The organism is Paraglaciecola arctica BSs20135 (assembly GCF_000314995.1).
Taxonomy (GTDB): domain Bacteria; phylum Pseudomonadota; class Gammaproteobacteria; order Enterobacterales; family Alteromonadaceae; genus Paraglaciecola; species Paraglaciecola arctica.
Window position 1 is genome coordinate 1 of the sequence record NZ_BAEO01000008.1, and the last position, 57,671, is coordinate 57,671.

The following is a 57,671-nucleotide window of genomic DNA, read 5'->3' on the forward strand; positions in this document are numbered from 1 at the left end:
GATCCGATTGTTATTTCCGCTATTTTCAGCACTTACCTTTTGATTTTATTAAGTATTATTTAATTTAATTTCATTTCATCATAAATACGAATAGTTGTAAAAACAAAAGGATCATGACTTCAACAACACTTTATGACTCCTATTAAAAACCATGTGAAAAATAATAGCCATAGTCAAATTAATAACTTAATGATTAGTTGAAAAATACAGTGAGACTAGTGAATTTTTATAGCAGGAAGAAATGAGGGCGTCACTTTACTATTTATATAACACTTGTGTTGATTGGTAGTGATTTTGATTAGTAAAGTTAAGTCAATATGAAGAATATTAAATACATGATTTGAATGTCGGCATGACAGGCATACTTGAATTAAACTTTACTCACTACAATTTTGACAAACCAATTTAGCGGTTTTTTGCTTCAATCCACTGTGCCATATATTGAGTGCTTTTTAACTGATGGTGTTGCAACATTTGGCCTATGAAGTTATCTGCACGATGTGTGCTTAGTTTGTTTTGTATATCAGTTATTCGTGCCAATAACTTTGCTTGGACTTCATCTTTGGCAAAATTGGTTTTGAGCAGTTGGTAACCTTGTTGTTGTTTTTGTTGCCATAAGCTTTGTTCCTGATATAGCTGCACTGCATGGTTAGCAATATTTTGGGCACTGTCTTCAAAACTATCAAAGGAATTTAAATCTGTTGTTAGACCCGGCCAGTCGAGCCCCATAGTCATGCCTTCAATTCCAATGTTGGTAGTAACGTTGGGTGTGCCACAAAACATCGCTTCGGCTAATTTACCTTTTATGCCTGCGCCAAAACGCAATGGAGCTAAACAGACTCTAGCTTGTTGCATCACCTGTTTGGCATCTTCTGCCCAGCCCTTGACTAAAAAGCCTTGTTTGGCGTTATGTAATTGGGTGGCCTTAGGTGGTGGGTAGGCGCCATAAATATGTAATTCGGCTTTGGGTAATTGTTTGCGGATCAAGGGCCAGATGTGTTGTTTTAAAAACAGCACTGCGTCCCAGTTGGGTTCGTGGCGAAAATTGCCAATGCTGATGAAGTGTTGTCTGTCTGCGTAGCTGTTTGTTGATGGGGAAAAGTGTTGCAAGTCGAGCATAAAAGGGCAGTGTAGTAGAATATGTTCAGGTACAGAATAATGCTTTTTGAGTAAATCTAATTCGTAGTCTGAAATGATCAAACTTAAGTCACAGCGAAAAATCGCGGCAATTTCACGTTTAGCCATATCACTGTTTAAATCAGCTTTGTTTAATGGTCGATTTTGTTTTAAGGCTTGGTGCCGTGCGTGGCGTAATGAATGTAAATCTTCGGTATCGAGTATACGCAGTGCGTCGGGGCAATGTTTGGCGACTCGCCATCCAAACTGTTCTTCAAGCATAAAGCGGTCGAATAACACTATGTTGGGATTGAGCTCATTGATGAAGTCATCAAAGCTGCTGCAATTAAGTGCCACTGTTTGTTCGTTAATACTTAGCTCGGTTAAATCTACTTTGTGTTCGCCTTGCTGGGCAGGGCTTGCAAAGGTGACTTGCCAACCTTGGTGTACAAACAAGGTGAGTAAGCTCAACATATGGCTTCCAGCCGCCGATGAATTGGGCTCTGGCCATACGTAACCCAGTACCAGTATTTTTTTAGTCTCTATCGATACTTGGCTCACAGGTTAATACTCATTGTTTGGCTACCTTCACACAATTTCTACCGGCTTTTTTTGCTGCATACAAGGCGATATCAGCCTGCTTCATTATGGTGGCGAAGTCTGAATGTTCTTTGGAGCGCTGGGCAACACCAAAACTAGTTGTCACTTTGACTATTTGTTCTTTGGCCGGTTTTTTAGCAGGGGCCTTTTTACCAGCTAAAGGCTTTTTCGGTTTTGCTGGGCGAGGTTTCGCTCTTAGAGCAATATCGTAATCAGCAATAGTTTGACGCACTAATTCTACAAAAGGCAGTACCTCGGCTGACGTTTTACGGGGAAAAACGATAATAAATTCTTCACCGCCAAACCTAAAGGTTTTACCTCCGCCTGTGACTTTATTTAACTTACTGGCCACTAGTTTTAATACTTCGTCGCCTACATCATGGCCATAGGTGTCGTTAAATTTTTTGAAATGGTCGATATCAGACATCACCACAGTATATTTACGACCAAGGGTTTGCACATATTGCATCAGCGCTCGCCTTGAAGGGATCCCTGTTAGTTCATCTTTAAAGGCCATTGTAAAACTATCTTTGAGTACTGAATAACAAAACAAGCATGCCAAACTAACAATAGTGATTAGTGCAAATTCGGCATCGCGATAGATATGCATAAACGCACTTAAAGCCAACGCAAAATACAATGCATTATGGGTATTATCTGTTTTGAAAAATAACCTTAACAAGCCAAGTAATAACCCAATGATCAGTAACATTGCGTTAAAAGGGGTGAGTAGGGAGCGTATATCCGCTGAAAGTTGGAATAAAAGACTGTCTAGAGAGGTTAGCCATGGCTGGCTGACTAATAGTATGTGTGGGATGGCTAACCAACTCAGTACAAATAACATCACTAATACGGTCAAACTAAAACATAAGTTAAGGGCAGAAAACCCTTTGTCCTTGCTATACAACAAGAATACAAACCCAAACAAGATACCACTGTATCTCACTTCAAATAATTCTGGTGTTAAAGTCAGTTCTTTATTTGCTGCTATTAATAAAAGCAATAAACAGGCGTAAACCAGTCGGCTTCGGCCAAACTGCCAAGCAATAATAGCCGCTATAGCCAAACTAGCGTAACTCATCCACCAAAGATTAACTATCCAGCTTAAAAGCAACTCAGTGTTAAAAAAATAAAAGCCATACAAAACACTAAAAAACAGCAGTGGAGGGAGGAACAACCAACAAAAATTAGTCAGTCGAGACAACAAGGGGGACAATTTAGCAGTCAATGATAAGGCTCACTTCGATTAAAAACAAATATAAAAACGCGGCTATTGTAAGTGAATTTACCCAGCGGCAAAAGGTCAACAGGCTCTTTGCTTTGTGATAAAGTATTTTTATTCTTTATCCAGAATATGCAGTTGAGCAATGACTGATTTTTTCCCATGGGAGCAACATACCGTTTTTGGTGCGGGCCTAATTGGTTGTTATCTAGGTGGCGCTATCAGTGTGCAAGGATTTCAAACAACCTTAATTTGCCGAGAAACAACCAAATCCAAACTCACTTCCGGTATAAAACTCACTGATTACCAGTCCCATGAGGCTATATTGCCTCATATTGAGGTGCTGGATGATAAACAACTATCCGCAACTAATATAACAGTCAAAAAAGCCCGCTTTTTATGGTTAACAGTTAAATGTACTGGCATTAAACAAGCGGTCTTAGATATTGCCCCTTTAGTTGATAACAATACCATTATTCTATGTTGTCAAAATGGCTTGGGCTCAGACGCAGCAGTAAAACAAGCCTATCCTGATAATATGGTACTAAGAGTCATGGTGCCTTTTAATGTGGTCGAACTATCGCCGGGACATTATCACCGTGGCTCAGAGGGAAAGCTGACAATTGAACAAACCCCACAGTCACAAATAGGCATTAATACCTTGGTTATGGCTTTACAATCAGATCTTTTGCCCATCACTACTACTGCAGATATGGATGCTTTGTTATGGGCAAAATTACAATTGAATTTGGGCAACAGTGTTAACGCATTAGCAGACATTCCGGTCAAAGCCATGTTAGAGCAGCGGCCTTACCGAAAAGTCATTGCTTTATTAATGAGTGAGTTATTAAAGGTGGCAGATGCCCATGGCATCAAACTACCAAAAGTAACTGCCATCTCTGCTCATAAAATCCCTATAGTTTTAAGGCTACCCAATTTTATTTTTAGCCGCGTGGCTAACAAAATGTTAGAAATTGACCCTAAGGTGCGATCATCTATGTGGTGGGACGTTTCACAAGGTAAACCCACTGAAATTGTGCATATAAACGGTGCTATTTTAAAACATGCTAAAACCTTAAATATTGCCTGTCCCGCGAATGAAAAGATCAGCTCTTTGATAAGCCAACTAAGTGGAAATGCAAGTCTTACCGATGAGCAAAAACCACCCATTGCCGCAGAGACACTTTTGGCTTGGGTATCTGCCAAATGAAATCTTGGTTGTTGATCGTGTTTATTGTTGCCCTAACCAGCTGTACATTGAGTAAACAGAACGGTAGCTTCTCAAATAGCAGCATACAAACAATTGATATGGGTAAGTTTTATGGATTAAGGATTATCGAAATAGCGGCCTTAGATTATCCTCAAGCAACAACGCAAACACTCAGCATTCCAAAGTTCACAGATATCGATAAAAGTAATTTCGGAGACAGCTTAATTCAATCGTTAAAAAGGTCTGATGTGCGTGTATTACCATCAGCCCAAACCAAAATGCATATCGAATTTACCAAGATTGCCTTAGTCGATGGTACAAATGGCACAATCATGACAATGAGCGCCGATGTCGCTGTAAGTAGAAATGGTATTATCAGCAGAAAAACAATCGAAATTAACAGTGATTCAAAGCTCACTATTGGTGCAACAAAAGATAATGGCGTAAGAATGTTTATTCAGGAGTTAGCAGAATTGCTAAGAGAGCAGTCATCCTTCAAACGCTAAAAAACTAGTTAGAATTGAAAAATAAGTCTATTGGAGATGGTAGAACAATGAAAATAGAAAGAACCCCACCTTCGGCTGATGAGTTAGCAAATATGTATCAAATTGCGGGATGGATTGATGATCCCAATCCAGACAAAATGCTCAAATCTGTCAATTCAGGATCAGAATGGTTTGTGGCACGAGATCTTGATGAAATCATTGTAGGAATAGGTAGGCTTATCACCGATTATGTGAGATACGGATTTATCATTGATGTCATCGTAAAAGAAGAACATAGAAAAAAGGGAGTGGCTACATCAATCATGCAAGCTGTTATTGCCGAGTGTCGTAGGCTTGATTTAGATAGCGTAAATTTATGGCCCAGTGAAGGAAAGATGCCATTTTATGAAGGGTTAGGATTCTATTCGCTTCCTGCTACTCAACCCCATATGAAATTAAGACCGGAGAATTAGATGCTAAAATCCATTCATCATGCAGCAATAATTTGTTCTGATTATGAAAAATCGAAACATTTTTATACTGCAATACTCGGTTTGGAAGTTATTGCCGAAAATTACCGAGAACCAAGGGACTCTTATAAATTAGACTTAAAACTTCCAAATGGCGGACAAATTGAGTTGTTTTCTTTTCCTAATCCACCCGCTAGGCCAAGTTTTCCAGAAGCATTGGGGTTAAGACATTTAGCATTTTGTGTGGATTCAGTTGAATCAATGTCAGATTATTTGGTCTCAAAAGACGTTAAGGTAGAGCCTATTAGGATAGATGAATACACCCAAAAGAAGTTTACATTTTTTAACGATCCAGATGGCCTGCCATTAGAATTATATGAGCAAAAAAGTACATTATAATTTTAACAAAAAGCGTTAAATAATCTGAACTCAAGTTAAGTTATAAATATGGAAGGAAAATAGTGACCAGTCTTAAAGCACAAACAGATCTACAAATAAGTAAAACTCGCCAAGCTAAACCAGAATTTATGCAGTCTCTCGACGATGTCATTGCCACAGCTAGAAAATTTCAACAAGGTGAAAAAGCCATAGCCATTGGGGAACAAGCGCCCGAATTTTTATTGCCCAGTGCTCAAGGTTATAATATTTCCTTAGCTAATTTACTAAGAAAGGGCCCTGTAGTCTTAACTTTCTATAGAGGGGATTGGTGTCCTTATTGTAATTTACAACTTAAAGCAATGCATGGGCGACTTGCAGAGATCCATGCCTTGGGTGCTGAGTTAGTGGCGATTAGTCCACAAGCTCCTAATGACTCGTTAACAAAAGCTGAAAGAGAAGAATTGGAATTCTGGGTATTGTCAGATCAAGATGCACGCGTTGCCGAGAAATACGGTGTGGCTTGGGAAGTGCCAGAGTTAATTTTGGAACATATGCGTAAAGACCGTAATCTTGAATTATCCGATCTAAATAATGGTAACGGCAGTGTATTGCCAATCCCTGCAACCTTTGTGATTGGAGTAGACGGCTTAGTGAGTTGGCGATATGTGGATGTCGATTACCGTCAACGTGCTGAGCCAGAGGATATTGTAAACGCGCTTAAGGACATTAAAGCCGGCACTAAATAGAGGTTTCTGATTAGGCATATCATCAATCTCTTGATGATATGCGCAGTAAATAGCTCTTTTTAGGAGTTAATTAGGGTTGAAAAAGCTACCGTAGACCCCTTGTTCTTATGGTGTCTGGCTTTCACCTCAGTCAATAACATATCTAGTAATCCAAACTGATTTTTTATCTGTTGATGCGTTATGCGCATCGCGCTATTGTTGACTCTGAGATTTTGTGTTTTATAAACAAAATCTCAGAAAGATCACCTGAATTACTCGAGTGCAGCTTAAGAGGACTAGTATTATGAAGATGTATAACCCGCCTCATCCTGGTGAGTTTATTAAAACAACCTACCTTGAACCTTGTGGTTATAGCTGTCGTTTTTTAGCTAAGCAGTTAGATGTGGCATCATCTACTCTTAGTCGTATTTTAAAAGGGCAGAGTGGTATTACGCCAGAAATGGCATTAAGGTTATCTAAGGCTCTAGGGCGTACCCCAGAGACTTGGCTGGCAATGCAAGGTAACTACGACCTATGGCAGGTTAAAAAAAATATTAACCTTCGTAATGTTCATGCCGTTTCTTTTAAAACAGTATAAATAAGACTCGCCAAGCTAAGCTTTTAGACTCGGTCTTTTAACTTATCAACCCACAGTGCAGTTGCCCCACACACTGCCACTGGCATCACTAAAAAATTGACTATTGGGATCAGTGAAAACACGCTAACAGTTATACCAAAACTAAAACTTTCTGAGCGTTGCTCGTGCAAAATTCGCTTCATATCTCTGAATGAAATTTTGTGGTTATCACAAGGGTAATCACAATATTGGATGGCCATCATCCAAGCTGAAAACAAAAACCATAGTACTTGACCTACTAGTGGCAAAATAAAGAACAGCAACAAAAATCCAATCGCTCTTGGTAAATAATAAGTGAGTTTAGCTAGTTCACGCCCTAAGGTACGTGGGATATCTTTAAACACATCCATTAAACCTGTATCGTCCATAGGTTGGCCAGTTAGATACTGTTCGACTTTTTCAGCTAATAATCCGTTAAAAGGTGCAGCAATCCAATTAGCCAAGGTGCCAAATATAAGCGCAAATATTAATAGAATAGTGATCACTGCTATCGGCCAAATGATGTAACTTAAGCCGTCTTTTAACCAACTTAGCCATTCCCAGTCAGGAATGAGATCAGTTAGCCAAATAATACTCGCGCTTATTTCGCCGAATAGATAATAAAACGCGGCGGAAAACAAAATTAGATTAATGGCCAATGGAAAAAATACAAAACGCTTTAGTCCCTTGGTTTTTATCAAGCTAAAGCCTTGGAAAAAATAGTCCATATTACACCTGTACTGATTGCTGTTTAACCTGTTGTAACAAGATGAAAATCAGCGTTTATTCTTAAAATAGTGGCTGTTATTATACGTATCTCACACTAGGGAGCAAAACGTCAATTGTTACACTTGATGACTTTTGGTACATTCAATCACTGAAACATAAAAATAATAACAATTTTCGGAATAACTCCATCTTTATATGCGCTTAAAAAAAATAAAGTTAGCTGGATTTAAGTCTTTCGTTGACCCAACCACTATCCCATTTCCAGATGATATGACTGCGGTTGTCGGGCCTAATGGCTGTGGCAAATCCAACGTGATTGATGCTGTGCGTTGGGTGTTAGGTGAAAGTTCTGCTAAAAATCTCCGTGGCGATTCCATGACAGATGTTATTTTTAACGGCTCAACAGCGCGTAAGCCGGTTTCTCAATGTAGTGTTGAATTGGTATTTGATAATTCATCTGGGCGTATTCAAGGTGAATATGCAGGTTATAACGAGTTATCGGTTAAACGTATAGTCACCAAAGATGCCCAATCGAGTTATTTACTCAACAATACTAAGTGTCGCCGCCGTGACGTAACTGATTTATTTTTAGGCACTGGGTTAGGACCTCGCAGCTACGCCATTATCGAGCAGGGCATGATTTCCCGTTTGATTGAGTCTAAACCTCAAGAACTAAGAGTTTTTATTGAAGAGGCGGCTGGTGTATCAAAATACAAAGAACGTCGCCGTGAAACTGAAACTCGAATTCGCCATACTAAAGAAAACTTAGAACGCCTTGAAGATGTACGTGGTGAATTAGGCCAACAATTAGAAAAATTACAACGCCAAGCTACGGCTGCTAAACGTTATAAAGAACTTAAACAAAACGAGCGTCGTTACAAAGCTGAATTAGCGGCTATTCGCTGGCTAAAACACAGTAAGAAAATCGACTCCTTAGAATCAGATATTTCCAAAAAAGATGCAGATATCGAAGCTTACGTAGCCACCCAACGTAATGAAGAAAAAGACATCACCGAATTTAAGCAACAGCAGCAAGATTTTAAGCAACAACTCAGTGATATTCAGCAACAAGTGTTTCGAGTCAGCACCGATATTACTCGCATCGAACAGAATCAAATTCATACTAAACAAAGACGTCAGCAAATCGAGCAAGAATCTAATTCCTTGCAAGAGGCCATTACCGATAACGAAATTCATCATCAGCAAAATCTCGACAAAATTGAAGAGCTATCTGAACAAATCGCATTAGCCGAGCCAGAAAAGCAATTATCTGAAGATCAGCTAGAGCAAGCGCAAAGTGTTTTGCTTGAAGCGGAAGAACAGTTTAGCCAGCAACAACATCAATGGCGAAATAAAGAGTTAGAATTTAATCAGCGCAAACAACAAGCCCAAAGTTGTCATGGTAAAATTCAATCTTTGATGTCGATGCAAATGCGTACCCAGCAACGTATTGGTGAGCTTAAAGATGAACTAAGCGAAGTGATAGATGATGAATTAACACTACAAATAGAAACGTGCCAAGACGAAATACTAATACTAGAAGAACAGGCTGAGCAAAGCGCTGAGAATACAGAGCTGACTTTATCTACGCAGGAAACTAGCCAAGTTGATCTGAAACAAGCAGAACAAAATCAAATGAAGTTAAGGGGCGAGTTACAAAGTATTGAAGCCCAACTAGCAGCATTAAACGCTTTGCAACAAAGTAGTGATCTAAATAAAGCATCTCAAGATTTTATTCAAAAATATCAGCTTACAAGCCAGTCATGGTGGCAAACCTTAGATATTCAAAATGGCTGGGAAGAGGCATTCGAAACTATTACCCAACAATGGCAAAGTGCCGTTTTACTGCCTCAAAGTAGTAACCAAGACAAATTAGTCGAGTTGTCTGGTTCTGCTTGGTTATTTCAAGATAGCTATATCGAAAATCACGGCGCTAAAATTACTGATAAAAGCATTGTGACTAAACTAAACAACAAAGCTGTGCCAAGCTGGTTAACGCATATTTTATGTGCCAACAATCTTGAACAAGGGTTGGCGATGTTAACTAACTTGGCAAGTTATCAAAGTGTTATAACCCAAGATGGTTATTGGTTAGGGCAGGGCTGGATGATAGTCGGAAGTGCCGACCAACAAAGCGGTTTGTTAAAACGCGCCAATCAGATCAAACAACTTGAAGCTCAACTTGAACTAGTGCAAAGCAAAATTTTGGCTGCAGATGTAGAAGTAAGTGATAAGGAAGATAAACTTATTGTTGCTAAGCGAAGCGCTGAAACGGCCAAGCAGCAATTTGAGCAACTTAAGCTCACTTTACAGCAAACCAAAAATCAAGCTCAATTATTAGCACAACAGCATCAACAGAACATGGACCGTAATACTCGGCTTTCCCAAGAATTGATACGCCAGCAAGATACCTCGGAAGAAGAACAGCAACAACAGCTTGAAGAGTTAGCGATGCAAGCCGAAGAGCTAGAACAAGCTGTTGAAGCTTTACAAGAGCAGCAACTTGAGTTTGAGTTAAACCGCGAACAGTTGCAGCAAAAAGTCGCTGATAGTCGTACTCAAGTAGAAAACACTAAAAATAAGTTACATCAATTGGCTTTGCATTTACAAAGTGTACAAAGCCAATATCAAGGATTAACGGCAAACCAACAGCGCGAAGCACTACTACTCAATAATATGCAGCAGAAATTGAGCTTATTAAAAACTGAGTTTGCAGAGTTGTCTTCGCCACTTGAAGACCAACAAGAGTCGTTACAACAGTTACTAGAACAAAAAGCGATGTTAGATATTCAGCAACAAGAGTTGCATGATAAACTAGCCGCGATAGACGAAAAACTGACAGTAGCAGAAAAAGGTCAACAGGGAGTCACAGATAAAATTCAGCTGATGCTCAGTGAATTGCAGAGTATTAAACTTGAATGTGAAGGTTATCGTGTAAGAGCCAATGGTGTATTAGAACAATTACAAGAGATGCATCAAAACCTTAAAGAGGTATTAGATACCTTACCTGAAGATGCAAATGAAACCAGTTGGCAAAACCTATTAGATAAAACCATTGCGTCTGTGGGAAGGCTAGGTGCGGTTAACCTTGCCGCCGTTGAAGAATATGATATACAAGCTGAACGTAAACAACATCTTGATGATCAAAATGATGATTTAGTGTCTGCTTTAGATATTCTAGAACAAGCCATTCGAAAGATAGATAAAGAAACTCGCTCACGTTTTAAAGAGACCTTTGATCAAGTTAACGAAGACTTAAAATTGCTATTTCCTAAGGTGTTTGGCGGCGGAATGGCTTACCTTGAACTAACAGGCGATGATTTACTCGAAACAGGTGTGACTATTATGGCCAGACCGCCGGGTAAGAAAAATAGCACTATTCATTTACTTTCTGGTGGTGAAAAGGCGCTGACCGCTTTATCATTGGTATTCGCTATTTTTAGATTAAACCCAGCACCTTTTTGTTTATTAGATGAAGTGGATGCCCCTCTTGATGATGCTAATGTGGTTCGTTTTTGTAAATTAGTGTCAGAAATGTCGAAAACAGTGCAGTTTATTTTTATTACGCACAATAAAATAGCCATGGAAATGGCGACACATTTAACCGGTGTGACCATGGCTGAGCCAGGTGTGTCACGAATGGTTGCTGTTGATGTTGATGAAGCTGTGGCCATTGCGCAGGCCTAAGCTCAAATACATTACCCCTTTTAATGAATAATAAAGAAGTACGAGTAAGTTAAATGGAAGCAGATGTTTTACGTTGGTCGTTGTTAATAATTGGCAGTTTGGTAATTGTAGGTCTTGCCGTCCACGGTATTTGGCTATCCCGAAAAAATGGCGAAAAAAAATCAAAGGCTAACAAACGTAACAACGATCAACAGTATCAGCCTTCTGGATGGCAATCTGATGACGATAAGTTCGACGACCTAGCAATTGATGCAAACGACGACATGGTTGAAGATTCAGATCACAAATTCGATTTTACAGTGGATGATATCCCATCTACCTTAGCCGAGTCGGCAGCAACAAAAAATGAATTTGATGATTTAGGACTTGGCGCCGTACGAGTTGTGTCTGGTGAGCCAAAAGTGGATATGGAAGCAGCTCCAGAACCTCTTGTCGAAACAAACACTGAAGCAGAACCAGAAGCTCCAACATCAACCAGCAAAATTTATGCGTCTGTAGTGACCCAGCCCAAACCAGAATATGCGGCTAAATATTCCTCTTTAGCTGCAGATACCGTGGCTATTTCACAGCAAGAAAGAGCGACATCAAACAAAAACAGTGGGTCGGAAAAAGTGCTTACTCCACAGTTTACAGCCGCTCCTAACAACGCTTTTAGTTCAAATGACGGTTATCAGGCCCCTGAACCACCACCATTTTTATTAAAAAAGGAAGTGTCAGAACCTCAAAGTGCTAGTGATACTCATGTTGAAACAGTTGCACCTGCCGCAACTGCAGCGCCAACCAAGAGCCATGCTACTGTTGTTGATAAGCAAAAAGAGGCCGAAGAAAAACCTCATGCGACTTTAGCTGAAAAACTGAGTTTATCTGAACAAGCTCGTAATTTGGTTAAACGTAAAAAAGCTGATTCACTTAGAAAACGTCGCGAGCCTAAGATGGCTGAAGATCAACTGCGCATCGATTTTGACGATGAGCCTGTTGCTGAACCAGAGTTAAAAGAAGCAAAAGCTAAGTCCGTTGAGCCGTCTGCACAACAGCCAGAACAACGGGCAGAACAAGAAGAGCAACCGCAAGAGGTGTTAGTGTTGAATGTAAAGTCGGCAGATGACAACCCCATTCCCGGTTCTGCATTGTTACCTATGTTGCTTACCTTAGGCTTTAAATTTGGTGAACAGGATATTTTTCATCGCCATGTTAACTCCAACGGTAAAGGACCAGTATTGTTTAGTCTAGCTAACATGTTTAAGCCCGGAAATTTTGATATTGATAGCCTTGAAAACTTTACCACTCAAGGGATTTCGTTATTTATGATCTTGCCGATTGAAGGTGAGCCTCATCAAGTGTTTAACATGATGCACAACGCTGCCCGAAAAATTGCTGAAGAGTTCTCAGCACAAATATACGATGGCAAACGTACATTATTAACCAAACAAAGTTTGCAGCAATACGTCGAAAAAATTCGTGAATTTGAACGCCAGCGCTTATTAAAAGGCTGAGTAACTAAACTCCCTACTATATAGTTTGCCCTAGAATAAATATTCGGGGCAAAGATCAACCCTCTTTTATACTGGAATGCTTTTATGGCAGCCTCGCAAGAAATTATTGAACAACTCGCATTAATTAAAACCACAATCGCAGAATATAATTATCAATATTATGTGTTAGACAATCCTAGTGTGCCCGATGCCGAATACGACAGGCAGATGCAAGCTTTACAGGCTATTGAACAACAATACCCAGAATTATTGAGCGATGACTCTCCCAGTCAAAAAGTAGGGGATATGCCCTTACCTGAGTTTGAGCAAGTTGAGCACGAAGTTCCTATGTTGTCCTTGGATAATGCTTTTGATAGAGAGTCTTTTTTAGCTTTTGAAAAACGTATGCAAGATAGGATAAAAAATGACAGCGAAATTAGTTATAGCTGTGAACCTAAATTGGATGGCCTAGCGGTTAGTTTATTGTATGAAAAGGGTAAGTTAGTACGCGGTGCAACCCGTGGTGACGGCAGAACCGGTGAGAATATCACTGCCAACGTACGAACTATTAAAAATATTCCCTTGCTATTAAGGGGTGACGATTACCCAGAGCGTTTGGAAGTGCGTGGTGAAGTGATCATGACCAGAGATGGTTTTATCAAACTCAACAAAACCCAACTAGAACAAGATAAAAAAGCCTTTGCCAACCCAAGAAATGCAGCTGCCGGTAGTTTACGTCAACTGGACTCGCGTATTACCGCTAAACGTCCATTACTGTTTTTTAGCTATTCACTCGGTCTTGTGGAAAACGAACAGTATCCTTTAGCCGATTCTCACTCTGGGCGTTTAAAACAGCTAAGTGAATGGGGATTACCACTGAGTAAAGAATTAGATGTAGCCAATGGCGCTGAAGCTTGTTTGGATTATTATCAACATATTGGTGAGATCCGCGATTCACTTAATTACGACATTGATGGTGTTGTTTTTAAAGCTGACAACATTGAATTACAACAACAGCTTGGATTTGTCGCTCGTGCTCCTCGTTGGGCTATCGCCCACAAGTTTCCAGCACAAGAAGAAATGACGATAGTGCAGGATGTGGAGTTTCAGGTTGGAAGAACGGGTGCCATTACCCCTGTGGCCAGGCTAGAGCCAGTATTTGTTGGTGGTGTCACTGTGTCCAACGCCACTTTGCATAATCAAGATGAAATCCAACGCCTAGGGTTAAAAATAGGCGACACTGTGATCATTAGGCGAGCAGGGGACGTGATCCCACAAGTTGTTTCTGTGATAGTTGATAAACGCCCTGCAGATGCTCGGGATATTGTATTCCCAGAAACCTGCCCTATGTGCGACTCAGCCATCGAAAAACTCGAAGATGAAGCGGTAGCCAGATGTACAGGTGGCCTTTATTGTGGTGCCCAGCTTAAAGAATCTATGAAACATTTTGCTTCACGCAAAGCTTTTGATATAGATGGATTAGGCGACAAAATCATCGAACAATTAGTTGATCAGAAGTTAGTCAAAACCCCTGCAGATTTCTTCAAATTAGAGTTTATACAAATTTCCAACTTAGAACGTATGGGTGAAAAATCTGCGGCTAATTTGATTGAATCACTAGATAAATGTAAACGCACAACGCTTGCTAAATTTATGTATTCCTTAGGTATTCGAGAAGTAGGCGAAGCCACTGCAGCAAACTTAGCGGCTCATTACTGTGAATTAGACGCGATTATACAAGCGGATTTAGAAAGTCTACAAGAAGTCAGTGATGTGGGCGCTATTGTTGCTCAACACTTGGTTAACTTTTTTGCAGAAGAACACAACATTCAGGTCATAGATGAATTATTAGCGGCAGGTATTACTTGGCCAAAAATTGAAAAAATAGAAGTTGATTCTTTACCTCTAGCTGGGCAAACCTTTGTATTAACAGGAACGTTAGAACAAATGGACAGAAATACGGCTAAAGCTACACTTCAGGCTTTAGGTGCAAAAGTAGCGGGCAGTGTGTCGGCTAAAACCAGTTGCGTGGTGGCTGGTGAAAAGGCAGGCTCTAAATTGGCAAAAGCAGAAGAGCTAGGTGTTAAAGTCATCAATGAACAAGAAATGTTGGATCTGTTTGCGCAACTAGGAGAGTCTAGTTAGATGGAATGGATACAATCGGCCATGAACCAAGTTAGTCAATGGATGCAACCCTATTACAGCGAAATTGCCCTAACAATTTTGGCGACAATCCTAGTGGTATATGGTGATGTGTTAAATAAACATATTAAACGCATGATCAGTCCTTATCACTTTGTCATTCGTACCGCTGTATTTGTGCTTATCTGTGCATTTGGTTATGGACTGCTGGTCGTGTTTGTTACCCCTTATGTTAAACAGCTAATTTTATGGGTGCCTTATTTGTATCGAGGTATAACTGTTGTTTCGGTGTTTTTGTTACTAGGATATCTAGCAGAACATAGACGTTATATTTGAAGTTGAAAAACAGGAAGTTATCAGTATGTTTGGAATATCACTAACCGTTATCTTGTTATGTTTTATTATTTGGTTGGTGCCCATAGTAAAGATTGCCCGTTCAAAAAGAACACAAGGAGGTGAAAAGTTAGCCTGGTTAATACTTATCATCTTTATCTTTTGGTTTGCGTGGATTTTCTATCTGTTGTTGGCTCCTCTTAAACAAAACCCTGATATTCATCGATAGTAGCCAATATTCATCTTTTTAGTCCCAAAGGAATAACTAAGACTAGACCCATCTCATCAGTGTTTGATGAAAGCTAAAACATAACGGAGTTGTTTATGACCTTGGGTAAAAAATTAAAAACATTACGAGCAGAACACAATCTCAGTCAGCCTGAATTGGCAGATAAAATTGGTATTGAACAGTCTTACTTATCTAAGTTAGAGAATGATAAATCAATTCCTTCTAATGATATTTTCAATAATATACTTAATGCCTTTGGTTTAACCTTGGAACAGTTTGTAAGTGATTTGAGCCAAGACGCTGAATTACTTCGGATAAGACAAATTCCCGATGTAGATCATTATTTTTCTAGCCTGCAAAAACATAATCAAAACAATCAACGTAGATTTTTGTACCTATCGAGTCTGTTAATAGTGCTCGCCACTACGATATTTTATGTGGGTTATAGCAAACAGTTGTTTTCAGAAATACAATTTCAGTATGAGTCTAGGTTAGTAATTTTAGATAATGAGCCTGTAGATGTTTTAACTCGTTGGCGATCCTATTTAATGCCAGCGGAAGAGCGAGACTATGAACTTATAGCGCGAAAAAAAATGCAAATGGCAAAAAGGGTCGATGCAAAAACAATCAGTGTATTTAAACATGCTGGCCCATATTTTCGACTCGATACAGAAGGTGGTTACCGTCATTATCGTTTAGCCAGAGAAAAACAAGTGAAGCGCGCGGTTAATGCATGGTTACAAGTATTGGGCGTCTTCCTGTTTAGCGCCGGGATTATAGGGTTTGTTCTTGAAAGGCGTTTGTTTAAAAATTCATTAAATTCATAATTAGGGACAAAAATAATGAATTTTTCACTCAAAATTTTATTGGTTTTTATATTCGCAATGCCTGTATTGGCTATGGATTTTTCTCTACAACATCCTGAAGATTTAAAAGAACAATACACATTAGAACTATTAAAAGCACTGCGCGCCGTCCATGATCTGGAAAAATGGGAATTCACGGACAAAGTGCATATAGATAAAACGGCTATACCTCACAGTCACCCTATTTTAACTTTACATGCTAGGCATGGACGTAAAAATCAAAAAGACATGTTGCTCTCGACCTATCTACATGAACAAATTCATTGGCTTACTGATGAAAATATAGAGAGTACCAACTTAGCTATAGGAAAGCTTAAAATAGCTTTCTCCAAAGTGGCTGTTGGTTTTCCTGAGGGAGCAAGGGATGAAGATTCCACTTACTTACACTTAATTGTGTGTTATTTAGAATTAAAAGCATTAGGGGATTATTTAAGTGAAAGTCGTGTGAAAACGGTGCTTGAGTTTTGGAAAAAAGATCACTACACCTGGATTTACCATCAGGTAGAGTTACATCAAGATTTAATAGCTAAAATTATTACTGAAAGTGGACTAACTTTAGGTGATAAAACTCACGTAAGTAGTAAAAACTAGTTTGTAATTTTAATTTATTTGCTTAGATACTGTTATGAAAGTACAACAATACGTAGATTGTTAAACAGCTGGAAATCATGGGGGCAGAACACTTGAAAAGTGTTCTGTGTTGATTGATAGTCCGCTAACTCGTTGTGACCTTGCAATTTGCAAATGACCGCGCATAACAGTTTGTCAGGCCAAGCATAAACTAACCCAATATCGGTAAATTCCCATCCAATAAAAACTGCTCTCTGGTAAACATAACAGGGAAGGTTCTTGGTTGAGAGAATCTTAAAATACCAGTTTGCGGATCGAGCTGGCAGATATATTCCACTTTATCTTCAGGTTTTTCTGATTGAATAATTGTATGGTTATCAATAGCTACATTAATACCTTGTTCTTGGCTTCGGGCTGAAAAGTAACGTAGTAAATCAGCGCCATCTTGACGTGCCTGTAGGCCTACTTTTTGAGTGATTGAGTAGGATGCTGGGTCAGTGAGTTGGTTTTGTATTTCGGAATCTGCAATCTGGGTCAAATCCAAGGTATTGGTGCTTGATACCCTTACAAAAAATAAAGAGTGTTCTGACTGGATCACTTTAGGGAAAGGAGTTTCAGTACCATCAATCAGATAAAAACGATAAAAGGCCGCTTCTGCTAAGCAGGTTTGAATCGATTCACTGGCATAAAAATAACTAGGCTCTGTTATTGCGCCAAAACGCGAGCCATATTGTAAAGGCGGGTACCGAAAAGGTGTGGATATTAAATAGTGTAAGTTTTGAGTATCGTCTGCATATTGAGGTTTAAAATCATCTAGAATTTGCTCCAGAATTGCCTGCTCTTCAAGATCATCTACTAATGAAGTTGTGGCTGCGTATTCTTGGGTTTCAACCATTCTGCAGACTGAGTTGGCATAAGACGTTAATCCGCCTGTAGCATCTATTAGGTCGGTTATATTCAAGCTTTTCCTCTTAGCCCATCCAAATATGCATTAACGTTAACTAGGCCAGTAACGGTAAAACATAAATCTTTAGGTACACCGCGAATGTGTTTGTTTTTATGCTCGAACCAATGTTTCATAGAAGTAAGATCGCCACCAAATAAGGCGAATAAAGAACGATAAAGCCGAATAAACAATATTTGTAGTTCGCTTTGTTTTGACTCAGTTTCGAAGCTAGGTTTACGTAACAGTGTAGAACGACCCACACCAATCAACTTGGCTGCTTGACTGTCAGAAATTCCCATAGCCTTGTAGGCGTTTATATACGCCTTCATAACAATAGTTTGATTCTCTTTAACTTTAGCCGCTTGCATATCTAACCCCTATCTTTACCTAGTAAAGAAGATTATAACACAACAATTCCAATTGAGATAAATTGCGTAAATTTGTCTCAATTGGAATAGGTTGCATTTAAGCTTAGCTATCTTTATTCCTATAAGGGGGCTTGATTACTTTCATGAGCCACTTCATGTTTTAAGGTCATGGCTATGAGTATGATGGCGCCAATACAGCCACCCACTAATAATATAAAACCACCATCCCAGCCAAAGTGGTCAACTGTGTAACCTAATGCAATGTTGGCGACAACAGCACCACCCAAATATCCAAATAAACCAGTTAAACCAGCGGCGGTGCCTGCAGCTTTTTTAGGGACTAATTCTAAGGCAAATAAGCCAATTAACATCACTGGGCCATAAATCAAAAAGCCAATTGCCATTAAGGCTGCAATATCCACTGTAGGATTGCCGGCAGGGTTAAACCAATAGATCAAAACTGCTACTAGTACCAACACCATATATAAAATGGCGGCAGGCGCTCTGCGCCCTTTAAACCACGCATCGCTGATATAACCACATAATAATGTTCCGGGAATACCTGCCCATTCATACAAAAAATAAGCCCACGAACTTTTGTTAAATGAGAAATCTTTTACTTCATATAAGTAAGTTGGTGCCCAATCCAACACCCCATAGCGAATCAAATACACAAAGGCATTTGCAACGGCTATATACCAAAGCAATTTGTTGTTTAACACATAAGTTAAGAATATTTCTTTGGCGCTAAATTCTTGCTCGTGTGATTCATGATAATCTTTGGGGTAATCGTTGCGGTGTGCTTCGATGGGAGGTAAACCGCATGATTGGGGGGTATCTCGCATGGTAAAAAAGATAAAAACCGCAATCAAAGAAGCTACAAAGGCTGGCACATAAAAAATACTGTGCCAATCATTGAACCATGCCATACCTAAGATAGACAGAGGGCCGATTAAACCGCCACCTACATTGTGGGCTATGTTCCAAAAAGAAACCGTTTTCCCCCTTTCATTGCCAGAAAACCAATGCACCATGGTACGGCCACAGGCAGGCCAGCCCATACCTTGAGCCCAACCATTTAGAAACAATAAGATAAAAATTGATCCAATACTTTGAGTGGCCCAAGAGGTAAACCCAAATATAAACATCACACCTGCAGAAATGAGTAATCCCGTCATCAGGAAAAACCGTGGATTACTGCGGTCGGAAACACTACCCATTAAAAATTTACTTAAACCGTAGGCAATAGATACCGCTGATAGCGCGATGCCTAGCTCCCCTTTACTGAAACCTTGCTCTTCAATTAAAAACGGCATGGCTAATGAAAAGTTTTTACGAACCAAGTAGTAACCTGCATAACCAACAAAAATACCTATAAACACTTGCCAGCGTAAGTGTTTATAATCTTTGTCTACTTGTTCTTGGGGTTTTGATGGAATATGTGGAGCGGGTTTGAAAATACCAAACATAACAACTTAATCTAATTTTGTTTCACCAATTAAAACAGATAATTATCATCATATGTATCAATTATTTAACTTTAATGAGGTATTTAAAGTCAGAGCCTAGTGTCTAGTGACAGATTGGCTGTTAATCTTGCTGTTTAATTTAGTGTGTTCAGGTTTGGATAGAGGTTTGTTGTTATGAAAATCGCATATTTTGGTTACGATCCATTATCTTCATGCCTAGATGTGTTTTTAACAAGTGGCTATCAGTTTGCTGTTATTTATACGGGTGAAAACAGTGTTTATTCGGAGAAAGTGATTCAATTCGCTCAGAATAACAACATCCCTCTTTGTTTTGGTAAGCCAAATTTAACAGAGATGCAAACTCTACTAGAGCAAGGTGTCGAGTTGTTTTTTAGTGCTGAGTATCCTTGGAAGATACCTGTACCCGTTGCCTTAAAATATGCCATTAACGTACACCCAACACTATTGCCAGAAGGGCGAGGTATGACACCTTTGCCACATTTGATTTTGAAAAACTCCAATCACGCTGGGGTCACTTTACATAAACTTAGTAATGAGTTTGATACTGGAGATATTTTACTGCAAAAAGCGATATCGCTAGATGAACAAGAAAACTTTGATAGCCTAAGCACTAAAATTTTCGAACAAACCCCTGAGTTATTATCGACTCTATTGTCCAATCTTGATCTTTACTACCATCATAGCCAAATACAAGGCGAGGGCAGTGATTGGGAGCCGATTACAGAGCAACAACAAACCCTTGATTGGCGACAACCAACGGCTCAACTCTTAATCACATTACGTGCCTTTGGCAGTTTAGGCACTTATGCCGAAATTGCTGGTAAAACCTGCGTGATATCATCAGCAAAAGGTAAATGTTATCAACACAATCACAGTGTGGGGCAAGTCTTAGTCAACAATGAACGATACATCACTATTGCCACCATTGATGGTGAATTGTTTATCCCTAAAAAATCACTACTTTGGCGGCATTTATAGTAGTAGTAGTAGTAGTAGTAGTAGTAGTAGTAGTAGACAGTCTCTAATTCGAAGAAAGACCTGCAAACCAGTTACCAATAATTTGTCTATCTTGTTCGGTCATGCCCGTTTTATTCATCATGGGCATGTCTTTGGTAACTACTGCTCGTCTATTGATCACCGCAGCTCGTTGTTCTATTTGTTGCCAGTTATCAAACTTTAATCCTAAAGGTGCAATAACAAAGATGTCATCTGTTGGTTGCGCCGAGTGACAATTGGCACAATGAGTTTGTATCACATCAAATACTGCTTGTTGCTGCGCACTCAGTTCGATGGCTGGTGCCGGTTCTGACGTATCTACTTTAGGAGCAACAGGTGTGGATACCCAACCTGCAATCACTATCATTCCAATGGCACCAGTTATGAGAATTGAGGGGCGAGAAATACCTATGTGTTTTAGATTGAAATAATGACGTATCCAAGCAGAGACAATACCAATGGCCATCAATACTAACCAAGCATTTTGATGTTGGTAAGTCATAGGATAATGGTTGCTGATCATAATAAATAATAAAGGTAGGGTAAGATAATTGTTGTGCACAGAGCGTAGCTTGGCACCTAATCCCCAACTAGGATCAATCTCGGTTTTATTGGTAACAGCGTCCACCATTAACCTTTGAGCGGGCATAATTTTGAAGAATACATTACCGGCCATAATGGTGCCTATTAACGCACCTACGTGCATAAAGGCTCCTCGACCGCTAAACCAGTGTGTTGCCAAATAACTCGTTGCCGCTAGCAGTATCAAAAACATAATCCCAAACACTTGCGGGTATTTGGCTAGTGGGCTTCGACATGCTGCTTCATAGATAAATAATCCGCCAAAGATCAGGGCTAAACCTCTACTGATTGCCTGGGTAGGCGTTAATTCCATTACTGAGCTATCAATTAAATAAATGGCTGCACCATGGTAATAAACCAAACTAAGTAATAAAAATCCGCTGATCCAAGTGGTATAGGCTTCCCATTTAAACCAGTGTAGTTTTTCTGGTATTACTTCTGGGCCGTATTCATATTTAGATACTTCGTAAAAACCGCCGCCATGCACAGCCCACAAGTCCCCTTTAATGCCTTTTTGTTTTTTCCAATCGGGCGGGGTACGCAAATTATTATCTAACCAGATGAAATAAAACGAGGCGCCTATCCATGCCACGCCTGCTATTACATGGAACCAGCGAAGAAATAACGAAATCCAATCAAGCAACATTAAAGTGCTCCCTTTATTATTTGTGTGTCTGTTTGTGTATTGGCTTGGTAAACGGCCGTACCAGCTACGAAAGTCGCAGTTATGGCTCTATCATCTGCCAACATGCTTAGAGCAAACAGCATGTCTTGTGGTGTACGGTGATGTTCAAAACGTAATGCGCTTAGTACATCAAATTCTGGGTCGAGGATCACAAAGTCAGCATCGGTGCCAGGATTGAGGTTACCAATTGAATCTTCTAGCCCTAATCCCACTGCTGCGCCTTGAGTCATTAAATACAAACCATGCATAGGATCCATTTGGTTGCCCTTGAGTTGGCATATTTTATAGGCTTCGCCCATGGTTTTTAACATACTAAAACTGGTGCCTCCGCCAACATCAGTAGCAAGCATAACGGCTACGTTTTCCTGCTCGGCCTTGGCTAAATCAAATAAGCCGCTACCCAAAAATAGGTTTGAAGTAGGGCAAAAGGCAATGCTTGCTTGGGTTTCTTGTAAGCGTTGCCATTCTGCTTGTTCTAAATGGATACCGTGACCAAAGACTGCGCCTTTTCTAAGTAAACCATAATGATCGTAAACATCGAGATAATTTTTTCGCTCTGGGAATAACTCTTTTACCCAAGCGATTTCATTATGATTTTCTGACAAATGCGTTTGAATAAAAACATCTGGGTATTGCTGCGCTAATTCGCCCAAAGCCTGTAGTTGCTCTGGACTACTAGTAGGCGCAAAACGTGGCGTAATGGCATATTTAAGTCGGCCATTGTTATGCCATTTTTCTATCAGTGCTGCACTGTCTTGTTGTGCGCTTTGTGGGGTATCTTGTAGCCAATCGGGGCAATGTCTATCCATACACACTTTACCGGCAATCAACAGCATATTATGACTGGCTGCTTCCTGGAAAAGTGCATCGGCAGCTTGTTTGTGTACCGACGAATAGACCATGCCAGTGGTGGTGCCATGGCGATGTAATTGCCTAATAAATATCTTGGCTATATGACCCGCGTATTTTGGATCAGCAAACTTGCGTTCTACTGGAAAAGTGTAATCAGTTAGCCAATCAAGTAGCTGTTCGCCAAAACTGGCTAACATTTCAGTCTGTGGAAAGTGTAAATGGCTGTCAATAAAGCCTGGTAACAGTAGTTTTCCTGAGTAATCATGGATAATGGCATCAGGGTATTGATTTATATGGTTTTTATACTCACCAATAAATTCTATTTTTCCATTACGCGTAACCAATAAGCCGTCTTCAAAGTATTGGTAGTCCTGTTTTGGACAGCTACTTTTGTTAGGGAAATGTACTATTGAGGCGCGATAAGCTTGTGTTGTTTTCAATCTGAATTTCTCACTAACTACCACGGTAACTGCTAAAGCCAAAAGGCGAAATGAGCAGAGGTACGTGGTAATGACCGCCGTTTTCAGTCAGCTCAAAGTTTACATCAACAAAGGGGTAAAATGCTTCTTTGTGATGAGAGAGTAGATAATCTTTAGTATAAAAACGTAAGCAATATTGACCTGCGCTAAAGCTAAAATTTGCCCAGTCATTACATCGACCATCATCATCTGTCTGTGCTTCAATCACTTGTCCATTATGGGTGGTTAACACTAGTTTCATATTAGCAGCGGGTTTGCCAAGTGTGGTGTCCAATACATGACTGGAAAGACTGATGCTCATGTTGTTTGTATTCCTTTTTCTAGGCCTTTTTCGAGCCTTAGTAGGGTGATTTTGATTTGTTCTGCTGCTGCCAGTTGTATCTCGGTAGCAGTACTATTGTTGATGCGTTGCATAAGTGCATTTAGCATAGTGTCAGCGCTGAGGCCTGTGGCACAAATAATAAAAATAAAACCGTGTTTAGCCAAATACTTATGATTGGCATCGGCAAGTGATTGTAACGTTTGTTCGCTGGCCTGTGTGGCACCTTGTTGTTCATTACTGGCGATATCTTTAGTAGCGGCGTACTTCTTTCGTAAACTGCTGACATCGCCAATCATAGGGTGGGCTTCAAAGGCAGTCAGTAGATCTTGATTACTAGATCCTAACCACAGTTCTTGAGCGACTTGTTTAACTTGGCATATGTCAGTAAAAGGCCGTGCTTTTGCCATAGCTTCAAACCATTTTGGCGCCGCACAGCAATGACTAAACCACTGCTGAGCCTCAGATACACTTAAGTTATTGATATTATCTAAGGATAACCCTGCTTGTTGATTCATGATTGTGGCTCTGGTTGCTTAACTAGTGTTGCTATAAGTTGTTTGTTATCGCGCCACGCTTGTTTTTTCTGAGCTTGAGTCACATCTTCAGGCTCAAGTAATTGTATGAGCTGTGCGGCCATAGAAACGGCTACCTCTATTGGGCGTTTGCCCGGTATATCCAATAGCCCAACTGGACTGATTAAACGCTGAATGTCTTGCTCTTGAAAATCTTTATGGGCCAATCTTGTTTTAAAACGTCTGGCTTTAGTATCAGAGCCGATCATGCCAACAAAGCTAAGGTCTTTGCGGTTTAGCGCTGCTGTAACAATATCAAAATCGAGTTGGTGATTATGGGTCATGATCATTGTCCAAGCATTGCTTGGCAGCGTGGCTAAGGTATCTGCAGGGGTTTCGCTGAAGACTAATGTCACGTTACTTGGTTGTGCTTGCTTGGCAATGTCATCGAGCATTTCTTGGCGATTATCTATCCAGCTTATTTGTAACGGCAACTGCGCTAATATAGGTACTAATGCTTTTGATACGTGGCCTGCACCATAAATGGCGATATGTTGAGTATGCTCTGTAAACACTTCAAACAATACATTGGTAGCACCACCACAACACTGACCCAATTTACTGGAAAGGGGATAATGCTCAACTTTTTGAGTTGTGGCGTTTTCAAGTAACAAGTTACGGGCTTGTTTTATCACCGCAAACTCCAAATGCCCACCGCCTATGGTGTCAAACTCGCAGTCGTCACATACCAGCATTTTTGTGCCACCATTTCTTGGCGTTGAGCCTGCCGTAGCAAGTAAAGTGACTAATACATAACTTTTGCCTTGTTGCTGACATTGGTGCAGGGCGTCAAACCATGTTTTTGTGGGTAGGCTCATGCTTGTTGCTCCAGCCAAGCCTGTGCTTGTTCTACCGCGTTGTAGACTTTTTCTGGAGTGGCTGGCGGGTGTAGCACAGGATCAATTTGATAATCAGTGATACTGGATATTGCGTCTTTTAATGCACACCAAACCGAATTAGCTAGCATAAACGGCGGTTCACCTACAGCTTTAGAATGATAAATACTGTCTTCGTCGTTGGCTCTAGGATACAAATCCACATTGAATATTTCAGGGGTATCACCAATCGCAGGGATCTTGTAGGTTGCGGGGTTATTGCTGATAAGTTTACCGCTATCGTCCCATAACAATTCTTCGCTGGTTAACCAGCCCATGCCTTGAATAAAACCGCCTTCAATTTGGCCAATATCAATGGCAGGGTTTAGGCTTTTGCCTACATCGTGCAATATATCAACCCTGTTTACTTTGTATTCGCCGGTTAAGGTATCAATAGAAACTTCTGAACAGCTTGCACCATATGCAAAATAGAAAAATGGTCTGCCATTACCTGTTTTGCGATCATAGTGAATTTTGGGCGTTTTATAAAACCCCGATGCAGAAAGAGATACACGGCCAATATAAGCTTGCTGAATTAATTCGTTAAAGGCAATTTGGTGTTCACCTAAGACCACTGTTTGTTCTGTAAAGATCACTTCTTCAGGCTTGCCTTCGACCTGCTGTGCATAAAACTCAGCCAATCTTTGTTTGATGATCAAACAGGCATTTTGTGCGGCTTTTCCGTTCAGATCTGTACTGCTTGAAGCCGCTGTGGGTGAGGTGTTGGGCACTTTATCAGTTCGAGTTGAGGTGATTTCAACATAGGACAAAGGCACGCCAAACTCATTGGCGACGATCTGGCCAATTTTGGTATGTAAACCTTGACCCATTTCGGTACCACCATGATTGATTTGCATACTGCCATCGGTATAGATATGCAGTAACGCACCAGCCTGATTAAGATGTTTAGCTGTAAATGAGATCCCAAACTTCACTGGTGTTAAGGCTAAACCTTTTTTGATGATAGGGCTGTTTTTATTGAACTGGGTAATTTGTTCACGGCGCAACTGGTAATCACATGATGCTTCTAACTTATCAATCAAGTCAGCTAATAAATTGTGCTCGACCTGCATACCATACTGAGTAGTATTTCTGCTGTCTTTGCCATACAAATTGAGTTTACGGATAGCTAAAGGATCTTTACCTAGTTTACGGGCTATCGCATCCATCATGGCTTCGGCGACTATCATACCTTGCGGGCCACCAAACCCCCGATAAGCAGTATGTGACACTTGATTAGTTCGGCACCTATGTCCTTCTACATAACAATCACCCAGAAAATAGCCGTTATCAGCATGGAACATGGCTCTGTCGACTATGGCGTCGGATAAGTCTGGTGAGTGACCACAGTTGCCGTTTATTTCTATTTGAGTGGCTTGGATCAAACCTTGATTATCGGTAGCTACTTTAAATTTGTTTTCAAAAGGATGGCGTTTGCCGGTTGCCATCATGTCTAACATACGTGGTAGACGAATTTTAACTGCTACTTTATTGCGGCTAGCAAATATTGCGGCTAAGCACGCCCATTGTGCGGCTTGGGTTTCTTTACCGCCAAAACCACCGCCCATACGACGCATATCCACCACAACTTTGTGAAGTTTAATATCTAAGACTTCAGCTATCAGTTTTTGTACTTCACTGGGATGTTGGCTGGAAGAATAGACTAACATTCTGTCTTCTTCTTCAGGTATAGCCATAGAGATCTGACCTTCAAGGTACATATGCTCTTGGCCACCAATAATCATTTCACCTTCAATCTGAATCGGGCTTTCGGCATAACTTTTTTGATAGTCCCCACGACGCATAAAGTGTGGTGGGCGTACAAAGTTTTGTTGCTCTTTGGCTTGATCAACGGTCAAACAAGCTGCAGTAGCTGAAATAACAACCTTGGCTTTTAGCGTCGCTTGACGCGCCAAGTTAACACTAGACGCTAAGACCGCAAATATAGGTTGGCTGTGGTACAAGATTTCTGTGCTGGCTAATAGCGGATCACCGGGAAATACTGGGCCTATGTCAGTGTGGCCTGGGATATCTTGCACTGTGATCACGTCTATTACGCCTTCACTCTCCCTAACCTGTGACAAATCTATGGATGTGATTGTGCCACTTGCAACTGAGCTAACACCTACCGCTACATGGTGGATGTTTGCTGCCTCTGGCATGTCGTCAATATAACGCGCTTGACCACTGACCTGTCGCTCGGCACTTTCATGTTTGTGTGATTTGCCAGCGGCTCCTTGAGGTGTGGCATCTAATCTGGGTTGATCAATTAATTTACGCATGACTATTCTCCGCATCTGCAGAGGGAAGATGTACTACTCGGGTTTCGATCTTTTGCGTGCTCTGGTTGGTTTCTAACCAGAATCGTTTCCATAAGTTAGTTAGCATGGTCAATCGATAGGTTTTGCTAGCTCGTACATCATCTAAAGGCGAAAACGCTTGTTTGAGTATATCTCTACCTATTTCAAAGGATTCGCTGCTTGACCATGTCTTACCTTGAAGCTGAGTGTTTAGGGTAGGCACTGATGCAGGGATAGCCGCAACTCCACCAAATCCACAATCTATTTTTTGCACTTTACCATCCACGACTTGTGCATTAAATACCGCACATACTGCAGAAATGTCATCTTCATAACGTTTAGATACTTTATAGGCACGAACAAGGTTTGTGGGCGCAGTGAAGGGGATAAAAATAGATTCTATCCATTCAGATGTTTTTAATGCAGTTTTACGGTAATCCAAAAAGAACTCACTTGCTGCAATTGTCCTTTTTTGCTGGCCGTTGTCTACATGAATAATCGCATTTAGTGCTAACAATGCAGGTGGCATATCACCTATAGGTGATGCATTAGCAACGTTTCCACCTAGACTGGCTTGATTACGAATTGGGGTAGCGGCAAAGCGCCATAATAACTCGGATAACTGTGGGAAATGTTTAAGCAAGCTCGACTCAATTTTACCAAAGGGCAGGGCGGCACCTATTAATAATCCGTGCTGTTGTTCAATAAGTTGGTTTAACTCTGGCATAGCACCTAAAGCGATAAGTTTATCAAAGGATTGCAATTGCTGAGTGACTTGCAAGGCTAGGTCAGTACTGCCTGCAAAGACATTCGCTTTGGGATACTTTGCTTTAGCTGCTGCAAGTTCATGCCTTGACGTGGGCACCAATAAATTGTCGGTACTGATAACTTGATTGTTTATATCATTTAAACGCTGAGCCGTTAGGGTTTCTGATTGTTTAAATTTATCAGATGTTTTGTTTTGGCAGGCACTTAAAGTGGCATCAATAATAGGTCGATAGCCAGTGCAACGGCATAAATTACCTGAGAGTGCTTGGATAACCGTTTCTCTGTCTGGTTGTTGCTCTTGTTGGTACAAAGCAAACATCGACATAATAAAACCTGGAGTACAAAAACCACACTGGGAGCCATGATACTCAACCAAACTTTGCTGCACTGGATGTAACTCTTTTCCATCTGGCAGATGCTCAACGGTAATTAATTGTTTGCCATGTAATGCAGATAAAAATGTCACACAACTGTTTATAGCTCTATATTCAAGTCTATTATCTGTTGAGTTGTGATGTTTAACCACTTCGGCTAAAACCACTGTACAGGCACCACAATCGCCTGAAGCGCAGCCTTCTTTAGTGCCGGTTAATTTTTGTTTTTCGCGCAAATATTCAAGTAAAGTCAAGTCAGCTCTGGCTTGATCTATGGTAGTTATTTCGTCATTAAGCAAAAAGCTGATCATGTTGCGCTCCGATAGCAGGTTCCAGTAAACATATTATCTGACTAGTGATGTGAATTACAATAAAAAGTAGACTAACTGGTCAGGTTTTTATCGATACTATGAAAAAAGAACTTTTACAGGATGATTTTTCCCATAAACTAGGCTTAGTTTATATTTTAGATGTTTCTAATATTTATGTAGAAGCAATTAAAATGCCGACAGCTATAATAATAGTAATATTGTTATAGATATGATGATTCTAGTAATCCCTTAGATTGGATGATATTTTTGTTTTTAGAATTAGAGTTTGTAATGGTTTACACAACGGGAAATTAATTAATAAATGTCTGCTAGTCATAGTTACAAAGAAATCAGCATTGGTGATCTTAACCGCAATAAAATATTAAGCGCCGCAGAAAAAGAGTTTGCATTACACGGCTTTAAAGGCGCTCGAGTTCAGCAAATAGCTGACAGGGCTGCACTACCTAAAACTAATGTGCTGTATTATTTTAAATCTAAAGAATCTTTATATTTAGCTTTATTGGATGATATTTTGCGGTTGTGGAATAGCCGGTTTGATGAGGCTACTGTGGGTGATGATCCTGCTGAAGTGTTAGCCCATTACATTGCGGATAAAATGGAAATCTCTCGTTGTCGACCTGATGCGTCTAAAATGTTTGCACTAGAAATTATCAATGGCGCACCTAATTTAAACAAATTTTTCAAAGACCAACATGCGTCTTGGATGGCTGGACGGGTAGATGTAATCAAACAATGGATTGACCAAGGTAAGTTAGATTCAACTGATCCTCATTATTTATTATTTAATATATGGGCAACCTCACAACATTATGCGGACTTTTCTGTACAAATTAATGAACTCAGAGGCAAACCTATGACTCAAACAGATTTTTCCGAAGCCACCAATAATTTGATCAAGTTAATATTAACGGGCTGCGGATTGTCTGTTCCAAAAGAATTTAGATAAGGTACTCGATGAGACATGCATACCCAAGAGATCTAACTGGTTACGGCCAGTTTCCTCCTCACCCAAAATGGCCTAATAAAGCCAAAATCGCAGTGCAATTTGTACTTAACTACGAAGAAGGCGGTGAAAACTGTGTATTACACGGTGATGAACAATCAGAAACCTTTCTGTCAGAAATTATTGGCGCGCAGGCTTTTCCGGATAGACATTTAAGTATGGAGTCTATGTATGAATACGGCAGTCGTGCTGGCTTTTGGCGCCTCTATAATTTGTTTGTTCGTTATAATTTACCGATTACAGTATTTGGTGTGACTATGGCACTACAACGTAATCCAGAAGCTGTAGCCGCGATGAAAGAAGCAAATTGGGAAATAGCTAGTCACGCTATGCGCTGGATCAATTTTCAAGATATGACCGAAGTCCAAGAAAGGAAAATGATCAACGCTGCAGTGCAACTGCATCAAGCGATTACAGGTAGCAAACCAAGAGGTTGGTATACAGGCAGAACAAGCCCTAATACATTAAAATTGATTGCTGACAGAAGTGATATTTTATATTGCGCTGATTCTTACGCAGATGATTTACCTTATTACGATACTCAGTATTCTGAACCTTTATTAATGGTGCCGTACACCTTAGATACCAACGACATGCGTTTTGCCACACCTCAAGGTTTTAATAGTGGTGAACAATTCTATCAATATCTAAAAGATGCCTTTGATGTGTTGTATGCCGAAGGTGAAACTGCACCCAAGATGTTATCCATTGGTTTACATTGCCGCATTATTGGTCGTCCAGCACGTATGGCAGCTCTACAACGCTTTATAGAATATGTACAGAGTCATGAGCGAGTTTGGTGCTGTACTCGAGAGCAGATAGCATTACATTGGAAGGAGCATTTTCCAGTTTAAAGAATCAGCTAGAAGTTTCAAGTATCGAGCTAAAAATTACAAAAAAGAACCGGTTTAATTAAGTCGGTTTTTTATTGCTTGTAGATTTTTGTAGGTCTATTTTTTTAAGTTAGTAATTAATTTAACGGTGGAAGATGTTTTACACATATCTTTAAGTTTTAATAGGGAGGGCTAGCATTCTCTAAAGCTCTGGCATTATATATTTTCCAGAACTTATGTTGGCTGTAAACTCTTGGTAGCGAATTGGCTTACCCAGTAAAGTGACAACAAATGAAGGCTTTAAAACTATTATCTCAATTCGTGTGTGTGGGTGTGGACGAAGCGAATCAATATACACAGCCACGTCAGTTAGTGGCTCGCTTTAGATATAGTTTCTAGAGCCTTTAAGCGTTTGGTCGGTGTCAAAACTTTAGACCCAGTCTTGTTGCGGGGCTTTTGAAAATGCTATTTTTGTTGAAATTTTTAACTTAGATACTGCAATTTCAGTCTTGATCACAGCAGATTCAACATCTGTTGGCTTCTTTTATGGGCATTGTGACGCCAACGATTATAATCGGTAATATTTTAGGATTGCAGGAACAACTGCCATCATTATAATCAGGCAAAACTCCAGTTGGATTTGGCCCAATGAAATCTAATGGATATCTCTATATCTAACGAAACACATATCACTTTAACGTCAACACAAACACTGCTGCCATTATATAAGCGTTGTTGGTGATGTTTTTATCATTATTCCCTATTACTCTTCTGTTAACCCTAGCTTAACCTCGACCTTGTTATCCTTTTATTAATAGTGGCCTTATGACTCTTTTATTCATGTGTAATACGAATATTAGGTTGTTTTGGTCAGGTACTTTTTATTTAAGTTTTAACGAGGAACGCTTTATTATGAAATCTTCAATCTGCATTGGGGGGTTGCTGTTAACAGCAGCTTTGTTAAGTGCTTGTCAACAAGACAGTGCGCCTATGCAAAGTGCGCCAGTACCTGCAATTTCGTATATTACAGTCGCTACAGCTGAGCATAATATTGATACTAAAATGCAAGGTCGCGTCGTTGCTTCCCGTAGTGCTGAAGTTCGTCCTCAGGTTGGAGGCATAGTGTTACAGCGTGTGTTTGAGGAAGGCAGCACAGTAGAGCAAGGCCAATTGCTTTATCAAATTGATCCTGCAACTTATCAGTCGGCTTATAATGAAGCTAAGGCAAGCTTAAACAGTGCAAAGGCATCACTTGAAACGGCACAATTAAAAAGTGAACGTTATGCTAACTTACTAAAATTTGAAGGGGTTTCTCAACAAGATGCCGATGATGCTCATGCAACTTACCTTGAAGCCAAAGCGGATATCGAGAAATATCAAGCTGCCTTGGCTACAGCATCTATTAATCTAGAATTTACTAAGGTTACTGCGCCTATATCTGGACATATTGGTATTTCTAAGGTGACAGTAGGAGCGTTAGTTTCTGCTGGGCAAAGCACCGCATTGGCCACTATTCGTACATTAGATCCTATCTATGTGGATATGACAAAAAGCAGCAAAGAGTTACTTAAACTGCGAAAAATGATGAATGAAAGTGGGATCACTCAAGGTACTACTGATGTATCTCTTACATTAGAAGATGGCTCCGAGTATGGCTCAGTAGGCCAGCTTAAAATGCAAGAGGTCTCGGTTGATCCGTCCACTGGTTCGGTCACATTACGAGCCGAGTTTCCTAATCCAGACGGCATATTATTACCTGGTATGTTTGCACGTACACGTGTTAATGACGCAGTAGACAAAAATGCCATTTTAGTGCCTCAACAAGGTGTTTACCACGCCGCAACAGGTGAAGCTTATGCTTACGTGATAGATGATAAAAACCTAGTAGAGAAGCGTATTTTAGAAACGACTAATGCCGTTGATAACAAATGGCTGATTGCCAGTGGTTTGTCGGTCAATGATAAATTATTAGTAGAAGGCTCCAGTAAAGTGCGTCCGGGCAGTGAGGTTAAACCTATTGAAGTGAAAATGGACACCAACGGCTCTATGGTTACTCTAACCGAGCCAACAAAAGACACCTCTGCTATGCAAGGGGGAGTGTAATTTATGTTTGCCCGTTTTTTTATCGACCGCCCTGTATTTGCTTGGGTCATTTCAATTATTATAATGCTCACTGGTATTGCATCGATTATGTCGTTGCCGATCGCGCAGTACCCAAGTGTGGCCCCACCCGTAATCAGTGTTAATACAAGTTATACTGGTGCTGATGCCCAAACGGTTGAGAATAGTGTTACCCAAATACTCGAACAACAATTAACTGGCCTAGATGGCTTATTATACTTTTCTTCATCGAGCACATCAGATGGTGCATCGTCAGTCAGTATTACCTTTGAACAAGGTACTGATCCAGATTACGCTCAAGTACAAGTACAAAATAAAGTACAGCAGGTTACGTCGCGCTTTCCTGAATCGGTACAAACTCAAGGGGTAACTGTAACAAAGTCTAATAGTGATTTTTTACTGGTGACTGCGATTTACGATTCTACGGATCAGGTTTCTTCATTTGATATCGCTGATTATATTTCATCTACCATAGAAAATGAGCTGGCTCGAATTAATGGGGTGGGGGACACGCGGGTATTTGGATCAGAGTACGCCATGCGTATCTGGCTAGATCCGACAAAATTGGCTGCATATGAATTAATGCCCTCTGATATTACCAGAGCATTAGCTGCACAGAATGTACAAATACCTGCAGGTAAAATTGGTGCGGTACCCTCTTTAGCTGACCAAGAACTCAATGCCACTGTGACGGCGCAGTCAATGATGTCTACTCCCGAACAGTTTCGTAACATTATCGTGAAATATGATGCAAGCGGCGCCAATGTGCACTTGAGTGATGTTGCGCGAGTTGAAATAGGCAGTGCGAGTTACGATGCTATCCCACGTTTAAATGGCCATCCAGCATCGGGTATTGCCGTCATGCTGTCACCTGGGGCGAATGCTTTAGACACGGCAACTCGGGTAAAAGAGAAAGTGGCCGAGCTTGCTAAAAACTTACCTGATGGTTACAAAGTTACCTTTCCTCGTGACAGTACCGATTTCATTAAAATTTCAATCAGTGAAGTGGTACAAACGCTATTAGAAGCAGTAGTGCTGGTTGTTATAGTGATGTTCCTGTTCTTACAAAATTGGCGAGCGACGTTAATTCCAGCCATTGCTGTACCAGTGGTATTGCTTGGCACATTTGGTGTGTTATCAGCCTTTGGGTTTTCTATCAACACTCTCACCATGTTCGGTATTGTGCTGTCCATTGGTTTATTAGTGGATGATGCCATTGTTGTGGTTGAAAACGTCGAGCGTTTAATGCGCGAGAAAAACTTATCTCCGCGAGATGCAACTATAGAGTCTATGTCAGAAATAAGCAGTGCACTAGTGGGCATTGCAGTGGTGTTATCAGCAGTATTTTTACCTATGGCATTTTTTGGTGGCTCAACAGGTGTAATTTACAAACAATTTTCTGTGGCTATTGTGTCGTCAATGACACTTTCGGTTATTGTTGCGTTAACGCTTAGCCCAATGTTATGCGCTAGCTTACTGACTAAGACTAAACACAACAAAGAAGGCAAAGGTTTTTTTGCTAGATTTAACCGCACGTTTGACCGTATAACCACTTCATATACAGGACATGTAGAACATATCATTACCCGTAAGGTACGTTGGATAATAGTGTACGGCGTTATTATTGGGATATTAGGTTTACTTATAGTGCGTATGCCTACTGGTTTCTTACCCCAAGAAGATCAAGGCAGTACAATGTTCCAAATTGGTTTGCCTTCTGGTGCTTCAATTAAACGAACACGGGCTGTTGCTGAGCAAGTAGAAGAATACCTTTTGACTGAAGAAACAAGAGACGTTGAGCGAGTCTTCTCTATTTCAGGCTTTAATTTTTCTGGCAGCGGACAAAATGCGGGCATGGGGTTTGTAGGATTAAAACCTTGGGATCAACGTACCGACGATGATCAAAGTGCCGACGCATTAATTGGGCGTATGAATAAAAACCTATCTTCTATACGTGATGCAAGTATTTTTGCTATGCAACAACCGGTTATCCGAGGGTTAGGGCAAAGTAATGGCTTTTCCTTTGAATTGCAGGCTGCAACAGGCACTAGTCGTGAAGAGTTAGCCAGTTTGAAAGATGAATTGTTAAATAAGGCAAGACAAAGTGAATTACTCACCAGTATTCGAGAAGGTTCACTGAGTAACACGCCTCAGCTCAAAATTGATATTGATAATGGCAAGGCAACTGCCCTTGGTTTATCGCTGTCGGATGTATCGTCGACCTTAACTTCGGCGTGGGCTGGCTCATATGTGAATGACTTTGTTGACAATGGTCGAGTGAAGAAAGTTTATGTGGAAAGTGAAGCTGAATATCGTTCGAAACCAGAAGATCTAGATGCGTGGCATGTTCGCGGGGTTAATGCCGATGGTGAAACCACCATGACGCCATTTTCAGCATTTAGCTCATCTAGTTGGTCAAGTGCGCCACAAAGCCTATCTCGTTTTAACGGTATTGCCTCTTACTCAATACAAGGTGCTTCGGCTAGCGGTGTTAGTTCTGGCCAAGCCATGGCTGAAATGGAACGTTTAACTGAAGAAGTCGGACAAGGTAAGTTAAGTTATGCGTGGAGTGGTTTGTCTTACCAAGAGAAACTCTCGAGTGGGCAATCAAGTGCACTTTACGCCATCTCTATTTTGGTTGTGTTCTTAGCGCTTGCAGCGTTATATGAAAGTTGGTCAGTACCGTTTTCAGTTATTATGGTTATTCCGTTAGGTTTAGTAGGAGCGGCACTTGCGAGCTCAATGCGCGGGTTAGAAAATGATATCTATTTTCAGGTGGCGTTGCTGACAACTATTGGCCTGGCATCGAAAAATGCGATCTTAATCGTTGAATTTGCTGAGACGTCCTATCAGAAAGGTGCGTCATTGGTAGGTTCTGCACTAGAAGCTGCAAAACTACGTTTACGTCCAATTATTATGACCTCCTTAGCATTTATGTTTGGTACCTTACCCTTGGCATTATCGTCTGGTGCAGGTGCAAACAGCCGTATTTCAATTGGTACAGGCATTGTTGGTGGTACATTAACCGCAACAATTTTAGGTATTTTCTTAGTACCTATGTTTTTTGTGTTAATTCGCGGCATATTCCCCAAAAGGCGCCCTGTTTATGATGTTGAGCCAACTATCAGGGAGAATGCCCATGATTAATTTGTCTCATACTGTGTTCAGAACTAGATTACTACCTATTACTTGTGCCTTGATGTTGGCAGGTTGTAGTACTTTAGCGCCGGATTATTCTCGTTCTGAATTACCTGTACCTAATGAATGGGATAATCAACCCAGTGACAAAACTCAAGGTTTGTCTGACCAGCAAGCTATGCAAGTTCCATGGCAAAGTTTTATAAAAGAGCCGCGTTTAGTTCAGGTCATCGAACTGGCACTAAGTAGCAACAGAAGTTTGCGGCAAACCCTTGCTGATGTCGAAGCGGCGCGTGCCTCCTACCGTATTCAAAAAGCGGATTTATATCCGAATTTAAATGCTGGGCTAAGTGGTAATCGTACTAAATCGTCATCTGGGAATATTGCCACCACTTATGAAGCCGAGGCTGGCTTAAGTGGTTATGAAATAGATTTGTTTGGAAAAAACCGCAGTCTTAATACCGTGCAAATGGAAGCATATTTAGCCAGCGAAGAAACTGCCAAAGCAACAAAAATCACTCTCATCGGAGAAATAGCTAATGCTTGGTTAACCTTAGCGGCAGATAAAAATAGACTTGGTTTAGCGCAAGAAACCGCCACAAACAGTCAAAAAACCATGGAAATCACTAAAAAACGTTTGGAACTAGGGGTTGACTCAAGAATAGATTTGGCCAGTGCTGAAACGGTTTATTATAATGCTCGTTCAAATATTGCCAGTTATACAACGCAAGTAGCGCAAGATCTCAATGCATTAAAATTACTGGTGGGTGAGAAATTTGATGACAACTTATTGCCAGAAGCATTACCTGAAAGCGAAAGCTTAGTGAATGATGTGCCCGCAGGTTTATCTTCAGAAGTGTTATTGCAGCGCCCTGATGTATTGGCGGCCGAGCATAACCTAAAATCGGCGAATGCAAATATTGGAGTGGCTAGAGCTGCGTTTTTTCCTACCTTGTCGTTAACTGCAACCGGGGGTCTAGCTAGTTCGGTCTTGTCTGACATCTTTAGTGGCGGCGCTAGCTCTATATGGACCATAGCCCCTAGTTTAACCCTACCGATTTTTGATGGTGGTGCGAACGATGCAAATTTGGCTTATAGCCAGGCACAGCAACGTAAATATCTGGCGGCCTATGAATATGCGATCCAAAGTGCGTTCTCTGAAGTTACTAACGCACTTGCACGCAGAGCGACTATCCAACAACAGTTACACGCCCAAGAAGCATTAGTGACTGCTGCGAGTCGCAGTTACGAATTGTCTTTAGCACGTTATAAAGGTGGAGTGGATAGTTTTCAAAATGCGCTACAAGCTCAGCGTACTATGTACAGTGCAAGACAATCACTTATTACTACAAGATTGACGGATCTGGATAACCGCATTACTTTGTATCGAGTATTAGGTGGCGGACTAGCAGAAAGTAAATTGCTACAAAGTGAAGGCTGAGCTTGTATTTATTATGGTACGCAATCCATGCACTATTTTAGACCATAAGGTCAATTGGAATATATCAAAATGATGAATGTATTATTGGTTGAAGATGATATTGATCTTGCTACTACCATAGTTGATTATCTCGAAATTGAGTCAATTGAGTGTGACCATGCGAGTAATGGGCTAATGGGGTTAAGTTTAATCGAAAGTAACCATTACCAAATGATAATACTCGATATCAATATGCCAAAAATGGATGGATTAACCCTATGTAATACATTACGTGATAGGGGCCTAGACATTCCCATTCTTATGCTTACCGCACGGGATACGCTCGAAAATAAATTGCAAGGGTTTGCTGCCGGTAGCGATGATTATCTAACCAAACCTTTTGCCATGAAGGAACTAGTGGCTCGTGTCCAAGTACTTGCTAAACGACGCAGTGGAGAAGTAAAACGTTTAGCATTAGGTGAATTAACACTTGATTTAAACCAGCACGCTGCACTTATAAAACACAAAACCTTGAAGCTTTCGCCTATCGCTTTTAAATTGTTAGAGGCGTTAGTGCGGGTAAGTCCTCAAGCGCTGAGTCGTCAGCAAATTATGCAAACTGTTTGGGGGGATGAACAACCCGACAGTAATAGCCTCAAAGTCCATATTTATCATTTGCGAAAGATACTTGAAACAGCAACGACCAGCATTAAGTTGCAAACGGTGTCTGGTGTAGGTTTTGCTATCAAAGAAGATATTGAAGGAGCGTTATAGTGAAGATTAGGCTTAGCCTTAGACTGTATTTTTTTCTCAGTGTGTTGTTGCTTGGTTCAATTATGGCCATTGGTTTTTCTTTATTAAGTGTTCAATACTATATTGATGGGCTAGATAAAGGAATAAGCGTAGTTATGCGAGATCTTGCTAAAACAATTGACGTTGAGGAAGGGCAACCAAAAAATATTGCGGGTTTTGACGTATCGAACAGTTGGCAAGATACTCCTGATATTATTCAGCAACGTTTTATATCACCACCCACTGAGGCAGGGCAACTTCATAAAATAAGAGAGCAGTCTTCTATTTTTTCTGTACCTGAAAATATATATTTTGTGGTTTTGTTTTATAGCCCTCAAGGCGAAAAAAGATTTGTATCGAGGGCTTTTCTAGAAAAAGACCGACCTGTTACCGTCGATTCATCCGCTCCAGCTAAACGTTTGTATTTGATATTTTTTACGGCGATTGCAGCCATTGTTTTGTTTACTTTCTTTTTGGTAATGATAATGCAAAGAATAGCTAAACCGATTGAATATTTAAAAGAGTGGGCTAAATCACTAAACCAAAATAACCTGCAAAAGCCACTTCCCGATTTCACGTACAACGAATTAAATATGTTAGCTTCTTTGTTGCAAAGTAGTTTATTTTCAGCTCATCAAAGTTTGCAGCGTGAACAACATTTTTTAAGTTACGCAAGTCACGAACTGCGTACACCTATTGCAGTTATTCGTAGCAATGTCGACTTATTGCAACGTCTAAGTGAAAAAACACCTCTATGTGAAAAACAGCAACTCACTTTACAGCGAATTCAACGAGCTGGTTTAACCATGAGTAACTTAACAGACACCTTACTTTGGCTTAGCCGCAATGACGATCAAGAGGTTTCACGAGAACCAATAAATCTCCATGAAAAAATTAAACAATTATGTGCGGACCTCGATTATTTACTTAACGCTAAAAACGTTAAAGTTAATATAGATAGTGAGGACTTTGAGGTAAATGTAGAAGCTACCGCCTGCCATATTGTATTAAGCAACCTTATTCGAAATGCTTATCAACATACACAACATGGTCAAGTATTTATTAAACAGCAGGGGAGTCGTGTCACTATTATTAACTGTAATGACAATGATGATATTACAACGCCCATTTCTGAAAAAGATGTTAAACAAGCTGCTTTTGGTTGTGGTTATGGTTTAGGTTTACAGCTTAGTGAAAAAATTATTAAGCGTCACGGATGGTGTTATGAAATAGCTGATGATCATGGACGTTATCAAGTAACGGTTGATTTTAAAGTTAAATAATAAGGCAGAATATGTTTTTTGAAGATTATCAGCCGGGTCAAACATCCCAATTTGGCGTTTACCAGGTTACCGAAGAAGAAATTATAGAGTTTGCCACCAAGTTTGATCCGCAGTTCTTTCATTTAGATAATGAGGCCGCGAAACATTCTCTGTTTGGGGGAATATGTGCAAGTGGATGGCATACAGCGTCAATGTTCATGCGCATGTTGATCGATAACCTACCTGAAAAACATGGTTCACTGGGTTCGCCGGGGATCAATAATATCAAATGGTTAAAACCTGTATATCCAGGATATATTCTAAGTGTAAATAGTCGTGTGAGTCATTGTAGATTGACTAAGAGTAAACCCGGAGTTGGCTTGATTTGTGTTAATTATGAGATTGTTAATCAGGATGATCTGATAGTTATGACCTTAGAATCGAATGCTTTTATTAGGTGCAGGGATGGCTAAGCATTCAAATTTGGAAGATCATAAACGTTGTTAATTCACGATAATTAACTAATGTTAGGTTAAGTTCTAATGTCAATATCAGGGTAGTAAGCTTGAATAAAGACACCTTCATTATTTTGGCTTTTCTTGGCGTCGTTGCAAGTGTTAGTTATTATGCATTAAAAAAGCCTGAGCAAGTGCTCGAAAAACCTCATAAACAGTTACCTGTTCAAACTGTCAATTATCTTCAACCTGGTATTTCAATTTCTAGCAGTTTATATATTAAGGCGCTCTTAGAGAGTGTTATGAGTATAACTGAGCCTGAATATGGCCCATATGAAATTAACATTATCGCTTCTTACCTTGCCCTGCCGCGTAAAAGGAAAGAAATGATTAAAGGAGATAATATTAATTTAATTTGGACTACTGAAGATATCAACACAATCAAAGAGCTAATTAAAGTTCCTTTTCATACTATGAAAGGTGTTCTTGGTTATCGAGCTATGATTATACAAGCTGATAGACAAGATGAATTTAGTAAAATTACTAATTTAGAAGAACTACAACTTATGAAACCTGGCCAAGTTAAGTTTTGGTCAGATACTTATATATATAAAAGTAATAATTTTAACGTTGTTACCTCACGCAAAATGTTTTCCCTTTTCCCTATGTTAGAAAGTAACAGATTTGATTTTTTACCACTTGGTATAAGTGAAATAAACCAAGAATATTTATCAATTAGACAAAAATACCCTTCTTTAGCCATAGAAACAGATTTGCTTATTAAATATTCGCTACATATGTTCTTAATGGTTAGTCCTAATGAACCAATTCTCGCAGAACGTTTATTAAAAGGTCTTTTAGAAATCGAAAAAAGTGGGGAATTTGATAGAATTTTTAACGAGTTTATTCAACCTGAAATGAACAAGATACAAATTCAGAATCGAAGAATAATAGAGCTTGAAAGTCCTTGATACTTTTAAGATTTAAATCACTAAAAATGAATCAAAAGCTAAAGAAGAGTCAAACAAAAGGGCCTAATTAAAATTAAGTCCTTTTGTTATATCAGATAAATAAATTTAAAATATTGCGAAGCTCGAAGCTATTTCAAATCAAATACATATCTCAATATAAATACTGCGGCCATGATATAGGTAATGGTAGTCACTTGTTTGTAGCGCCCAGTGCCGACCATAATGCCTACGTATGTAATAAATCCAAGGGCGATACCTTCACTAATACTGAACGTCAGTGGCATTGCGAGTAGGGCAACAGTCGCAGTCGCTAGGGCTGTGAGATCATCAAAATCTAGTTGCCTAAATGAGTCCATCATTAATATACCCACCATGATTAGCGCGGGCGTGGTGGCCATCAATGGGATGACTTTCATCAGAGGGGTGAGGAATAATGCCAAGATAAAACACAGTGCAACAAACACTGATGTAAGTCCTGTTCTACCGCCTGCGGACACTCCTGCAGCGGATTCGACATAAGATGTTACGGGTGAAGTACCTATAGTGGCACCTACAACACTAGCTAGTGCATCTGCCGACATTGCTTTGCCCATTTTAGGTAATTCACCTTTCTCATCTAACAAATTAGCGCGACGTGATACACCAATTAAGGTACCTATGGTATCGAACATATTGACAAACAATAGCGCAAAAATCAGATCCCATGTTTCTGCGAAATATTTGATGGGATACATAATATCCATGGCAAAAAAAGTGGTGTTTATATTATCAGGCAGACCTATAAACTCACTGGTATGTTGGGTTAAATAGCCGTCGCCAACTGGAATAAATGCGCCGATTAAGCTTAGGGTAATGACAGAAATAAGTATGGCCCCAGTCACTTTTCTAATCACCAATACTATAGTTAATATGATCCCAGCGAGTGCGAGTAAAGTGGAAGGTTCAGATAAGTCACCAATAGATACAAAAGTGGCTGGATTATCGATGACCAGTCCCGCATTTTTAAGACCGATAAAAGCGATAAACAACCCTATACCACACTGGACTCCGATTTTTAATGCCGCAGGAATGGCTTTGGCTATTTTGGTTCTAACACCTGTTAAAGATAACAACAAAAATAGTATGCCATTCCAAAATACTATGCCTAAAGCCGCATCCCAAGGAATTTCTCGTGTTAAACAAATAGTAAATGCGAAGAAGGCATTTAATCCCATGCCAGGCGCCATGGCGATAGGGTAATTGGTCATAAAGGCCATCAATAATGTGCCTAAACAAGCAGCGATTGCTGTGACTGTTATTAGCCCTTCGATTGGCATGCCACCTGCACTTAATATACTAGGGTTAACTACTAACACATAAGACATGGCAGCAAAGGTGGTTAAACCGGCAATAAATTCAGTTTTTAGGTTGGTACCTTTTTCTTTTAATTTAAAAAAGTGTTCAAGAAAATTAGACATGTTTATCGCTCTGGTTTGTTTGCGCAACGCAATTCTTGTAATTAGTAAAATCTAGTGCAAAATACTGACCAACTAGTCAAGCATTGGTTTGATTTATGCTAATAGAATAAATTAATCACAGATTTTATATAAATCAGCATCAATAATGCGGTTTAAGAATTTGATTCTACAAGATAATGTAGACAGGTTGAGATTAATTATAAATTTTCTGCACCAAAAGTGAGAAATTATGTTCTATGTTAGGGTGTGCAGATGATGTACATCAGTTGTTGAAGTGAAGTGAGCGAGAAATGAATAAAAATGAATTAAAAAAATGGGTCTCAGTCTTACCAAAAGTTGAACTGCATTTACATATTGAAGGTTCACTCGAACCTGAATTAATGATGACCTTAGCCAAAAAACATCAAATCAAATTACCTTATGCAAACATCGAAGAAGTAAAAAGTGCCTATAATTTTGATAATTTACAAAGCTTTTTAGACCTGTATTATTTGGGCGCGTCGGTACTTAAAGACGAAGATGATTTTTATCAGTTGATGTGGAATTATTTACTTAAATGCAAAGAAGATAATGTTGTGCACGTTGAAATTATGTTCGACCCGCAAACCCATACTGAACGTGGTATTGGATTTGATGTGTTTATGCCAGGTTTTAAACGAGCAATACAACAAGCACAGCAACAATGGGGCCAATCTTGTTTATTGATTATGTCTTTCTTAAGGCATTTAACCGAACAAAGTGCTATTGAAACCTTACAAGCTTCTACAGCTTATCTAAAGGATATAATTGCCGTAGGACTGGATAGTGGTGAGCTAGGTAATCCTCCTGAAAAATTTACTCAAGTGTTTAAAATGGCCAAAGAACTGGGTTTGAAACGAGTGGCCCATGCTGGAGAAGAAGGCCCCGCTGATTATATCTGGGGGGCGATAAATGCTTTAGACGTGCATCGTATTGATCATGGTGTGCGCAGTATTGATGATCCACAATTGATAGCGCATCTTATTGATTCGCAACATCCTTTAACCGTTTGTCCTTTGTCGAATACTAAATTAAAAGTGTTCGATCATATGCAAGAGCATAATATATTAACACTATTAGATTTAGGCTTAATGGTCACAGTTAATGCCGATGATCCTAGTTATTTTGGTGGTTATTTGAATGATAATTACCATGCCTTGATTGATCATTTACCTATAGAGAAACATCATTTAGAACAGTTAGTAAAAAATAGTTTTAACGCTAGTTTTATGACTACAGAACATAAACAAAAGTGGCTCGGAGAGTTTAATAGCGGCTAAAACACTTTCTTATTTATTGTCTGCTATTTGCACATTGTCCACACTTTATCCGCAGATTCTAAGCGTAACTTGAGGGGGGGATATTTGTATTGAAACAAGTGTTTGTTCCTATACTTTGGGTAATAAGTTGTAAAAAGGCAGTTACTTTCACAAAAAACAGCGCAAGAAAACAGGAATTACGATTTATACATTTAGGTCGTAATTTAAGAGAAACGGTCCTGTGAGCCGTTTCTTTATCAATAAGATATTCAGACTATCACTTATGTTGCGATGCCATAGCAACAACAAGTTGCAGAGCTTGGTCTTTATTAAACCCGCTTTCGATTAGTGCTTCATAATGTTTACGAAGTAATTCTGCTTGAGCCTTCACTAATTTTGGTTCACTTAATGCCATGGTTTGATTAAGTAATTGTTCTGATAATTGTTGGTTCATAAAATTAAGCGATTTTTTCTCTTGTGCGTTAATACTGCCAACAAAAAAAGCAATAATTGCGACAACTGCTATACAGAGGTTTTTCATATTGGTTACTCAACATAATTAGATTATTTGCAATTCCAGTAGGAGTCTTATTGCTTTATAAAGTTCATCAGTTATTCACGGCTAAGTTCAGTAACTAATTGTTTATACTTAGGAAATTTCTTTAATAACATAGACTTGTCACCCAGTTTCATATCTGAATATTCAAATCCTGGTGCTACTGCTTCACCAATCAGTCCGTACCCATATTTCCCATCAGTTGGAATTTTTGAGGCCTTCCAAGTACCGCCTTTTACCATCATTTGCATTTGATGCCCTTTAGTTGGGTCTGGACCTAATATGGTTTTTTGCAAACTACCGTCTGTCTTTAGCATATAGTAGGTAATAGGATCGCCCATATGAAAATAATGCATGATATCTGATTGATTCATATGAAAATGACCAATAGGGGACTTGGCACTTAGTAGATAATAGATGCTGGTCATGGTGACTCTATCCCCATTTTTAGTGGCAATAGTCGGCCTATGATCTGCCTTAAAGGTTTGACGAAAATAGCCCCCTTCAACATGGGCTTCAAGGTCCAGCGCTTCAGCTAATTGTTCTGCAGTTAAAATTTTATCGTTATTTTTGATAGTGGACAATTTATCAATTGTAGCTGCATTTTTGCTGTTTTCAGTGACAGCTTGCTGCTTAACATTATCTACACTAGCGTCTACTTGGTAAGGCATAGTGGTTTTATAAACAGACCAATTACTTGTCAGTGTGTTAACTACCTTACTACCTACAATATAAGCCGATTCAACAGCTGATTGCATGCCTACGTATCCCTTCTTTTGAATTTTAATATTATCAGCTGCACTTAAGGCGTCTTGTGGTTGGCTGTAGTTACTTGCAGTTCGTAAAACCATAAAACGGTTTTTGTCTGCCTTTCCTGCTTTGTGTAAATAACTCAATGCCTGATATGTGCCTGTATCTTCCATTCCAGAGGTGACAAAATTACCCTTGCCCTGAGTCCAATAAGACACCCAATCATTAGCCCACTGATTCAACAGTTTGCCGTGCCAATAAGTTGATGCAGCCAAATGATCCCCTTTTAAAACTAAAGGTGGTTTTTGTGCATTTGGATAATTTATGTATTGTTCTCTAAAGGTTTTCATCGGCGGGTAATCATTAAGCTTTTCATCTTGGGTTAATTCAAAAGCCCAATCGGCTAAATTGGCATTAATTTTATAGACCTCACCATTAACATTTTTATCCGGGTTACTTACTGTTGCCTCTGAGTATGGTTGAGTAGCAAATAAGGGAAAATATCCTGTTGTCCAATCACTCGGTATTTCTCTGGCGTCTATTTCATGGGACAAGTCACCATCTACTAACCATGTTGCCCAAACTGCTGAACCAATGGAACCATTTGCGGGATCTATTCCGGCTATCCCTGCCACTAACCAATAGGCGTGAGTGAGGTCAAAACGAGGATCTAGACCTAATGCAATAACGGCCGCGGTTGCGCGTGCTGTGCCCATGCCAGTTACCACACCTAAAACACCAGTATCAGCATTAAAAAACAGGTCATGGTGTCCATGTACCAATGGATACTTTACATCTAATTTTTGGCCTTGTTTCCATAACTGGAATTCACCTGCTTTGTCACCCTGATCTTCACCTATTTCAAACATAGTCAGGACCACTACTTTAACTTCAATAGGTTTTTTATTTTTTAATGAATCGGTATTTTCAACAACGGACTTTACTGCCGAACAACTCATTAACAATAAACTTATAAGGGCTATTATTTGCACTCGATAGACCAACTTCATCTTCTCTCCCAAAGGAATTTATTTCCATTCATCACATAATAAAAAAACGAGGTATGAAAATCATACCTCGTTTTGATTTCTAACTGCTATGTAAGTTAAAACTTATAATTTACTGTAGCTTGGAAATGACGAGGTAATTCTGGCAAAACCACTGAACTCCCAAATAAATCTGGGAAGTTAGAACGGAAGTAGGTTTCATCAGTTAAGTTCTTTATATTCAAACTTGCTGACCAAACATCTGCTTCATACCTTATACCTGCATTAACCAAAGTATAAGCAGGTAATAAGACAGCTTGTGAATAACCTGAATATGCAGAATCTACATCTACAATACTGGCGTTAACAATAAAACCATTTTGGAAGTCATAGGTACCTGTCAATGTGTAAATGTTTTCTGGGATACCGGCTTTAAGACCTTCAGGGTTATTACTAGTTGTGGCATTTCCGATAGCGACACCACCAAAAACAAGAGAAGGATCAAGCAAAGGCATATCTTCAGCACCAAAGAAACCAAATTGGTATCCATCTTCAATAGCCGTTAAGTTTTTAACTTTAACATTGGTATACCCAGCTGTTATAACTAAGGCATCACTGACTACCCAACGTAATTCAAACTCAGTTCCTTTAGTTTCCGTGACGTTATTGAGTGTGGTTGATTGTGCTTTAGTATCAGTACGTTCTTGCTCATAATTAGCAATGGCAAAATATAGTGTGTCATCTAAGAATGAACCTTTTACACCGAATTCAAACAAAGTAGATTTGTCAAAAACACCACCAGAATAAATGGCCCCAGTTTTAATTTCAGCGCCCTGACCAACGATGATAGTTGATTGCTCCGCTGCTGTAATATAAGGAATTAATCCAAACTCAAATTTGTAAGAGATACTGGTATTCCAAGATACACCACTTACATCATCTTCAGCGCTAACGGGAGCTGAAATATCGGCAGCAGTATAATTGACTGGATCTGCGCCAAAATCATTTAGCAGATATTTGCCATCCTCCGACACAATAACAAAGCCTGAGCCGTAATCGCCTAGAAATAATTTATCAACATCTGTATTGCTTTCCATATCAAAAGTGTCATAGCGCACTCCCAAGACTATATTTAAACCCCAGTCCCAGGTTAAATCGACCATGGCACCAAAACCTAAGTCTAAATAATTGCCTTGGTACCACTCGGTATAATCATCATCAATAGTGGTCGCTAATAGACGCCTGTCAAGAGCACCTGAAGCCATAGTTAGATCACGACGGTCAAAATACTCGTCCTTCCAATCTTCACCATGTTCAAAATCTATGTAGCGCAATGAAGGTGAGATTTGTACTTGAGCCAAAAGGCTGTTTACCTCAAATTCTGTTGAAAATACTATCTTATCTTCAAACACAAAACTGTCATGATACTGCGAAAAACCGTACGCATTTTCATTCATGTTCTCATAACCTTCATAGAACATTTGGTTTTTGATTTCCCAACCATTGTCGGTGTAATAAAACACATCAAAGTATAGGGTTTGAACTGTATTTAATAATTTATCATCAGCTGCTACTAGGACTTGACTACCTTTTAACGTTGTTTCACCAACATTTTCCAAAGCCATAATCGCTGGGATCAGATCTGCTGTAGTCTCATTCATTGGTACTTGCCAAATGAATGGATTAACATTTACAGCCCCATATTCTTGGTGGGAAATCGACCCATCACCACTAGTGTCTAAGGGCTGAGCAGTACCAGTAATATAAGTGCCGTTGTCAACTAAGTCTTGGGTTAAACGGTTCCAACCAGCAACTTGGTTGCCATCATAGTCATGATACATACCACCAAATTCAACACGTAAATTATCAGTAATATCTATGTTAAATGAAGCTTGTAAAACTGTTTGATCGGTTCCTGTATTTTCATAATAACTACCAGAGTTTTCGACTTCACCATAAAAGTAAAAGCCCATATCTTTATCACCAATACTAGCCGGACCACCGATTTCAGCGGTCATCACACTTTTGTCCCAACTACCTGTGGTATATGAAAAAGCCCCTTCATTTTTTTCTAGGTATTGACCACCACTAGCACGAGCTGACTTAGGGTTAAAGTTAAGGTAGCCACCTATTTTTGCAGGACCATAAATTGGCGATGCAGGGCCTCGCACAATATCTATTCGGCTTGAAGCACCGATAGGAGTCGGGTAGTTACCTGGGTTGTCTAAACGTTTAACCCCACGAAAATAAGTTTCCCCTGGTGTTCCACGTACATCTAATGAACCGGCCACACCGAAAAATGATTGGGTAAATACGCCGGGTGAAAAAGCAACTAATTCATCAATGTCACTAACGCTAAAACGTTCTAGTTGTTCTTCACTGATAGTTGAGGCTGAACGAGGAGTTTCTAGAATTGATTTTCCAAAACCAAAAACGGCTTCAACATCTTGTCCGGGTAAACTGCCCAAGGAGCCGGTTACTTCAATACGCTCTAAATTTTTTTCTTCAATTTCTTGCGCCATGGCTTGTAGCGGTAAGAAGGTGGCTAGTCCAATAGCTACTGCTTTCGCAAGTGGGTTTGATATAAAGGTTTTGTTTGTCATTTTTGTGTTCCCGAGATAGTAGCTTTGCTATGTGCTGTATTAGATTCTATGGTCTATTCAGCGTACTGATTTAATTATTCATTATTCATCTTGTATTTATTTTGCACGAACGGTGCCAATGACTTATCCAAATGGTCTGGTTTTAAAAGTATTTATTAAATCATTGAAAAAACTAGTTATTTTATAAAGTAGAATATAATCTCTGGTTGATTTATTACTCTTATCATTAACGAATTTAATTTGCCGCGCACAAAGTTAATTCTTTTGGCATTCGAGTGCACCTTTGGGGTGCTTATTATTACTTAACTATCGATGGCGATTTTTGGTTTAATGCCTGAGGGCACTAATTCAACAATTTTATTGTCTTTAATAACTAAGCCGTTACCAGGGTTTTGAGCATTAGCTGTAAATATCGCGGCGGATGACTTAAGCCATAAGGTTTGGTTTAGCAAAGAAAATATTTGAGCAACCAGTTAATATTGACTCTTTTATCGCGAAGGTATTGAAAGTTTGAGTATTATTGAATATTACTAGTTACTCTTTGAGTGTAATTGAAGTTGTGTACTGGGTATTAGCAATGGATTGGTGCGAAGGATAGTACAATGTAGAGAAAAAACCAGCCCCAAATAGACGTCTCAAAACCTGTCTTTATTAAGGAATAAATAATGTTGCCAGAATCCAATATGGTTAGCAGCCAATGGCTAAAAACTAATATCGAACAGCCTAAACTAATAGTGTTGTTCACCCAAATGGACGATCCGGTTACAGGGAAATCCGATAGCAAACCTGTTGGCTATATACCTAATTCAATATTTTTTGACTTTGAAAACGTGTTTTGTGATGCAGATTCAAACTTGCCTCACACTATGCCCAGTGCAACCAATTTTACTTTAGGTGTCCAAAAATTAGGCATAGATAACGATAGTTTAATTGTGATTTATGATAACAAAGGAATCTATAGTGCCCCTAGAGTTTGGTGGATGTTTAAATCTATGGGTCATCACAATGTTTATGTACTTAACGGTGGCTTGCCGAATTGGTTAAACCAGAAATTGCCGACAGTGCCTCAACTAGTTTCTCCAAGAAAACTAGGGGCATTCCAAGCCCATTACAATAGTCATTGTTTTATAAGTGCTGAAAATGTAATCCAGCAATTGAGCAGTATTTCTGTAGTAGACGCTAGAAGTGCAGGGCGCTTTAACGGTACACAACCAGAACCTCGCAAAGGTTTGCGCTCAGGTCATATTCCCACATCAATTAATTTACCTTTTTCAGTTTGTATCGAAGACACGGAATTAAAACCTCTTGAAGAGCTAAAAGTAATATTTTCCGAATTGGGACTAACTTTTGACAGAAGTTTAGTTTTTAGCTGTGGCTCAGGTGTTACCGCTTGTATTTTGGCTTTGGCGGCCACTGAAATAGGATTTAAAAAGGTAGCAGTTTATGATGGTTCGTGGAGTGAATGGGGTGCTAGAACCGACTTGGCGGTAGAGTTGTAATCAATAAAAAGTCCGCAATGCCATTTGGTATTGCGGACTTTTTAACTAAATATAAGATTTAGTTCGTTTCGTCTTCGTTTTTTACTTCTAATTCCAAATGTGACAAAAATCCATCTTGGTTAACGTCAAGATCTGCAAAAAGAGCACTTAAAGTACTGTCTACTTTTGCTTCGTCTATACTGATTAGACCATCTTTGTCTATATCTAGTGGATGAACAGTCATTTCTTCAGACGCGGCTATTACATTAAGTGATGCGAATGTAATGATTGATGCTAATAGTAATTTTTTCATAATGTTCTTCCTTTAAATATCAAATTAAAATAGTAAATTTAAGAGAGAAGTTGTTTCCGGTTTATTACAACTTCACTCTTAGTTTGCATACAAAAATTATTGGTTTTCTAACTCACTAGGTGACAAGTAACCATCTTTATTAGTATCTAGTTCAGCAAACATTGCCGCTAACGAAGCATCTTGTGCAGCTTCTTCAATGCTAATTCGGCCATCGTTGTCAGAATCTAGTTTAGCTATTAAGTCTTCTTCAGCGATTAATGCCATAGAGGCGAACGTCAGCACGACCAGTGGGATTAATTTTTTCATACATTGACTCCTTTTTGTCTAAGTCTAAAAATGACAAAGTTAAGATAAATAGCAAACTGCTTTAATTAACTGTTTGCTGCTAATACTTTTACTAAAATTGTTAAGTAAAGATATTAATAAGTATGGAGGAGGTCTACTTAAGTGTTACTACTACCACCTTACTTACAATAGCTATTACAAGTGTCGTGCCAATAATATAAATTGCCATTAAAACAATAACTTATGGTTTTTGTTGGAGGTATCGTAGGGAATGTTAAAATTTTTACTGTTAAAGTGTCTTATGGTACAGACAGTTATTGATCGGGATGAATAATACTCTTAAAAATCAAAGGGATAAGGTGAGGCTTATGTGCTACATAAGCCTCAGGAGGGCTATTTTATAAGGCTTGTAGGCGTTAGGTTCTAATATTAGATATCCACATGGATTGGTAAGGTGTCAGTTGGTATTCAATATCTTCCATACTCATTGTATGACCACTGATAAGATCAAACCAAATGTCGGTACCAATTAAGTTCATATCACTTAACCTCAGGTTTTGTGGTTCGTCAGTGACATTGAATATGCAAAAAATACTTTGACTTCTATCCATACTTTGTCGCCAAAAACCAAATATATGATCGCCTAATTGCAAAGTAAATTGGGTGGCACTTGGGTGAAATGCCGCTTGCTCTTTACGGATGTTGAGCAGTTTTATCATTCTATCGTGCACTTTAGCATTTTGGCTAAAGGGTGAGGCTAGCTGTTCTTGTAACTTTGTATAGTCCCATTTATGCCTGTTAATAGAGCGGTTTTGACTGGTATTTTTAACTTTTTCATAATCATTGCCGGTACCAAGTAAGCTATGAATATAAATCCCTGGGATACCTTCTAATCCGAACATTATGCTATGGGCACATATAAATCTTTCTAGCCCCCATTTGTCGGTGCCTTTTACAGTACCTTGCAGCGCATCGTAAAGGGCTATATTAATTTCATAAGCTTTTTGTTTGCCATCTTCAGAGGTGCGCCATGAAATTCTGCCTCCAAAGTTTTGCATGGTATTCACTAGGTCTGTGAGTTCATGATCTTGCAGAAGTCCTTCTGCGGGTCTTAATCCAATGCCATCATGGGAGGCGATAAAATTAAAAAAGAAAGTGCCGTTTTGTGCGGGTGGCATACTTCCCAACCAAGCCTTAAGGTGTTTACAAGAGCCTGTAACCAAAGTGTTGACTAACAGTGGTGGTAATGAAAAGTTATATATTCCGTGGGCTTCGTTTGCATTGCCAAAGTATGTAAGGTTTTGTCTGTTGGGAATATTGGTTTCGGTAATGATGACCGCGTCACTTACGGCATGTTCAATTAAGGTGCGTAACAAACGCACTACCTCATGAGTTTGTTCAAGGTTAATACAAGAAGTACCCATTTTTTTCCAAAGGAAAGCCACGGCATCCAAACGAAATATACGAATGCCTGTATCCAAGTACTGGCGTATGATTGAGACAAAAGTATCTAAAACTGCAGGGTTTCTGAAGTCAAAATCGACTTGGTCATGACTAAAAGTACACCAAACCTGCATCTCTCCATGGGCTGTTTTTGTGAGCCTAAGAAGATCAGAGGTTCTAGGTCTCACCACTTGGGATATATCATCTTCTAAGGACGCAGTGTAAAAGAAGTCACTGCCTGGACCTTCACCTTTTATGAAGTTTTCAAACCATGCACTTCTGGATGAACAATGATTGATCACCACATCAGACATGACACGATAGTCTTGGGTAATGGCTAGAATATCATCCCAGCCACCAAGGGCTTCGTTAACACTTGAATAATCAATAACCGAAAATCCGTCGTCAGAACTGTATGGAAAAAAAGGCAGAATATGTACACTATTGATCGCATCACCGCAGTATTCTGTTAAGAAATTGTGCAACGAGTGAAGAGGTTTTTCACCCGCTTTCTCAACGCTATCACCATAGGTGATCAGCATCACATCTTTTTGATCCCAGTTGTTATGATGGCGTTTTGGTTCTATCAATAACTCATTGTTATCTATGCACATAGTATCCAATAATTGCTTAGATAACTCAGCGTAGGATGTATCTAGTTTAACACCTTCATAGATAACATTTAGGTGGTGTTCAACCCGCTCAACCAGTTGTTCGTATACAGATAACATTAATCGCCCCTTAAGCTTGGCTAAACTCTAAGAAATCTTGCTCTACAGCGTCTTTTAACTGATCTAATACGTCTGGCATGGCGCTAACCACACGGTTCCAGCTTGGGATAAAAGGAGTGTCCATTGGATTATCTAAGAAACTCTCGCCGGCTTTCATAATATTACTGGCAAATAGCTCAACTGCTTTTTCTTCACTATGAATATCTAACTTCAACCCGTTCATTATGGCATCATTGTTATAGGTTTCTATGAAATCTAAGGCAATACGGTAATAGGTCGCTTTTAGTGATCGAAAAGTCTCAGCGGAAAAGATTTCACCCTGAGTGGCAAGTTTTCTAATTAAAGCTTTGGTGATATCGATAGACATTTTAGAGAGTCCACCTTGGTCGTTATCGGCCGATAAATCTTGGTGTTTATGATCGTAAGTTTTGGCGATATCTGCCTGACATAATCTATTATGAGAATAGTTACGTTGCATTTCAGACAGCACACCAATTTCTAAACCCCAATCACTGGGGATACGAATATCATTTAATACATCGCGTCTAAATGAAAACTCGCCTGCCAATGGATATCTAAAACTATCCATATATTCAAGATATTCATTATGTCCAACGACTTTTTGTAAGGCTCTAATTAATGGTGTAACCAATAATCTCGAAACACGGCCATTAATTTTTCCATTAGCAACTCGTGCATAATAGCCCTTGCAAAATTCATAGTTAAATAATGGATTGGCAACCGGGTATATCAATCTGGCTAAGAGTCCTCTGTCGTAAGTTAAAATATCGCAATCGTGCAAAGCCACCGATTCGGCTTTTCCGGATGCTAATACATATCCCATGCAATACCAGACATTACGACCTTTGCCTAATTCCTTAGGCGCTAGACCTAAAGCTTCTAATTTTGCATCTAATGCTTTTAATCTAGGCCCTTCATTCCATAACACTCGATGATTCTGCGGCAAGGCACCAAAGAATTTTAGGGCATGTTGATATTCTTCAAGGTTGGCTCTGTCTAAACCAATGACAATTTGCGAAAGATAAGGAACTTTAGCTATATGCTCGATAATGTTGGGTAATGCAGTGCCTTCAAGCTCGGAGAATAATGAGGGCAGTATGAGTGCCATTGGTCGCCTTTTTGAAAATTCTAGCAGCTCTTTTTCTAGTTCTTCAACAGGTCTTTCAGACAAGTTGTGTAACGTTGTGACTATGCCATTTTGATAAAAATCAGCCATGATATCTCCGTTGTACTAGTTAAAATGTTAATTGTTAAAAATTATTTGCTCTAAGCATTCTGTCCAACCACCTGGACCAAAAGCTTGGCTTGTGAACACCTGTTTTTGTTTAATTAATGTTGGTGGGGCATTAACAGGTGATAAAATTCGCACCGCAATATCAGCTGCCTCAAGCATGGCAACATCATTTTGTCCGTCACCTAAAGCAATAGCGGTGTACTTCTCAATAGCCTTTTCTATCTGGAATTGTTGGGTTAACCAAATGAGTGCCTGACCCTTGTCACATTGCCCAGATAGATGTAAAAAACGCCCACCTTGTAAAGGTGTCGCTCCAAGTTCAGTTATAGCCTGCACAAATTCATTTTTTGCAGTGTTATTGCCTAACCACAAAATAGGTTCGCCGTATTGCCGGGCTGCAGCTAAGATAGCCTGTTTTTCTGAAAGCCCAGTTGCAGCGACTATTTCTTGATTAGACATATTGAAAAAATGATCAAATTGACCTACAAAGCGGCTCTTTAATTTTTCGATTAATGATAGCCAATGCTCTCGGGGTTTAGAAAACTCCTTTACCCAGTAGCCATTTTGATATGTGGTATCACTAGGTTGAGTTGTAAAATAAAATTCAGGGATATAAACCGCTGCGCCATTTTCTATTATAAAAGGTCCATCTAATGCTAATTGTTTTCTTAATTCAGTTAATTCTGCAAAGGTTTTACTGGTGTTAGGGATGACGGGAATATTGGCAGAATGAAGTTTTTGCAGCATGGGTAATGCAGAGGCAAAGCTATAAGTATGATGATCAAGCAATGTGCCGTCTAAATCTGAGAAAACTAAAACATCTTTAAGCATGTGCTTCCTTAATTTTGTGCTCTGTTATTTCTCTACCTGAGTTAAGTTTAAACAAGTGATCACAACTATCTGGCATCGTTTTAAGGGCATGTTCTGTTAATCGTTGATAATGCTGGATAAAACGCAGTATTTGTTGTTCGTTCATAATGCCCGATTTGTCTATATCATCTGTTACATCCCTCAGTTTTTGTTCTTGTTCTAGGCGCCATGCATATACATCAGCAAAAGAAGGGGCTTTTAACATTATCCATTTGTCCATCAAACGATAAAGCGGCTGATAATACAGAGACAGTTGTAAGTTGGCGTGGTTTCGCCAGGCTCCGTTAAGGTCTTCAGTTGCTTCAAAGGTATTTACTGGTTGTTTTAGTTGTTCATAGGATTGTGGTTCAACACCCCAACACCAGCCTTCAAAAATCACTACATCTGCAGCAGCAAAAACCTTGGTCCAAGATGAACTGGGGTGGGGGTCATCAGTGGCTTTATTAAACCTTGGGATAGTTGTAGGCTTTTGGGCCTTTAGATCATGCAATACCGATTTTGCTAGACTCATATTGTGAGTGCCAGGCACACCGCGGGTTGCGAATAAAGGATGCACATCGGCAGCTATAATTTGACGCTCTATACGGCTAAAGTAGAAGTCATCTAATGACATTACCACTACATTCATGGCATAAGTTTCAAACAAGTAGGCTTTCAAAAACTCTGATAATGTGGACTTCCCAGATCCTTGGCTGCCATTAATACCGACAAAATAAGTCGTATTTGCACTTGTTTGGTGCGCTTTAATTTCCTCGGCGAGAGGAATAAAATAGCCTTCTGCAATTTTAGAAAAATCGTTAGAGAGCTTATTTTTGTTGATAAATGTGCTGATCATAGCCTTTCAAAATCTCATATTTTGCACTTAAAAAGTGCTTTTTATTTAATCATTTAATTAGGTGCTAATAAGATAGTTACAACTTATGTGCCATCTTGCGGCGGTTCACATTCTTAGATTGCACAAATATATCTATAGCTTAGAGGAGTTTCTCATTACAAAATTATGATTGTATGATACAAATACCCAGTGTTTTTGCCGTAAGGCAGTTAATGCGAATGTAACTCCGAGCTATCTCACCTAAATCTACGACAAGGTGTTTTAGCCGTGAATTAGGCAATGGTGTCAAATTCGCCAGGGTTGTAAGAGAAATCGAGCTGCCTCCCGCAAGTACCACAATTTTTGTGGCACTTCACTTTGGAAAGGTGTTAAACAATATGTTAGAAGATAAATTTGGACGTCGCTTCCATTACTTGCGGCTGTCCATTACAGATGTGTGTAATTTTAAATGTAATTACTGTTTGCCTGATGGTTATGCTTGCGATACCGATCGTGACTTTTTAACCTTGCCAGAAATTAAAACCTTGGTTAATGGATTTACTTCCTTAGGCACCAGTAAAATCCGTATTACTGGTGGCGAGCCCTCCCTTAGAAAAGACTTACCTGAGATCATTCAAGCTTGTGCATCTGCTAAAGGTGTACAACACGTTGCTATGACAAGTAACGGTTATAAGTTGGAGTCAGATATTCAAAAATGGGTGGATGCTGGACTTAATTCCCTGAATATCAGTATAGATAGCCTCGACCCTCGTATGTTTGCAGCTATTACCGGACATAATAAGCTCGAAGCCATTTTAAGTGGCATTGATAAAGCTATCGCGCTAGGGGTGAAAGTTAAAATCAACGCTGTATTGATGAAACAATACAACGAACAAGAGCTACAAAACTTCCTGACTTGGTTAAAAGTCACCCCTGTTACCTTAAGATTAATTGAGTTGATGCAAACGGGTGACAACGTAACGTTTTTTAAACAGAACCATGTCTCTGGTATGCCAATAAAAGAACAATTGCTTAAAGACGGTTGGGGACAACTGATCCGCGACAAAGCTGCGGGGCCGGCACAAGAGTTTTTCCATCCAGATTATCAAGGAAAAATAGGCTTGATCATGCCCTACAGCAAAGACTTTTGTGCTAGCTGTAATCGTCTACGAATTTCTGCAACCGGCAAATTACATTTATGTTTGTTTGCTGACCAAGGTTTGGATATTCGTCCTGCTTTACAATCGGCTGATAGTACCGAATTACAAGCTCAACTCATTCAGTTATTAGGCGACAAAGAAGCGACTCATTGGTTACAGGATGGTTTCACCGGAGCAACTAAACATCTAGCTATGTTAGGTGGCTAAGGGCAGGGTGGATGAGTAAAGAGTCAATTAATCATAGGTTGATCCAATGTTAGCCGGGGTGGTCTTAGCTGGCGGTAAGTCGAGCCGAATGGGGACAAACAAAAGTTTGTTAACTTTGCCAGATAGCCAGCTATCCTTGCTTGAGCATTGTCAAAAAGAACTGGCTATGGTGTGCGATAATAATGTGTTTATCAGTGGTTCTGAGCATGAACAGGGCATAGCCGACGTCATTCCCAATTGTGGTCCTTTATCCGGTATACACGCAGCAATAGCCCATATTAAAATACAGCAACCAGATACCAATGAATTGTTAGTGGTAGCGGTTGATATGCCTGATTTGTGCCAAGAAGACTTTAACTATTTACTCAAAATAGGCAGAGAAAATCATTGTTTATGTACATTTGAAAATTGTTTTTTGCCTTTGTATATTCCGTTGTCAGTTGATATAGCTCAATATCTTGACACTATATTTAAATCTCAGCCTAATGACGTTTTGTTGCAGCCTAAACAGCGTCAGTACTCAATAAAAAGGCTGCTTAATTCGTTACATAGTTTACAAATACAACCTTTGAAAAATACCCAATTAGACAATATTAATACCCTTAGTCAGTGGCAACAGCACTGTGCTAAACAACCATTTACCAAGGCATCGAAATGACAGTAAGTGATTCAACTAATAAACAGGCTCTCAATATCGCAG

The 57,671-nt window shown here is 39.6% G+C and carries 51 protein-coding genes and 1 riboswitch (1 of these 52 running past the window's edge); of the genes, 28 read left to right on the top strand and 23 right to left on the bottom strand.

Annotation, left to right across the window (positions count from 1 at the left end):
- Positions 1-405: 405 nt before the first annotated feature.
- Together GARC_RS02735 and GARC_RS02740 are read right to left on the bottom strand one after the other, a co-directional pair.
- The gene (locus GARC_RS02735; RefSeq protein ID WP_039988548.1) at positions 406-1,662 is read right to left on the bottom strand and encodes a glycosyltransferase family 4 protein; all 1,257 of its coding nucleotides are present in this window, start codon (positions 1,660-1,662) and stop codon (positions 406-408) included.
- A 25-nt stretch (positions 1,663-1,687) separates the two neighbouring features.
- Positions 1,688-2,944, bottom strand: coding sequence for a GGDEF domain-containing protein (locus GARC_RS02740; RefSeq protein ID WP_007616442.1), 1,257 nt, complete (start codon positions 2,942-2,944; stop codon positions 1,688-1,690).
- Positions 2,945-3,083: 139 nt separating this feature from the next.
- On the opposite strand from GARC_RS02740, the gene GARC_RS02745 reads away from it, so the two are divergent.
- The 6 genes from GARC_RS02745 to GARC_RS02770 all read left to right on the top strand — a co-directional run bounded on the left by GARC_RS02745 (position 3,084) and on the right by GARC_RS02770 (position 6,804).
- Complete coding sequence (locus GARC_RS02745; RefSeq protein WP_007616445.1) at positions 3,084-4,148, top strand: 2-dehydropantoate 2-reductase; 1,065 nt, start codon at positions 3,084-3,086, stop codon at positions 4,146-4,148.
- A complete protein-coding gene (locus GARC_RS02750; protein WP_007616447.1) occupies positions 4,145-4,654 on the top strand; it encodes a hypothetical protein in 510 nt (169 codons plus the stop codon). The genes GARC_RS02745 and GARC_RS02750 overlap by 4 nt, the downstream gene beginning before the upstream one ends.
- A gap of 47 nt (positions 4,655-4,701) precedes the next feature.
- Entirely contained in the window at positions 4,702-5,106 is a 405-nt protein-coding gene (locus GARC_RS25805) for a GNAT family N-acetyltransferase (RefSeq protein ID WP_007616449.1), read from the top strand.
- The gene (gloA2, locus tag GARC_RS02760; RefSeq protein WP_007616450.1) at positions 5,107-5,502 is read left to right on the top strand and encodes an SMU1112c/YaeR family gloxylase I-like metalloprotein; all 396 of its coding nucleotides are present in this window, start codon (positions 5,107-5,109) and stop codon (positions 5,500-5,502) included.
- A gap of 62 nt (positions 5,503-5,564) precedes the next feature.
- Positions 5,565-6,227, top strand: a complete 663-nt coding sequence (locus GARC_RS02765) for a peroxiredoxin-like family protein (RefSeq protein WP_007616451.1) — start codon at positions 5,565-5,567, stop codon at positions 6,225-6,227.
- 283 nt (positions 6,228-6,510) lie between these two features.
- Positions 6,511-6,804 carry a HigA family addiction module antitoxin gene (locus GARC_RS02770; protein ID WP_007616453.1) on the top strand — a complete coding sequence of 98 codons (294 nt, stop codon included), beginning with the start codon at positions 6,511-6,513 and terminating at the stop codon, positions 6,802-6,804.
- A gap of 23 nt (positions 6,805-6,827) precedes the next feature.
- Here the strand turns inward: GARC_RS02770 and cysZ are convergent, their stop codons facing one another.
- Positions 6,828-7,550, bottom strand: coding sequence for a sulfate transporter CysZ (cysZ, locus tag GARC_RS02775; RefSeq protein WP_007616455.1), 723 nt, complete (start codon positions 7,548-7,550; stop codon positions 6,828-6,830).
- 196 nt (positions 7,551-7,746) lie between these two features.
- Here cysZ and smc point away from each other — a divergent pair, with 196 nt between their 5' ends.
- The 7 genes from smc (at position 7,747) to GARC_RS02810 (ending at position 16,871) form a co-directional block, all read left to right on the top strand.
- Entirely contained in the window at positions 7,747-11,238 is a 3,492-nt protein-coding gene (gene smc, locus GARC_RS02780) for a chromosome segregation protein SMC (RefSeq protein ID WP_007616457.1), read from the top strand.
- Between the two features lie 53 nt (positions 11,239-11,291).
- Complete coding sequence (gene zipA / locus GARC_RS02785; protein WP_007616459.1) at positions 11,292-12,731, top strand: cell division protein ZipA; 1,440 nt, start codon at positions 11,292-11,294, stop codon at positions 12,729-12,731.
- 84 nt (positions 12,732-12,815) lie between these two features.
- Positions 12,816-14,855, top strand: coding sequence for an NAD-dependent DNA ligase LigA (ligA, locus tag GARC_RS02790; protein WP_007616461.1), 2,040 nt, complete (start codon positions 12,816-12,818; stop codon positions 14,853-14,855).
- On the top strand, positions 14,856-15,188 hold the full coding sequence (locus GARC_RS02795; protein WP_007616463.1) for a DUF3392 domain-containing protein: 333 nt from the start codon (positions 14,856-14,858) through the stop codon (positions 15,186-15,188).
- A 25-nt stretch (positions 15,189-15,213) separates the two neighbouring features.
- Entirely contained in the window at positions 15,214-15,414 is a 201-nt protein-coding gene (locus tag GARC_RS02800; protein WP_007616464.1) for a hypothetical protein, read from the top strand.
- Between the two features lie 95 nt (positions 15,415-15,509).
- A complete protein-coding gene (locus tag GARC_RS02805; protein WP_007616466.1) occupies positions 15,510-16,241 on the top strand; it encodes a helix-turn-helix domain-containing protein in 732 nt (243 codons plus the stop codon).
- Positions 16,242-16,256: 15 nt separating this feature from the next.
- Positions 16,257-16,871 (top strand): hypothetical protein, encoded by a 615-nt coding sequence (locus GARC_RS02810; RefSeq protein WP_007616469.1) that lies wholly within the window; start codon positions 16,257-16,259, stop codon positions 16,869-16,871.
- A 190-nt stretch (positions 16,872-17,061) separates the two neighbouring features.
- Here GARC_RS02810 and GARC_RS02815 read toward each other — a convergent pair whose 3' ends face one another.
- The 3 genes from GARC_RS02815 to glpT form a co-directional block, all read right to left on the bottom strand.
- Positions 17,062-17,811: an RES family NAD+ phosphorylase gene (locus GARC_RS02815; protein ID WP_007616478.1), complete on the bottom strand. Its 750-nt coding sequence runs from the start codon at positions 17,809-17,811 to the stop codon at positions 17,062-17,064.
- Positions 17,808-18,164 carry an MbcA/ParS/Xre antitoxin family protein gene (locus GARC_RS02820; RefSeq protein ID WP_007616481.1) on the bottom strand — a complete coding sequence of 119 codons (357 nt, stop codon included), beginning with the start codon at positions 18,162-18,164 and terminating at the stop codon, positions 17,808-17,810. Before GARC_RS02820 ends, GARC_RS02815 begins: the two co-directional genes overlap by 4 nt.
- Before the next feature lie 119 nt (positions 18,165-18,283).
- Positions 18,284-19,633: a glycerol-3-phosphate transporter gene (gene glpT, locus GARC_RS02825; RefSeq protein WP_007616483.1), complete on the bottom strand. Its 1,350-nt coding sequence runs from the start codon at positions 19,631-19,633 to the stop codon at positions 18,284-18,286.
- 174 nt (positions 19,634-19,807) lie between these two features.
- On the opposite strand from glpT, the gene GARC_RS02830 reads away from it, so the two are divergent.
- Positions 19,808-20,632, top strand: coding sequence for a methionyl-tRNA formyltransferase (locus GARC_RS02830; RefSeq protein ID WP_007616485.1), 825 nt, complete (start codon positions 19,808-19,810; stop codon positions 20,630-20,632).
- Positions 20,633-20,675: 43 nt separating this feature from the next.
- Here the strand turns inward: GARC_RS02830 and GARC_RS02835 are convergent, their stop codons facing one another.
- Genes GARC_RS02835 through xdhA form a run of 7 tightly spaced genes read right to left on the bottom strand, consistent with a single transcriptional unit; the run spans position 20,676 to position 28,770 of the window.
- On the bottom strand, positions 20,676-21,878 hold the full coding sequence (locus GARC_RS02835; RefSeq protein WP_007616486.1) for a urate hydroxylase PuuD: 1,203 nt from the start codon (positions 21,876-21,878) through the stop codon (positions 20,676-20,678).
- A complete protein-coding gene (gene guaD / locus GARC_RS02840; protein ID WP_007616488.1) occupies positions 21,878-23,209 on the bottom strand; it encodes a guanine deaminase in 1,332 nt (443 codons plus the stop codon). Before guaD ends, GARC_RS02835 begins: the two co-directional genes overlap by 1 nt.
- A 13-nt stretch (positions 23,210-23,222) precedes the next feature.
- Positions 23,223-23,549 (bottom strand): hydroxyisourate hydrolase, encoded by a 327-nt coding sequence (gene uraH, locus GARC_RS02845; protein WP_007616489.1) that lies wholly within the window; start codon positions 23,547-23,549, stop codon positions 23,223-23,225.
- Positions 23,546-24,085: a 2-oxo-4-hydroxy-4-carboxy-5-ureidoimidazoline decarboxylase gene (gene uraD / locus GARC_RS02850; protein ID WP_007616491.1), complete on the bottom strand. Its 540-nt coding sequence runs from the start codon at positions 24,083-24,085 to the stop codon at positions 23,546-23,548. The genes uraH and uraD overlap by 4 nt, the downstream gene beginning before the upstream one ends.
- Positions 24,082-24,960: a xanthine dehydrogenase accessory protein XdhC gene (xdhC, locus tag GARC_RS02855; RefSeq protein WP_007616493.1), complete on the bottom strand. Its 879-nt coding sequence runs from the start codon at positions 24,958-24,960 to the stop codon at positions 24,082-24,084. The genes uraD and xdhC overlap by 4 nt, the downstream gene beginning before the upstream one ends.
- Positions 24,957-27,299: a xanthine dehydrogenase molybdopterin binding subunit gene (gene xdhB, locus GARC_RS02860; protein WP_007616494.1), complete on the bottom strand. Its 2,343-nt coding sequence runs from the start codon at positions 27,297-27,299 to the stop codon at positions 24,957-24,959. Before xdhB ends, xdhC begins: the two co-directional genes overlap by 4 nt.
- Positions 27,292-28,770 (bottom strand): xanthine dehydrogenase small subunit, encoded by a 1,479-nt coding sequence (gene xdhA / locus GARC_RS02865; protein WP_007616495.1) that lies wholly within the window; start codon positions 28,768-28,770, stop codon positions 27,292-27,294. Before xdhA ends, xdhB begins: the two co-directional genes overlap by 8 nt.
- Before the next feature lie 322 nt (positions 28,771-29,092).
- On the opposite strand from xdhA, the gene GARC_RS02870 reads away from it, so the two are divergent.
- The 9 genes from GARC_RS02870 to GARC_RS02910 all read left to right on the top strand — a co-directional run bounded on the left by GARC_RS02870 (position 29,093) and on the right by GARC_RS02910 (position 40,786).
- Entirely contained in the window at positions 29,093-29,737 is a 645-nt protein-coding gene (locus GARC_RS02870) for a TetR/AcrR family transcriptional regulator (protein ID WP_007616499.1), read from the top strand.
- An 8-nt stretch (positions 29,738-29,745) separates the two neighbouring features.
- A complete protein-coding gene (gene puuE, locus GARC_RS02875; RefSeq protein WP_007616501.1) occupies positions 29,746-30,648 on the top strand; it encodes an allantoinase PuuE in 903 nt (300 codons plus the stop codon).
- An 891-nt stretch (positions 30,649-31,539) separates the two neighbouring features.
- Complete coding sequence (locus GARC_RS02880; RefSeq protein WP_007616503.1) at positions 31,540-32,730, top strand: efflux RND transporter periplasmic adaptor subunit; 1,191 nt, start codon at positions 31,540-31,542, stop codon at positions 32,728-32,730.
- Between the two features lie 3 nt (positions 32,731-32,733).
- Positions 32,734-35,895, top strand: a complete 3,162-nt coding sequence (locus GARC_RS02885; RefSeq protein WP_007616511.1) for an efflux RND transporter permease subunit — start codon at positions 32,734-32,736, stop codon at positions 35,893-35,895.
- Positions 35,888-37,327 (top strand): efflux transporter outer membrane subunit, encoded by a 1,440-nt coding sequence (locus GARC_RS02890; protein ID WP_007616515.1) that lies wholly within the window; start codon positions 35,888-35,890, stop codon positions 37,325-37,327. The genes GARC_RS02885 and GARC_RS02890 overlap by 8 nt, the downstream gene beginning before the upstream one ends.
- 69 nt (positions 37,328-37,396) lie before the next feature.
- Positions 37,397-38,080, top strand: coding sequence for a response regulator transcription factor (locus tag GARC_RS02895; RefSeq protein ID WP_007616516.1), 684 nt, complete (start codon positions 37,397-37,399; stop codon positions 38,078-38,080).
- Positions 38,080-39,381: a sensor histidine kinase gene (locus GARC_RS02900; protein ID WP_007616517.1), complete on the top strand. Its 1,302-nt coding sequence runs from the start codon at positions 38,080-38,082 to the stop codon at positions 39,379-39,381. Before GARC_RS02895 ends, GARC_RS02900 begins: the two co-directional genes overlap by 1 nt.
- Before the next feature lie 11 nt (positions 39,382-39,392).
- Complete coding sequence (locus GARC_RS02905; protein WP_007616523.1) at positions 39,393-39,833, top strand: MaoC family dehydratase; 441 nt, start codon at positions 39,393-39,395, stop codon at positions 39,831-39,833.
- Positions 39,834-39,925: 92 nt separating this feature from the next.
- Entirely contained in the window at positions 39,926-40,786 is an 861-nt protein-coding gene (locus GARC_RS02910) for a type 2 periplasmic-binding domain-containing protein (RefSeq protein ID WP_007616524.1), read from the top strand.
- A 128-nt stretch (positions 40,787-40,914) separates the two neighbouring features.
- On the opposite strand, the gene GARC_RS02915 is transcribed toward GARC_RS02910, so the two are convergent.
- The gene (locus GARC_RS02915; protein ID WP_039988554.1) at positions 40,915-42,243 is read right to left on the bottom strand and encodes an NCS2 family permease; all 1,329 of its coding nucleotides are present in this window, start codon (positions 42,241-42,243) and stop codon (positions 40,915-40,917) included.
- A gap of 290 nt (positions 42,244-42,533) precedes the next feature.
- Between GARC_RS02915 and GARC_RS02920 the strand changes: the two genes are divergently transcribed.
- Positions 42,534-43,541 (top strand): adenosine deaminase, encoded by a 1,008-nt coding sequence (locus GARC_RS02920; RefSeq protein WP_007616527.1) that lies wholly within the window; start codon positions 42,534-42,536, stop codon positions 43,539-43,541.
- 256 nt (positions 43,542-43,797) lie between these two features.
- Here the strand turns inward: GARC_RS02920 and GARC_RS02925 are convergent, their stop codons facing one another.
- The 3 genes from GARC_RS02925 to GARC_RS02935 all read right to left on the bottom strand — a co-directional run bounded on the left by GARC_RS02925 (position 43,798) and on the right by GARC_RS02935 (position 48,415).
- Positions 43,798-44,061, bottom strand: a complete 264-nt coding sequence (locus tag GARC_RS02925; RefSeq protein WP_007616528.1) for a hypothetical protein — start codon at positions 44,059-44,061, stop codon at positions 43,798-43,800.
- Between the two features lie 71 nt (positions 44,062-44,132).
- Positions 44,133-45,836 carry a cupin domain-containing protein gene (locus GARC_RS02930; protein ID WP_007616529.1) on the bottom strand — a complete coding sequence of 568 codons (1,704 nt, stop codon included), beginning with the start codon at positions 45,834-45,836 and terminating at the stop codon, positions 44,133-44,135.
- Between the two features lie 95 nt (positions 45,837-45,931).
- Positions 45,932-48,415: a TonB-dependent siderophore receptor gene (locus GARC_RS02935; RefSeq protein WP_007616531.1), complete on the bottom strand. Its 2,484-nt coding sequence runs from the start codon at positions 48,413-48,415 to the stop codon at positions 45,932-45,934.
- 665 nt (positions 48,416-49,080) lie between these two features.
- Here GARC_RS02935 and GARC_RS02940 point away from each other — a divergent pair.
- Positions 49,081-49,914 (top strand): sulfurtransferase, encoded by an 834-nt coding sequence (locus tag GARC_RS02940; RefSeq protein WP_007616534.1) that lies wholly within the window; start codon positions 49,081-49,083, stop codon positions 49,912-49,914.
- A gap of 58 nt (positions 49,915-49,972) precedes the next feature.
- On the opposite strand, the gene GARC_RS02945 is transcribed toward GARC_RS02940, so the two are convergent.
- From GARC_RS02945 to GARC_RS02970, 6 genes are all read right to left on the bottom strand, one after another.
- Positions 49,973-50,206 carry an EF-hand domain-containing protein gene (locus GARC_RS02945; RefSeq protein ID WP_007616536.1) on the bottom strand — a complete coding sequence of 78 codons (234 nt, stop codon included), beginning with the start codon at positions 50,204-50,206 and terminating at the stop codon, positions 49,973-49,975.
- Positions 50,207-50,302: 96 nt separating this feature from the next.
- On the bottom strand, positions 50,303-50,512 hold the full coding sequence (locus GARC_RS02950; protein ID WP_007616538.1) for an EF-hand domain-containing protein: 210 nt from the start codon (positions 50,510-50,512) through the stop codon (positions 50,303-50,305).
- Between the two features lie 395 nt (positions 50,513-50,907).
- Positions 50,908-52,665, bottom strand: coding sequence for a sugar phosphorylase (locus GARC_RS02955; RefSeq protein WP_007616544.1), 1,758 nt, complete (start codon positions 52,663-52,665; stop codon positions 50,908-50,910).
- Positions 52,666-52,675: 10 nt separating this feature from the next.
- On the bottom strand, positions 52,676-53,902 hold the full coding sequence (locus tag GARC_RS02960) for a glycosyltransferase family protein (RefSeq protein WP_007616546.1): 1,227 nt from the start codon (positions 53,900-53,902) through the stop codon (positions 52,676-52,678).
- Positions 53,903-53,929: 27 nt separating this feature from the next.
- Positions 53,930-54,751 (bottom strand): HAD-IIB family hydrolase, encoded by an 822-nt coding sequence (locus tag GARC_RS02965; protein WP_007616548.1) that lies wholly within the window; start codon positions 54,749-54,751, stop codon positions 53,930-53,932.
- Positions 54,744-55,625 carry a hypothetical protein gene (locus GARC_RS02970; protein WP_007616549.1) on the bottom strand — a complete coding sequence of 294 codons (882 nt, stop codon included), beginning with the start codon at positions 55,623-55,625 and terminating at the stop codon, positions 54,744-54,746. Before GARC_RS02970 ends, GARC_RS02965 begins: the two co-directional genes overlap by 8 nt.
- 212 nt (positions 55,626-55,837) lie before the next feature.
- A riboswitch (molybdenum cofactor riboswitch) is annotated at positions 55,838-56,009 on the top strand.
- Between GARC_RS02970 and moaA the strand changes: the two genes are divergently transcribed.
- From moaA to moaB, 3 genes are all read left to right on the top strand, one after another.
- On the top strand, positions 56,003-56,971 hold the full coding sequence (moaA, locus tag GARC_RS02975) for a GTP 3',8-cyclase MoaA (RefSeq protein WP_007616550.1): 969 nt from the start codon (positions 56,003-56,005) through the stop codon (positions 56,969-56,971). Its footprint overlaps the riboswitch before it by 7 nt.
- A gap of 46 nt (positions 56,972-57,017) precedes the next feature.
- Positions 57,018-57,629: a molybdenum cofactor guanylyltransferase gene (mobA, locus tag GARC_RS02980; RefSeq protein ID WP_007616551.1), complete on the top strand. Its 612-nt coding sequence runs from the start codon at positions 57,018-57,020 to the stop codon at positions 57,627-57,629.
- Positions 57,626-57,671, top strand: the 5' portion of a protein-coding gene (moaB, locus tag GARC_RS02985) for a molybdenum cofactor biosynthesis protein B (RefSeq protein WP_007616552.1). It continues 494 nt past the right edge of the window; only the first 46 of its 540 coding nucleotides appear in the window; the start codon lies at positions 57,626-57,628; its stop codon lies beyond the right edge, outside the window. Before mobA ends, moaB begins: the two co-directional genes overlap by 4 nt.

Bases quoted from the DNA above. Each gene is read 5' to 3' on its own strand.
- GARC_RS02745 (WP_007616445.1), top strand. From the start codon at position 3,084: ATGACTGATTTTTTCCCATGGGAGCAACATACCGTTTTTGGTGCGGGC.
- GARC_RS02750 (WP_007616447.1), top strand. From the start codon at position 4,145: ATGAAATCTTGGTTGTTGATCGTGTTTATTGTTGCCCTAACCAGCTGT.
- GARC_RS25805 (WP_007616449.1), top strand. From the start codon at position 4,702: ATGAAAATAGAAAGAACCCCACCTTCGGCTGATGAGTTAGCAAATATG.
- gloA2 (WP_007616450.1), top strand. From the start codon at position 5,107: ATGCTAAAATCCATTCATCATGCAGCAATAATTTGTTCTGATTATGAA.
- GARC_RS02770 (WP_007616453.1), top strand. From the start codon at position 6,511: ATGAAGATGTATAACCCGCCTCATCCTGGTGAGTTTATTAAAACAACC.
- cysZ (WP_007616455.1), bottom strand. From the start codon at position 7,550: ATGGACTATTTTTTCCAAGGCTTTAGCTTGATAAAAACCAAGGGACTA.
- smc (WP_007616457.1), top strand. From the start codon at position 7,747: ATGCGCTTAAAAAAAATAAAGTTAGCTGGATTTAAGTCTTTCGTTGAC.
- zipA (WP_007616459.1), top strand. From the start codon at position 11,292: ATGGAAGCAGATGTTTTACGTTGGTCGTTGTTAATAATTGGCAGTTTG.
- ligA (WP_007616461.1), top strand. From the start codon at position 12,816: ATGGCAGCCTCGCAAGAAATTATTGAACAACTCGCATTAATTAAAACC.
- GARC_RS02795 (WP_007616463.1), top strand. From the start codon at position 14,856: ATGGAATGGATACAATCGGCCATGAACCAAGTTAGTCAATGGATGCAA.
- GARC_RS02800 (WP_007616464.1), top strand. From the start codon at position 15,214: ATGTTTGGAATATCACTAACCGTTATCTTGTTATGTTTTATTATTTGG.
- GARC_RS02805 (WP_007616466.1), top strand. From the start codon at position 15,510: ATGACCTTGGGTAAAAAATTAAAAACATTACGAGCAGAACACAATCTC.
- GARC_RS02810 (WP_007616469.1), top strand. From the start codon at position 16,257: ATGAATTTTTCACTCAAAATTTTATTGGTTTTTATATTCGCAATGCCT.
- GARC_RS02820 (WP_007616481.1), bottom strand. From the start codon at position 18,164: ATGCAAGCGGCTAAAGTTAAAGAGAATCAAACTATTGTTATGAAGGCG.
- glpT (WP_007616483.1), bottom strand. From the start codon at position 19,633: ATGTTTGGTATTTTCAAACCCGCTCCACATATTCCATCAAAACCCCAA.
- GARC_RS02830 (WP_007616485.1), top strand. From the start codon at position 19,808: ATGAAAATCGCATATTTTGGTTACGATCCATTATCTTCATGCCTAGAT.
- GARC_RS02835 (WP_007616486.1), bottom strand. From the start codon at position 21,878: ATGTTGCTTGATTGGATTTCGTTATTTCTTCGCTGGTTCCATGTAATA.
- uraH (WP_007616489.1), bottom strand. From the start codon at position 23,549: ATGAGCATCAGTCTTTCCAGTCATGTATTGGACACCACACTTGGCAAA.
- uraD (WP_007616491.1), bottom strand. From the start codon at position 24,085: ATGAATCAACAAGCAGGGTTATCCTTAGATAATATCAATAACTTAAGT.
- xdhC (WP_007616493.1), bottom strand. From the start codon at position 24,960: ATGAGCCTACCCACAAAAACATGGTTTGACGCCCTGCACCAATGTCAG.
- xdhB (WP_007616494.1), bottom strand. From the start codon at position 27,299: ATGCGTAAATTAATTGATCAACCCAGATTAGATGCCACACCTCAAGGA.
- xdhA (WP_007616495.1), bottom strand. From the start codon at position 28,770: ATGATCAGCTTTTTGCTTAATGACGAAATAACTACCATAGATCAAGCC.
- GARC_RS02870 (WP_007616499.1), top strand. From the start codon at position 29,093: ATGTCTGCTAGTCATAGTTACAAAGAAATCAGCATTGGTGATCTTAAC.
- puuE (WP_007616501.1), top strand. From the start codon at position 29,746: ATGAGACATGCATACCCAAGAGATCTAACTGGTTACGGCCAGTTTCCT.
- GARC_RS02880 (WP_007616503.1), top strand. From the start codon at position 31,540: ATGAAATCTTCAATCTGCATTGGGGGGTTGCTGTTAACAGCAGCTTTG.
- GARC_RS02885 (WP_007616511.1), top strand. From the start codon at position 32,734: ATGTTTGCCCGTTTTTTTATCGACCGCCCTGTATTTGCTTGGGTCATT.
- GARC_RS02890 (WP_007616515.1), top strand. From the start codon at position 35,888: ATGATTAATTTGTCTCATACTGTGTTCAGAACTAGATTACTACCTATT.
- GARC_RS02895 (WP_007616516.1), top strand. From the start codon at position 37,397: ATGATGAATGTATTATTGGTTGAAGATGATATTGATCTTGCTACTACC.
- GARC_RS02905 (WP_007616523.1), top strand. From the start codon at position 39,393: ATGTTTTTTGAAGATTATCAGCCGGGTCAAACATCCCAATTTGGCGTT.
- GARC_RS02915 (WP_039988554.1), bottom strand. From the start codon at position 42,243: ATGTCTAATTTTCTTGAACACTTTTTTAAATTAAAAGAAAAAGGTACC.
- GARC_RS02920 (WP_007616527.1), top strand. From the start codon at position 42,534: ATGAATAAAAATGAATTAAAAAAATGGGTCTCAGTCTTACCAAAAGTT.
- GARC_RS02925 (WP_007616528.1), bottom strand. From the start codon at position 44,061: ATGAAAAACCTCTGTATAGCAGTTGTCGCAATTATTGCTTTTTTTGTT.
- GARC_RS02930 (WP_007616529.1), bottom strand. From the start codon at position 45,836: ATGAAGTTGGTCTATCGAGTGCAAATAATAGCCCTTATAAGTTTATTG.
- GARC_RS02935 (WP_007616531.1), bottom strand. From the start codon at position 48,415: ATGACAAACAAAACCTTTATATCAAACCCACTTGCGAAAGCAGTAGCT.
- GARC_RS02940 (WP_007616534.1), top strand. From the start codon at position 49,081: ATGTTGCCAGAATCCAATATGGTTAGCAGCCAATGGCTAAAAACTAAT.
- GARC_RS02945 (WP_007616536.1), bottom strand. From the start codon at position 50,206: ATGAAAAAATTACTATTAGCATCAATCATTACATTCGCATCACTTAAT.
- GARC_RS02950 (WP_007616538.1), bottom strand. From the start codon at position 50,512: ATGAAAAAATTAATCCCACTGGTCGTGCTGACGTTCGCCTCTATGGCA.
- GARC_RS02955 (WP_007616544.1), bottom strand. From the start codon at position 52,665: ATGTTATCTGTATACGAACAACTGGTTGAGCGGGTTGAACACCACCTA.
- GARC_RS02960 (WP_007616546.1), bottom strand. From the start codon at position 53,902: ATGGCTGATTTTTATCAAAATGGCATAGTCACAACGTTACACAACTTG.
- GARC_RS02965 (WP_007616548.1), bottom strand. From the start codon at position 54,751: ATGCTTAAAGATGTTTTAGTTTTCTCAGATTTAGACGGCACATTGCTT.
- GARC_RS02970 (WP_007616549.1), bottom strand. From the start codon at position 55,625: ATGATCAGCACATTTATCAACAAAAATAAGCTCTCTAACGATTTTTCT.
- moaA (WP_007616550.1), top strand. From the start codon at position 56,003: ATGTTAGAAGATAAATTTGGACGTCGCTTCCATTACTTGCGGCTGTCC.
- mobA (WP_007616551.1), top strand. From the start codon at position 57,018: ATGTTAGCCGGGGTGGTCTTAGCTGGCGGTAAGTCGAGCCGAATGGGG.